Origin of the sequence: Staphylococcus petrasii, from assembly GCF_002902565.1 — a bacterium.
In the GTDB taxonomy this organism is placed as follows: domain Bacteria; phylum Bacillota; class Bacilli; order Staphylococcales; family Staphylococcaceae; genus Staphylococcus; species Staphylococcus petrasii.
In genome coordinates this window covers 1-57,671 of the sequence record NZ_PPRC01000027.1, presented here as the reverse complement: position 1 = coordinate 57,671, position 57,671 = coordinate 1, and the positions used below count along the sequence as shown (strand labels likewise).

Annotated in this window: 64 protein-coding genes and 1 riboswitch (1 of these 65 running past the window's edge); of the genes, 17 read left to right on the top strand and 47 right to left on the bottom strand. The window is 33.7% G+C overall.

The window, feature by feature from the left end; translation table 11 throughout:
- From addB to CD127_RS05765, 5 genes are all read right to left on the bottom strand, one after another.
- Nucleotides 1-340 carry the 5' end (the start) of a helicase-exonuclease AddAB subunit AddB gene (gene addB, locus CD127_RS05785; RefSeq protein ID WP_103366064.1) on the bottom strand. The gene continues 3,149 nt to the left of window position 1, outside the view, so only the first 340 of its 3,489 coding nucleotides appear in the window; its start codon is at nucleotides 338-340; the stop codon falls past the left edge of the window.
- 126 nt (nucleotides 341-466) lie between these two features.
- Entirely contained in the window at nucleotides 467-1,039 is a 573-nt protein-coding gene (lepB, locus tag CD127_RS05780) for a signal peptidase I (protein ID WP_103297616.1), read from the bottom strand.
- A 14-nt stretch (nucleotides 1,040-1,053) separates the two neighbouring features.
- Entirely contained in the window at nucleotides 1,054-1,578 is a 525-nt protein-coding gene (lepB, locus tag CD127_RS05775) for a signal peptidase I (RefSeq protein ID WP_103366063.1), read from the bottom strand.
- A gap of 4 nt (nucleotides 1,579-1,582) precedes the next feature.
- Complete coding sequence (locus tag CD127_RS05770; RefSeq protein WP_235851326.1) at nucleotides 1,583-2,158, bottom strand: TVP38/TMEM64 family protein; 576 nt, start codon at nucleotides 2,156-2,158, stop codon at nucleotides 1,583-1,585.
- Nucleotides 2,159-2,515: 357 nt separating this feature from the next.
- The gene (locus CD127_RS05765) at nucleotides 2,516-3,847 is read right to left on the bottom strand and encodes a glucose-6-phosphate isomerase (RefSeq protein WP_103297619.1); all 1,332 of its coding nucleotides are present in this window, start codon (nucleotides 3,845-3,847) and stop codon (nucleotides 2,516-2,518) included.
- 324 nt (nucleotides 3,848-4,171) lie between these two features.
- Between CD127_RS05765 and CD127_RS05760 the strand changes: the two genes are divergently transcribed.
- The 3 genes from CD127_RS05760 (at nucleotide 4,172) to CD127_RS05750 (ending at nucleotide 7,944) form a co-directional block, all read left to right on the top strand.
- Nucleotides 4,172-5,374: an argininosuccinate synthase gene (locus CD127_RS05760; RefSeq protein ID WP_103366061.1), complete on the top strand. Its 1,203-nt coding sequence runs from the start codon at nucleotides 4,172-4,174 to the stop codon at nucleotides 5,372-5,374.
- Nucleotides 5,367-6,749, top strand: coding sequence for an argininosuccinate lyase (argH, locus tag CD127_RS05755; protein ID WP_103366060.1), 1,383 nt, complete (start codon nucleotides 5,367-5,369; stop codon nucleotides 6,747-6,749). Before CD127_RS05760 ends, argH begins: the two co-directional genes overlap by 8 nt.
- A gap of 190 nt (nucleotides 6,750-6,939) precedes the next feature.
- Nucleotides 6,940-7,944 (top strand): glycerophosphodiester phosphodiesterase, encoded by a 1,005-nt coding sequence (locus CD127_RS05750; RefSeq protein WP_103366059.1) that lies wholly within the window; start codon nucleotides 6,940-6,942, stop codon nucleotides 7,942-7,944.
- Nucleotides 7,945-8,063: 119 nt separating this feature from the next.
- Here CD127_RS05750 and CD127_RS05745 read toward each other — a convergent pair whose 3' ends face one another.
- The 6 genes from CD127_RS05745 to CD127_RS05720 form a co-directional block, all read right to left on the bottom strand.
- Complete coding sequence (locus CD127_RS05745; protein WP_103366058.1) at nucleotides 8,064-8,690, bottom strand: DUF443 family protein; 627 nt, start codon at nucleotides 8,688-8,690, stop codon at nucleotides 8,064-8,066.
- An 89-nt stretch (nucleotides 8,691-8,779) separates the two neighbouring features.
- The gene (locus CD127_RS05740) at nucleotides 8,780-10,024 is read right to left on the bottom strand and encodes a Glu/Leu/Phe/Val family dehydrogenase (protein WP_103297624.1); all 1,245 of its coding nucleotides are present in this window, start codon (nucleotides 10,022-10,024) and stop codon (nucleotides 8,780-8,782) included.
- A 108-nt stretch (nucleotides 10,025-10,132) separates the two neighbouring features.
- Nucleotides 10,133-11,323 (bottom strand): ornithine--oxo-acid transaminase, encoded by a 1,191-nt coding sequence (locus tag CD127_RS05735; RefSeq protein ID WP_103366057.1) that lies wholly within the window; start codon nucleotides 11,321-11,323, stop codon nucleotides 10,133-10,135.
- A 291-nt stretch (nucleotides 11,324-11,614) separates the two neighbouring features.
- Nucleotides 11,615-12,742 (bottom strand): NADH-dependent flavin oxidoreductase, encoded by a 1,128-nt coding sequence (locus CD127_RS05730; protein WP_103297626.1) that lies wholly within the window; start codon nucleotides 12,740-12,742, stop codon nucleotides 11,615-11,617.
- Between the two features lie 249 nt (nucleotides 12,743-12,991).
- On the bottom strand, nucleotides 12,992-13,372 hold the full coding sequence (ygs, locus tag CD127_RS05725; protein WP_103297627.1) for a S1 domain-containing post-transcriptional regulator Ygs: 381 nt from the start codon (nucleotides 13,370-13,372) through the stop codon (nucleotides 12,992-12,994).
- A gap of 315 nt (nucleotides 13,373-13,687) precedes the next feature.
- Nucleotides 13,688-14,290, bottom strand: coding sequence for a peptidylprolyl isomerase (locus tag CD127_RS05720; RefSeq protein WP_103366056.1), 603 nt, complete (start codon nucleotides 14,288-14,290; stop codon nucleotides 13,688-13,690).
- Between the two features lie 68 nt (nucleotides 14,291-14,358).
- On the opposite strand from CD127_RS05720, the gene CD127_RS05715 reads away from it, so the two are divergent.
- The 9 genes from CD127_RS05715 (at nucleotide 14,359) to CD127_RS05675 (ending at nucleotide 21,916) form a co-directional block, all read left to right on the top strand.
- The gene (locus CD127_RS05715; protein WP_103297629.1) at nucleotides 14,359-14,739 is read left to right on the top strand and encodes a kinase-associated lipoprotein B; all 381 of its coding nucleotides are present in this window, start codon (nucleotides 14,359-14,361) and stop codon (nucleotides 14,737-14,739) included.
- 133 nt (nucleotides 14,740-14,872) lie between these two features.
- Nucleotides 14,873-17,284, top strand: a complete 2,412-nt coding sequence (locus CD127_RS05710; protein WP_103366055.1) for a Na+/H+ antiporter subunit A — start codon at nucleotides 14,873-14,875, stop codon at nucleotides 17,282-17,284.
- Nucleotides 17,265-17,693 carry a Na(+)/H(+) antiporter subunit B gene (locus CD127_RS05705; RefSeq protein ID WP_103297631.1) on the top strand — a complete coding sequence of 143 codons (429 nt, stop codon included), beginning with the start codon at nucleotides 17,265-17,267 and terminating at the stop codon, nucleotides 17,691-17,693. The genes CD127_RS05710 and CD127_RS05705 overlap by 20 nt, the downstream gene beginning before the upstream one ends.
- A complete protein-coding gene (gene mnhC1 / locus CD127_RS05700; RefSeq protein ID WP_103366054.1) occupies nucleotides 17,693-18,040 on the top strand; it encodes a Na+/H+ antiporter Mnh1 subunit C in 348 nt (115 codons plus the stop codon). The genes CD127_RS05705 and mnhC1 overlap by 1 nt, the downstream gene beginning before the upstream one ends.
- Complete coding sequence (locus tag CD127_RS05695; RefSeq protein ID WP_103366053.1) at nucleotides 18,027-19,523, top strand: Na+/H+ antiporter subunit D; 1,497 nt, start codon at nucleotides 18,027-18,029, stop codon at nucleotides 19,521-19,523. Before mnhC1 ends, CD127_RS05695 begins: the two co-directional genes overlap by 14 nt.
- 2 nt (nucleotides 19,524-19,525) lie before the next feature.
- On the top strand, nucleotides 19,526-20,005 hold the full coding sequence (locus CD127_RS05690; protein WP_103297666.1) for a Na+/H+ antiporter subunit E: 480 nt from the start codon (nucleotides 19,526-19,528) through the stop codon (nucleotides 20,003-20,005).
- Entirely contained in the window at nucleotides 20,005-20,295 is a 291-nt protein-coding gene (locus CD127_RS05685) for a Na(+)/H(+) antiporter subunit F1 (RefSeq protein ID WP_103297634.1), read from the top strand. Before CD127_RS05690 ends, CD127_RS05685 begins: the two co-directional genes overlap by 1 nt.
- A complete protein-coding gene (locus tag CD127_RS05680) occupies nucleotides 20,273-20,629 on the top strand; it encodes a Na+/H+ antiporter subunit G1 (RefSeq protein ID WP_103297635.1) in 357 nt (118 codons plus the stop codon). Before CD127_RS05685 ends, CD127_RS05680 begins: the two co-directional genes overlap by 23 nt.
- 123 nt (nucleotides 20,630-20,752) lie before the next feature.
- The gene (locus tag CD127_RS05675; protein WP_103366052.1) at nucleotides 20,753-21,916 is read left to right on the top strand and encodes an NAD(P)-binding domain-containing protein; all 1,164 of its coding nucleotides are present in this window, start codon (nucleotides 20,753-20,755) and stop codon (nucleotides 21,914-21,916) included.
- 43 nt (nucleotides 21,917-21,959) lie between these two features.
- Here CD127_RS05675 and CD127_RS05670 read toward each other — a convergent pair whose 3' ends face one another.
- The 6 genes from CD127_RS05670 to CD127_RS05645 all read right to left on the bottom strand — a co-directional run bounded on the left by CD127_RS05670 (nucleotide 21,960) and on the right by CD127_RS05645 (nucleotide 27,634).
- On the bottom strand, nucleotides 21,960-22,340 hold the full coding sequence (locus CD127_RS05670; RefSeq protein ID WP_103297637.1) for a PaaI family thioesterase: 381 nt from the start codon (nucleotides 22,338-22,340) through the stop codon (nucleotides 21,960-21,962).
- A 20-nt stretch (nucleotides 22,341-22,360) separates the two neighbouring features.
- Nucleotides 22,361-23,680 carry a Na+/H+ antiporter family protein gene (locus CD127_RS05665; protein ID WP_103297638.1) on the bottom strand — a complete coding sequence of 440 codons (1,320 nt, stop codon included), beginning with the start codon at nucleotides 23,678-23,680 and terminating at the stop codon, nucleotides 22,361-22,363.
- Nucleotides 23,681-23,872: 192 nt separating this feature from the next.
- Entirely contained in the window at nucleotides 23,873-25,348 is a 1,476-nt protein-coding gene (locus CD127_RS05660) for a M17 family metallopeptidase (RefSeq protein WP_103366051.1), read from the bottom strand.
- A gap of 84 nt (nucleotides 25,349-25,432) precedes the next feature.
- A complete protein-coding gene (locus tag CD127_RS05655; RefSeq protein WP_103297640.1) occupies nucleotides 25,433-26,641 on the bottom strand; it encodes an NAD(P)/FAD-dependent oxidoreductase in 1,209 nt (402 codons plus the stop codon).
- Nucleotides 26,642-27,016: 375 nt separating this feature from the next.
- A complete protein-coding gene (locus CD127_RS05650) occupies nucleotides 27,017-27,376 on the bottom strand; it encodes a HesB/IscA family protein (protein ID WP_103297641.1) in 360 nt (119 codons plus the stop codon).
- 12 nt (nucleotides 27,377-27,388) lie between these two features.
- On the bottom strand, nucleotides 27,389-27,634 hold the full coding sequence (locus tag CD127_RS05645) for a YuzB family protein (protein ID WP_103297642.1): 246 nt from the start codon (nucleotides 27,632-27,634) through the stop codon (nucleotides 27,389-27,391).
- 337 nt (nucleotides 27,635-27,971) lie between these two features.
- Between CD127_RS05645 and CD127_RS05640 the strand changes: the two genes are divergently transcribed.
- Nucleotides 27,972-29,036 carry an NAD(P)/FAD-dependent oxidoreductase gene (locus tag CD127_RS05640; RefSeq protein WP_103297643.1) on the top strand — a complete coding sequence of 355 codons (1,065 nt, stop codon included), beginning with the start codon at nucleotides 27,972-27,974 and terminating at the stop codon, nucleotides 29,034-29,036.
- Nucleotides 29,037-29,086: 50 nt separating this feature from the next.
- Here CD127_RS05640 and CD127_RS05635 read toward each other — a convergent pair whose 3' ends face one another.
- The gene (locus CD127_RS05635; RefSeq protein ID WP_103297644.1) at nucleotides 29,087-29,419 is read right to left on the bottom strand and encodes a YuzD family protein; all 333 of its coding nucleotides are present in this window, start codon (nucleotides 29,417-29,419) and stop codon (nucleotides 29,087-29,089) included.
- Nucleotides 29,420-29,522: 103 nt separating this feature from the next.
- On the opposite strand from CD127_RS05635, the gene CD127_RS05630 reads away from it, so the two are divergent.
- Nucleotides 29,523-29,765, top strand: a complete 243-nt coding sequence (locus CD127_RS05630; RefSeq protein ID WP_002433501.1) for a NifU family protein — start codon at nucleotides 29,523-29,525, stop codon at nucleotides 29,763-29,765.
- 476 nt (nucleotides 29,766-30,241) lie between these two features.
- On the opposite strand, the gene dltD is transcribed toward CD127_RS05630, so the two are convergent.
- From dltD to CD127_RS05590, 8 genes are all read right to left on the bottom strand, one after another.
- Nucleotides 30,242-31,426: a D-alanyl-lipoteichoic acid biosynthesis protein DltD gene (gene dltD, locus CD127_RS05625; RefSeq protein WP_103366050.1), complete on the bottom strand. Its 1,185-nt coding sequence runs from the start codon at nucleotides 31,424-31,426 to the stop codon at nucleotides 30,242-30,244.
- The gene (gene dltC, locus CD127_RS05620; protein WP_103297646.1) at nucleotides 31,423-31,659 is read right to left on the bottom strand and encodes a D-alanine--poly(phosphoribitol) ligase subunit 2; all 237 of its coding nucleotides are present in this window, start codon (nucleotides 31,657-31,659) and stop codon (nucleotides 31,423-31,425) included. The genes dltD and dltC overlap by 4 nt, the downstream gene beginning before the upstream one ends.
- Nucleotides 31,660-31,674: 15 nt before the next feature.
- Nucleotides 31,675-32,889, bottom strand: coding sequence for a D-alanyl-lipoteichoic acid biosynthesis protein DltB (gene dltB, locus CD127_RS05615; RefSeq protein WP_103297647.1), 1,215 nt, complete (start codon nucleotides 32,887-32,889; stop codon nucleotides 31,675-31,677).
- A complete protein-coding gene (gene dltA, locus CD127_RS05610) occupies nucleotides 32,886-34,343 on the bottom strand; it encodes a D-alanine--poly(phosphoribitol) ligase subunit DltA (protein ID WP_103366049.1) in 1,458 nt (485 codons plus the stop codon). The genes dltB and dltA overlap by 4 nt, the downstream gene beginning before the upstream one ends.
- Before the next feature lie 14 nt (nucleotides 34,344-34,357).
- Nucleotides 34,358-34,483 (bottom strand): teichoic acid D-Ala incorporation-associated protein DltX, encoded by a 126-nt coding sequence (locus CD127_RS05605; RefSeq protein WP_103297667.1) that lies wholly within the window; start codon nucleotides 34,481-34,483, stop codon nucleotides 34,358-34,360.
- A 427-nt stretch (nucleotides 34,484-34,910) separates the two neighbouring features.
- Nucleotides 34,911-35,873 (bottom strand): 2-hydroxyacid dehydrogenase, encoded by a 963-nt coding sequence (locus CD127_RS05600; RefSeq protein WP_103366048.1) that lies wholly within the window; start codon nucleotides 35,871-35,873, stop codon nucleotides 34,911-34,913.
- Between the two features lie 17 nt (nucleotides 35,874-35,890).
- Nucleotides 35,891-36,682, bottom strand: coding sequence for a TIGR01457 family HAD-type hydrolase (locus tag CD127_RS05595; RefSeq protein WP_103297650.1), 792 nt, complete (start codon nucleotides 36,680-36,682; stop codon nucleotides 35,891-35,893).
- The gene (locus tag CD127_RS05590; protein WP_103297651.1) at nucleotides 36,682-37,116 is read right to left on the bottom strand and encodes a DUF86 domain-containing protein; all 435 of its coding nucleotides are present in this window, start codon (nucleotides 37,114-37,116) and stop codon (nucleotides 36,682-36,684) included. Before CD127_RS05590 ends, CD127_RS05595 begins: the two co-directional genes overlap by 1 nt.
- 101 nt (nucleotides 37,117-37,217) lie before the next feature.
- On the opposite strand from CD127_RS05590, the gene CD127_RS05585 reads away from it, so the two are divergent.
- Nucleotides 37,218-37,484 (top strand): DUF3055 domain-containing protein, encoded by a 267-nt coding sequence (locus CD127_RS05585; protein WP_103329414.1) that lies wholly within the window; start codon nucleotides 37,218-37,220, stop codon nucleotides 37,482-37,484.
- Nucleotides 37,485-37,556: 72 nt separating this feature from the next.
- Here CD127_RS05585 and CD127_RS05580 read toward each other — a convergent pair whose 3' ends face one another.
- From CD127_RS05580 to sufC, 14 genes are all read right to left on the bottom strand, one after another.
- Nucleotides 37,557-37,952 (bottom strand): YutD family protein, encoded by a 396-nt coding sequence (locus CD127_RS05580; protein ID WP_103366047.1) that lies wholly within the window; start codon nucleotides 37,950-37,952, stop codon nucleotides 37,557-37,559.
- A gap of 101 nt (nucleotides 37,953-38,053) precedes the next feature.
- Complete coding sequence (gene lipA, locus CD127_RS05575; RefSeq protein WP_103297654.1) at nucleotides 38,054-38,974, bottom strand: lipoyl synthase; 921 nt, start codon at nucleotides 38,972-38,974, stop codon at nucleotides 38,054-38,056.
- A gap of 145 nt (nucleotides 38,975-39,119) precedes the next feature.
- On the bottom strand, nucleotides 39,120-40,439 hold the full coding sequence (locus tag CD127_RS05570; RefSeq protein ID WP_103366046.1) for a bifunctional metallophosphatase/5'-nucleotidase: 1,320 nt from the start codon (nucleotides 40,437-40,439) through the stop codon (nucleotides 39,120-39,122).
- A 21-nt stretch (nucleotides 40,440-40,460) separates the two neighbouring features.
- Nucleotides 40,461-41,288, bottom strand: coding sequence for a sulfite exporter TauE/SafE family protein (locus CD127_RS05565; RefSeq protein ID WP_103297656.1), 828 nt, complete (start codon nucleotides 41,286-41,288; stop codon nucleotides 40,461-40,463).
- A gap of 13 nt (nucleotides 41,289-41,301) precedes the next feature.
- Nucleotides 41,302-42,150: a DUF72 domain-containing protein gene (locus tag CD127_RS05560; RefSeq protein ID WP_103366045.1), complete on the bottom strand. Its 849-nt coding sequence runs from the start codon at nucleotides 42,148-42,150 to the stop codon at nucleotides 41,302-41,304.
- 131 nt (nucleotides 42,151-42,281) lie between these two features.
- The gene (locus tag CD127_RS05555) at nucleotides 42,282-43,355 is read right to left on the bottom strand and encodes an NAD(P)H-dependent flavin oxidoreductase (protein ID WP_103366044.1); all 1,074 of its coding nucleotides are present in this window, start codon (nucleotides 43,353-43,355) and stop codon (nucleotides 42,282-42,284) included.
- A gap of 257 nt (nucleotides 43,356-43,612) precedes the next feature.
- On the bottom strand, nucleotides 43,613-44,305 hold the full coding sequence (locus CD127_RS05550; protein WP_103366043.1) for a DUF5079 family protein: 693 nt from the start codon (nucleotides 44,303-44,305) through the stop codon (nucleotides 43,613-43,615).
- Between the two features lie 18 nt (nucleotides 44,306-44,323).
- Nucleotides 44,324-45,010, bottom strand: coding sequence for a DUF5080 family protein (locus CD127_RS05545; protein ID WP_103366042.1), 687 nt, complete (start codon nucleotides 45,008-45,010; stop codon nucleotides 44,324-44,326).
- 53 nt (nucleotides 45,011-45,063) lie between these two features.
- The gene (locus CD127_RS05540) at nucleotides 45,064-45,744 is read right to left on the bottom strand and encodes a hypothetical protein (RefSeq protein ID WP_103366041.1); all 681 of its coding nucleotides are present in this window, start codon (nucleotides 45,742-45,744) and stop codon (nucleotides 45,064-45,066) included.
- Between the two features lie 184 nt (nucleotides 45,745-45,928).
- The gene (sufB, locus tag CD127_RS05535) at nucleotides 45,929-47,326 is read right to left on the bottom strand and encodes a Fe-S cluster assembly protein SufB (RefSeq protein ID WP_103297661.1); all 1,398 of its coding nucleotides are present in this window, start codon (nucleotides 47,324-47,326) and stop codon (nucleotides 45,929-45,931) included.
- A gap of 197 nt (nucleotides 47,327-47,523) precedes the next feature.
- The gene (gene sufU, locus CD127_RS05530) at nucleotides 47,524-47,985 is read right to left on the bottom strand and encodes a Fe-S cluster assembly sulfur transfer protein SufU (RefSeq protein ID WP_103297662.1); all 462 of its coding nucleotides are present in this window, start codon (nucleotides 47,983-47,985) and stop codon (nucleotides 47,524-47,526) included.
- The gene (locus CD127_RS05525) at nucleotides 47,975-49,225 is read right to left on the bottom strand and encodes a cysteine desulfurase (RefSeq protein ID WP_174694740.1); all 1,251 of its coding nucleotides are present in this window, start codon (nucleotides 49,223-49,225) and stop codon (nucleotides 47,975-47,977) included. Before CD127_RS05525 ends, sufU begins: the two co-directional genes overlap by 11 nt.
- Before the next feature lie 32 nt (nucleotides 49,226-49,257).
- On the bottom strand, nucleotides 49,258-50,565 hold the full coding sequence (gene sufD, locus CD127_RS05520; RefSeq protein WP_103297664.1) for a Fe-S cluster assembly protein SufD: 1,308 nt from the start codon (nucleotides 50,563-50,565) through the stop codon (nucleotides 49,258-49,260).
- 173 nt (nucleotides 50,566-50,738) lie between these two features.
- Nucleotides 50,739-51,500 (bottom strand): Fe-S cluster assembly ATPase SufC, encoded by a 762-nt coding sequence (gene sufC / locus CD127_RS05515; protein ID WP_103329424.1) that lies wholly within the window; start codon nucleotides 51,498-51,500, stop codon nucleotides 50,739-50,741.
- 338 nt (nucleotides 51,501-51,838) lie between these two features.
- Here sufC and popT point away from each other — a divergent pair, with 338 nt between their 5' ends.
- Nucleotides 51,839-52,693 (top strand): polyprenyl-phosphate transporter PopT, encoded by an 855-nt coding sequence (gene popT / locus CD127_RS05510; RefSeq protein WP_103366039.1) that lies wholly within the window; start codon nucleotides 51,839-51,841, stop codon nucleotides 52,691-52,693.
- A 46-nt stretch (nucleotides 52,694-52,739) separates the two neighbouring features.
- Here the strand turns inward: popT and CD127_RS05505 are convergent, their stop codons facing one another.
- A complete protein-coding gene (locus tag CD127_RS05505; protein ID WP_103298688.1) occupies nucleotides 52,740-52,931 on the bottom strand; it encodes a CsbD family protein in 192 nt (63 codons plus the stop codon).
- A gap of 166 nt (nucleotides 52,932-53,097) precedes the next feature.
- Here CD127_RS05505 and CD127_RS12660 point away from each other — a divergent pair, with 166 nt between their 5' ends.
- Nucleotides 53,098-53,262: a hypothetical protein gene (locus CD127_RS12660; RefSeq protein WP_167409907.1), complete on the top strand. Its 165-nt coding sequence runs from the start codon at nucleotides 53,098-53,100 to the stop codon at nucleotides 53,260-53,262.
- Nucleotides 53,263-53,357: 95 nt separating this feature from the next.
- Here the strand turns inward: CD127_RS12660 and CD127_RS05500 are convergent, their stop codons facing one another.
- The 6 genes from CD127_RS05500 to gcvH all read right to left on the bottom strand — a co-directional run bounded on the left by CD127_RS05500 (nucleotide 53,358) and on the right by gcvH (nucleotide 57,483).
- Complete coding sequence (locus tag CD127_RS05500) at nucleotides 53,358-54,173, bottom strand: MetQ/NlpA family ABC transporter substrate-binding protein (RefSeq protein ID WP_103366038.1); 816 nt, start codon at nucleotides 54,171-54,173, stop codon at nucleotides 53,358-53,360.
- A gap of 20 nt (nucleotides 54,174-54,193) precedes the next feature.
- Nucleotides 54,194-54,889, bottom strand: coding sequence for a methionine ABC transporter permease (locus CD127_RS05495; RefSeq protein ID WP_103298690.1), 696 nt, complete (start codon nucleotides 54,887-54,889; stop codon nucleotides 54,194-54,196).
- Nucleotides 54,882-55,907 (bottom strand): methionine ABC transporter ATP-binding protein, encoded by a 1,026-nt coding sequence (locus CD127_RS05490; RefSeq protein WP_103366037.1) that lies wholly within the window; start codon nucleotides 55,905-55,907, stop codon nucleotides 54,882-54,884. Before CD127_RS05490 ends, CD127_RS05495 begins: the two co-directional genes overlap by 8 nt.
- An 82-nt stretch (nucleotides 55,908-55,989) precedes the next feature.
- Nucleotides 55,990-56,096, bottom strand: a riboswitch (SAM riboswitch).
- Between the two features lie 57 nt (nucleotides 56,097-56,153).
- Nucleotides 56,154-56,450, bottom strand: a complete 297-nt coding sequence (locus tag CD127_RS05485; protein ID WP_103366036.1) for a thioredoxin family protein — start codon at nucleotides 56,448-56,450, stop codon at nucleotides 56,154-56,156.
- Nucleotides 56,443-56,829 (bottom strand): toprim domain-containing protein, encoded by a 387-nt coding sequence (locus CD127_RS05480; RefSeq protein ID WP_103298693.1) that lies wholly within the window; start codon nucleotides 56,827-56,829, stop codon nucleotides 56,443-56,445. Before CD127_RS05480 ends, CD127_RS05485 begins: the two co-directional genes overlap by 8 nt.
- 273 nt (nucleotides 56,830-57,102) lie before the next feature.
- Complete coding sequence (gene gcvH / locus CD127_RS05475; RefSeq protein WP_103298694.1) at nucleotides 57,103-57,483, bottom strand: glycine cleavage system protein GcvH; 381 nt, start codon at nucleotides 57,481-57,483, stop codon at nucleotides 57,103-57,105.
- Nucleotides 57,484-57,671: the final 188 nt, after the last annotated feature.

The following is a 57,671-nucleotide window of genomic DNA, read 5'->3' as shown; positions in this document are numbered from 1 at the left end:
CTTGTGATTTATATAATTTAAGCTCTGATTTATGTTGTTGAACAAGGTTATAAATCATCATCTCTGTGCCAGCTTGAGTTAAACGTTCCTCAGTTAAGCCCCCAACTTCTTGAAAAATTCTATAACTCAATCGTTCAAAGTGTAAAACTTCTGTTCTTAAACTTCCATTTAGTTCTTTATCGTTAACAAATGATTGTTCTAATTGAAACGTACTTTGTGTAGGTGCGATTAAAATAATTGGATCACCTAGCGGATCTTGTTTCATTTGACTTTTAATATTATTAATCATTTGATGTGATTTACCAGTACCTGCTCTGCCAAGGTAAGCATTCAATTCCATTATTCCCCACTCCTTTAATGTTATTTTAACATAGAACATACGTTCCCTAAAACTATTTATAACTTCATTTATAAAAAATAAAAGTGGGATGGAATTCAATGTGCTGAATTCTACCCCACTTAAAATTTACTTATTATTATCTGGATTGAAATTAAATTTAAAATCGTTTAAAGGCCAGAATCTAAATGAAACTTTACCGACAATTTGATTCTTGTCTATTAAACCAAATGCACGACTATCTTTACTTACTTCTCGATTATCTCCAAGTACTAAGTATTTATCTTTAGGAATAACATTAGAATTTGGATTCGCATTTGTTAAATCTTTTGTTTCGAATGATCCTGTAATATATTCGCCTTGTTTACGTTTTTCATTATAATCTAAATATGGTTCATCCACTTTTTTACCATTGATATAAAGTTTGTCATTTTTATACGTAACGTTATCTCCAGGAACACCAATGACACGTTTTACATAATCATCTTTTTTATTGGCATGAAAGACAATGACATTCCCTTTTTTCACGTCTCCAACTTTATATCCAAGAATATTCACCATTACGTGTTGACCATCTTTTAGAGTTGGATCCATTGAGTCGCCTTTTATAGTATATGATTTAGCGACAAAGTTGACCATTACCCATACAAGTAATAGACCTACCGCTATAGCGACAATCCATTCGATTATTTCTTTTTTCAAATATAACACCTCATCTACTTGTTAAACTGATAGGTAAATTCTTTAAATGGATAATACTTCAAACTTACATCGCCAACAATATCTTTGTCCTTGATTAAGCCATAAGTTCTTGAATCGCTTTTTTTATCACCGTTATCGTTTAATACAACATACGAATTAGGTGGAATGATATCTCCATTAGAATTATTCAAATCGCGTAATGCTAAATTATTAATATCTCTATTTTTAGCATAATTTTTATTCACTTGTCTATCGTCTCGATATAATTTACCATCTCTTACTTCGATTGATTCGCCCGCTTTTCCGATAATGCGACTAAAATGAAGTTGATGATTCTGACGGTACATAATGATATCACCATCATCTAATAAATTAAATATCACTTTGATTTTATTAACGATAAGACGATCGTTTTTATTAAGTGTCGGTGCCATTTCATCATTGGTTACTACTGCCCCTCTAACAATAAAGGTTTGAATAAACAATACAAATATGATGGCAAATATTAACGGCACAATCCATTTCATTATCTTTCGCACATCGTCACTCCTCGTCAGCACCCATAAAATGTTTTTCTACTCTTTTCCCAATAAACCATAGTGCCACGGTGACTAAAATTAGAGCAATCGCACGTATTGGATGTGTTAAAAATGTTGTAACTTCTTTTCCCATCACTGCTAAAAAAGTAATAGATATTAATTTAGAAATAAGTAATATCAGAAAGTAATATTTTGCTTTAATATGTGATAAGCTTGCTACGAAATTGACAAGCGTATTGGGCGTAAACGGAAAACACATTAAAATAAAAATAGGTACAATACCTTGTCTATCAATGAAATGGGTTAATTTCTTTACTGATTTTCTTTCTCTAATTTTTTGCATAAAATGAGCGTTAACAAATTTCCTACAAATATAAAAAACGGTGTAAGTACCTGAAACAATACCTAGCCAACTAATCCCCGTTCCTATGAGAAAACCGTACGCATGAACATTCATAATAACGTATAATGTTAACGGAAGTACAGGTACAATAGCTCTCAAAAAGAGTATGATGAAGCCTGCGAAATAACCTAATTCTTGTAGTACGTTAAACCATTGCTCAATTTGATGGAACACTATCGCATCGAATCCTTCCTTAAAGTTAATAGCACTCTTTAACGCTATTATACATGAAATATTTTACACACATTAAGTTAGAAATCTACCTTTATTACAATAAATCAGTCACAGGTAGTAGCATCAACTCATCCCTTAGATTTAAATATAATAGTATAGAAGAAAGGGCGCAGGACAGAAATTAAAATAATTTCGTCGTCCTGCCCCGGCAAGGGTGACTAGGTTTGAAAAAAGCTTAATTTAAGTGCATTTTCAAATCAGTCAGCTACTGCCAATATGTTAACAAAGGCTGAGACATTTTATTATTGTCCCAGCCTCTTAACTTCATTATAGATATTAAATTGTAGTTGAACTTAATTTCTATAAACGTTCTTCTAATTCTTTTTTCTTATCTTCATATCCAGGTTTACCAAGTAAAGCAAACATATTTTGTTTATATGCTTCTACGCCTGGTTGGTTAAATGGATTTACGCCTAATTGGTAACCACTCATAGCACATGCTAATTCGAAGAAGTATACTACATAACCAAATGTTTCTTCATCTAATTGAGGAATATTAACCACTACATTTGGCACGCCTCCGTCAGTGTGTGCTAATAAAGTACCTTCAAACGCTTTAGTATTCACTTCGTCAATTGTTTTACCAGCTAAGTAGTTTAAGCCATCTAAATCTTCACTATCTTCTTCAATAGTAATATCGTGTTTAGGATGGTTCACTTTCACAACTGTTTCAAATAAGAAACGACGACCTTCTTGTACATATTGACCTAAAGAATGTAAGTCAGTTGTGTAATTTGCACTTGATGGATAGATACCTTTGAAATCTTTACCTTCAGATTCACCGTATAATTGTTTCCACCATTCATTGAAATATTGCATAGAAGGCTCATAGTTAATTAACATTTCAGTAGTATAGCCTTTGCTATAAAGAATGTTACGGATTGTCGCATATTGATAAGCAATATTTTCATCTAAATTATCAGATGATAATTCTTTACGTGCTTTGTTAGCACCAATCATAATTGATTCGATATTGATACCAGCCGCTGCGATTGGTAATAAACCTACAGCAGTTAATACAGAATAACGGCCACCTACGTCATCAGGTACAACAAATGTTTCATATCCTTCATTGTCTGCTAATTGTTTTAAAGCACCTTTCGCTTTGTCAGTTGTAGCGAAGATACGTTGTTTCGCTTCTTCTTTACCATATTTATCTTCAACTAATTTTTTAAATAATCTAAACGCTACTGCTGGTTCAGTTGTAGTACCAGATTTAGAAATAACATTAACTGAGAAGTCTTTATTAGCTAAATAGTCTACTAATTCTTGAGTATAACTTGAAGATAGGTGATTACCTACAAAGACAATTTCTGGGAATTCCGTATTATTACGGAAAGCTGGAGTTAACATTTCAATTGCCGCACGTGCACCTAAATATGAACCTCCAATACCAATCACTACTAATACATCTGAATTTGATTTAATACGTTTAGCAGCTTCTACGATTCTTGAAAATTCTTTTTTATCATAATCTTCAGGTAAATTTACCCAACCTAAGAAATCATTACCAGCGCCAGTTCCTTCATGGATAGTTTTATGAATCGTTTTCACGATATCTTTTTGTTGATCTAATTCATGTTGTCCGAAAAATTCTAAAGTTTTACCATAGTCTAATTGAATATGAGTCATTTAAAAAAGCCTCCTGATTTCCTTATTAATTTAATTCTACTAACTTTAAGTCCCCTATTCAATTAACAAGTCTGTCAATTCACAAATATCTGTCATATTGGTCAATATTTAGTCACTTTTCGTGAAAATCAAATGAATATTCTTTATTTATTATTATTTTAAAAAAATACTCAAAATCCCTTTATTTAAAAGGTTTGAACATACTCAAAATTCTATACTTAATCCATTATTATGTATAATTATGTAAAAAAATGGTTTTATTTTCATTATACTTCTGTTAGTATGAAGTTATATTAATTTTCAGAAAAATTATGAGGTGAGTATATGAAGGATAAAATTGTATTAGCATATTCAGGTGGTTTAGATACAAGCGTGGCAGTCAAATGGCTAATAGATAAAGGCTATGATGTAGTAGCCGTTTGTTTAGATGTCGGTGAAGGTAAAGACTTAGACTTAGTACATTCAAAAGCTTTAGACATGGGTGCTGTTGAATGTCACATTATTGATGCAACAAAAGAATTTAGTGATGACTTTGTAAGTTATGCAATTAAAGGAAACTTAATGTATGAAAATAGTTACCCACTCGTTTCTGCATTATCTCGTCCACTCATCGCTAAAAAATTAGTTGAAATTGCTGAACAAACACAATCAATCGGTATTGCGCATGGTTGTACAGGTAAAGGAAATGACCAAGTGCGTTTTGAAGTAGCAATTAAGGCATTAAATCCAAATCTTAAATCATTCGCACCAGTAAGAGAATGGGGTTGGAGCCGTGAAGAAGAAATCGATTATGCGATTAAACATGGTATCCCAGTTAGCATTAATCATGATTCACCTTATTCAATCGACCAAAACTTATGGGGTCGCGCCAATGAATGTGGTATTTTAGAAGATCCTTATGCAGCACCTCCTAAGGATGCCTATGATTTAACGGCTGAATTAGAAGATACACCTGACACACCTGAAGAAATTATTCTTTCATTTAAAAATGGTATTCCAGTACAACTTAACCATCAAGACTATGACTTAGACCAATTAATTCTTAAATTAAACGACATTGCTGGCAAACATGGTATTGGACGTATCGATCATGTGGAAAATCGTTTAGTAGGTATTAAATCTCGTGAAGTATATGAAACTCCAGGTGCTGAAGTTATTTTAAAAGCGCACAAAGCACTTGAAACACTTACCTTAACTAAAGATGTCGCTCACTTCAAACCTGTCATTGAAAAACAATTTGCAGAACAAACATATAACGGATTATGGTTCTCACCTTTAACTGATAGTTTAAAATTATTTATTGATAGCACTCAAAAATACGTTGAAGGTGACGTAAGAGTGAAGTTATTTAAAGGTAATGCGATTGTTAACGGAAGAAAATCTCCGTACACTTTATATAATGAAAAATTAGCAACTTATACAAAAGAAGATGCCTTTAATCAATCTGCAGCGGTAGGATTTATTGATATTTATGGCTTACCTACTCAAGTAAATGCTTACTTACATGGAGGTTATAGTAATGAGTAATAAAGCGTGGGGCGGACGTTTTCAACAGCAACCTGAAGAATGGGTTGATGAATTTAACGCTTCAATAGACTTTGACCAAGCACTATTAGATGAAGATATACAAGGTAGTATTGCTCATGCAACAATGTTAGCTAATCAACATATTATCTCTAATGAAGATAAAGAAGCCATCATCAAAGGCTTAAAAGATATTCAGCAAGACTTCCATCATCATAAATTAGAATTTAAGCAGTCACTTGAAGATATACACTTAAACATCGAACATGAATTGATTCAAAGAATTGGTGATGCTGGCGGAAGATTGCACACAGGTCGTAGCAGAAATGACCAAGTAGCTACTGACTTGCATTTATACGTTAAAAAAGAGGTTCAAGAAATCCAAGCGCTTATTCGTTCATTCCAATCATCAATTCTAACACTTGCCCAATCACATGTAGATACGATTATGCCAGGCTATACACACTTGCAACGTGCGCAACCTATTTCATTTGCGCACCATATTATGACTTATTTCTGGATGCTTGAACGTGATGATTCACGTTTCACTGACAGTATGAAGCGTATTGATATTTCACCATTAGGAGCAGCCGCTTTAAGTGGAACTACCCACCCTATTGATAGACATGAAACGCAAAAGTTGCTTGGCTTTGAATATATTTATGAAAATAGTTTAGATGCTGTAAGTGATCGTGATTATATAGTAGAAACATTGCATAATATTTCATTAACTATGGTACATTTATCACGTTTTGCGGAAGAAATTATTTTCTGGTCTACCGATGAAGCGAAATTCATTACATTAGCAGATGCGTTTTCTACTGGGTCATCTATTATGCCTCAGAAAAAGAATCCAGATATGGCTGAACTAATTCGTGGTAAAGTTGGACGAACTACCGGGCATTTAATGAGTATGCTTGTTACATTAAAAGGGTTACCACTTGCTTACAACAAAGACTTACAAGAAGATAAAGAAGGTTTATTCGATTCAGTGCGTACAGTCAAAGGATCACTACGTATCTTTGAAGGTATGCTTAATACATTAACAGTCAATACTGATCGTTTAAATGAAACAGTACATCAAGATTTCTCTAATGCGACAGAACTTGCTGACTATTTAGTAGAGAAACAAGTACCATTTAGAAAAGCACATGAAATTGTAGGTAAAATTGTCTTCGAATGTATTCAACAAGGTATTTACTTACTCGATGTACCACTTGAACGTTATAAAGAATTGAATGAGGCTATCGATACTGACGTTTATGATTATTTAAAACCAGAACGTTGTCTCAATCGTAGAAAAAGCTATGGTTCTACCGGCCAAGAGGCGGTACGTCAGCAATTAAAAGTAGCAGAAGATATTTTAAAAGCGAAATAATTTAAACCAGTCTCCCCCTACCATACGCTAATACGTATGTATAGGGGGATTTTTCTATATTTTACGTTAATTATATTGAGTAATTTTTAAAATTTTAAGAGTTACGATAAGCTTTCGCTAAGAGACTTCCTTTCAAAATATAGCTTTGCTAAATTTGAGATGTACTTTAAATTTGAAAGGATGGATTTTTTTGAAAGCAACAAATAAAGCAATAATCTCAAGTTTAACTGTCGCTAGTTTAGGACTCACTATTTTACATACTCCAGTTAAAGCAAGTGGCGCAGGTACAGGCCCTATCCCTTCAACAACATCTTCAGACAATACTCAAGCAAGCCAAGACAATCAAACGCAACAAGTTCCTGTTAATACGCACTATCGCACAGATAATCCTAAATGGACTACAAATTTAACAGGTGAACGATTTAGTACTATAGCTCATCGAGGTGCAAGTGGCTATGCACCAGAACATACATTTTATTCTTATGATAAAAGTCATAACCAATTAGGTGCCTCTTACATTGAAATTGATTTACAACGTACTAAAGATGGCCATTTGGTAGCTATGCATGATGAAACGGTAGACCGCACGACTAATGGAACTGGTCGAGTTGAAGACTATACGTTAGCTCAATTAAAAGAACTTGATGCTGGTTCTTGGTTTAATCAAGCAAATCCTCAATATGCAAATGCTGAATATAGCAATGCTAAAGTGCCTACATTAGATGAAATATTATCACGTTATGGTACTAGTGCGAATTATTATATCGAAACTAAGACACCAGATGTCTATCCTGGAATGGAAGAACAATTACTCGATACTTTAAAACGTCATAATATGTTAACTTCAGATTCTTTAAATAATGGTCATGTGTTAGTACAGTCATTTTCAGAAGAAAGCTTACAAAAAATGCATAATTTAGCACCTAGCGTTCCGTTAATTCGATTATTAGATAAAAACGAATTAACTCAACAAAGTGAAGCGGATTTACAACGCATCCGTTCATACGCAATCGGTGTTGGTCCTGAATATAGTGATTTAACTGCACAAAACACGGCTCATCTAAAAGACTTAGGCTTCATTATCCATCCTTTCACAGTGAATGAAGTTGCTGATATGCAACGACTTAATCAATATGGTGTAGACGGCGTATTCACTAACTATGCCGACCAATATAAAGCTGTTTCAGCTCAATAATAAAATTTAATTCAGTTTGAAGATTATAAAATCAAAACACTAGTTATCATAACTACATTTAATCAGTAGTAATATAACTAGTGTTTTATTTTGAAAGACAGTATGATTTTAACTCATTACTATTTTGGGAATTTCACATAAACTTTTTGTTCTGGAATAGTTAGCATATTCGTTATTGAAAACATGAATAGCATCAGAAAATAGCATAAATATAAAAGAATATTTCTTACATGATAGTCGATTAATAAATCAACACTTGCGAAAGTAAAAAATCCACACATTAAATACCACAATATCATAACTAGTTGAAATTTAATCCTAGGAATTATTATTATTTTATTAGTACTATTAGCAAAATTAATGTGTTTAATTTTCTTTTTATTATATATGTAAATGTGAAAAATAATTACTAATATCGCATAAACGAGACAAATAATAATATTAAAAAAATCACTAATATTGGTATCGAAATAATGTTCAATAGATCTTACAAAAGAACTAAGAAGGACGCCAGTTCCCACAGTACTCCATATTGCGCCTCCATTATTTTTACCTCTATATAATCCTAATTCATCAATTTCTTCGTCAGTGAGTTCTCTACACTTTTTAGGAATATACCAGTTAAGCATAGGCAAAACATAGGTTAACCAGTTATTAGTTAAATCTACTAAGTAATTTTTACCGTTACAATTGATTATTCTGTATTTGAGTCTTTTATGTAGACCCATTCCTCTTGCTTCAAGCAAATTATCAGCTCCATAACATAAAACAACGCTATAACTTGTTCCTGTTTCATAAACAAGCTATAGCGTTTGTAATTTATTTCAGTATAAAATTATGCCCAACCGCGGTAGCGTGCTGCTTCTGCAGTACGTTTAATACCTACGATGTAAGCTGCTAATCTCATATCAATTTTTCTGTTTTGAGCTAATTCATAAATTGTATCGAAAGCAGTTACTAATTTTTCACGTAATTTTTCATTAACTTCTTCTTCTGTCCAATAGTAACCTTGGTTATTTTGTACCCATTCGAAGTAAGATACTGTTACACCACCAGCACTTGCTAATACGTCTGGTACTAATAAGATGCCACGTTCAGTTAAAATACGTGTAGCTTCAGGTGTAGTTGGACCATTTGCTGCTTCAACTACGATATCTGCTTTAATATCATGTGCATTTTCTTCAGTAATTTGGTTAGAAATCGCTGCTGGTACTAAGATATCACAATCTAATTCAAATAATTCTTTATTAGAAATTGTGTTATCGAATAAGTTTGTAACTGTACCAAAGCTATCACGACGATCTAGTAAGTAATCAATATCTAAACCTTCTGGATCATGTAATGCACCGTATGCATCAGAAATACCTACAACTTTTGCTCCCATATCATATAAGAACTTAGCTAAGAAACTACCTGCGTTACCGAAACCTTGGATAACTACGCGTGCATCTTTAACATCAATACCTCTACGTTTAGCGGCTTGTTCAATTGCGATTACAACACCTAATGCAGTTGAACGGTCACGACCTTGTGAACCACCTAATACGATTGGTTTACCTGTGATGAAACCAGGAGAGTTAAATTTATCTAATGCACTATATTCATCCATCATCCAAGCCATAATTTGAGAGTTAGTAAATACGTCTGGTGCTGGAATATCTTTTGTTGGACCTACGAATTGAGAAATTGCACGTACATAACCACGTGATAAACGTTCAACTTCATGAATACTCATTTGACGTGGGTCACAGACGATACCGCCTTTACCACCGCCGTAAGGTAAATTAACGATACCACATTTTAAAGTCATCCACATTGATAATGCTTTTACATCATCTTCGTCTACGTCTGGGTGGAAACGTACCCCACCTTTTGTAGGACCTACTGCATCGTTATGTTGCGCACGGTAACCTGTAAATGTTTTAACTGTACCATCATCCATACGCACTGGGATGCGAACTTGTAAGAATCGTAATGGTTCTTTGATTAGTTCGTACATACCATCGTCAAATCCCAATTTGTGTAATGCTTCCTTAATAATACTTTGTGTAGAAGTCACTAAATTATTATTCTCAGTCATGTTCACTTTCGCCTCTTTTTTAACAAATGATTTCGCTTTCATACATATTGTAACATATGTGATTGCTTTTTAAAGGGTTTTCAAAATGAATGTTACAACTTTTTGAACTTATTCAAAAACGCTTCTAATTCTGTCTAATGCGTCATCTAATTCTTCTTTAGAAATTACTAATGGTGGCGCAAATCGAATCACTGTATCGTGTGTTTCTTTACATAGTAAACCTTTTTCTTTTAATGCTTCACAGAAAGGTCTAGCGCTCTCATGTAATTCAACACCAATAAAGAGACCACGTCCACGAACTTCTTTAATTGCTGGGTGTTCAATTTTTTGTAATTCTGATTTGAAGTATTCGCCTAATTCATTTGAACGACCAGGTAAATCTTCGTCGATAATAACATCTAACGCTGCAATTGATACGGCACATGCTAATGGGTTACCACCAAATGTTGAACCATGTGAACCTGGTGTGAACACATCTAACACTTCTTTGTCAGCTAATACAACTGAAATTGGTAACACGCCACCGCCAAGTGCTTTTCCTAAGATATAAACATCAGGTTTAACATTATCCCAATCTGTTGCGAATAATTTACCTGAACGGCCTAATCCAGCTTGAATTTCATCAGCGATAAATAAGATGTTATGTTCATCACATAAATCTCTAATTTCTTTAAGATAACCTTCTGGCGGAATATTGATTCCCGCTTCCCCTTGAATAGGCTCTACTAAGATAGCTGCTGTGTTATCATTAATCGCTTCTTTTAGTTGATTAACATCCCCGAAATCAACTTTGCGGAAACCATCTAATAGTGGACCATAGCCACGTTGATATTCTGCTTCAGAAGATAATGATACTGGCGCCATAGTACGACCATGGAAGTTACCATTAAAGGCAATAATTTCAGCTTTATTTGGTTCGATACCTTTCACATCATAAGCCCAACGACGTGCAGCTTTTAATGCCGTTTCAACCGCTTCTGCACCTGTATTCATTGGTAATGCTTTATCTTTACCAGCTAATTTACAAATCTTTTCATACCATGCACCTAAATTATCACTGTGGAACGCACGAGATACTAAAGTTACTCTATCTGCTTGATCTTTTAATGCTTGGATAATTTTAGGATGACGATGTCCTTGGTTAACAGCTGAATATGCTGATAACATATCCATATATTTATTACCTTCTGGATCAGTTACCCAAATGCCTTCTGCTTCTGCTACAACGATTGGTAGAGGCACGTAGTTATGTGCTCCATAGTGGTTTGTTAATTCAATGATTTGTTCTGACTTAGTCATAATATCTCCCCTTTGCTTAAATTATATTAAAACTAATGGCCATACGAGAGCGGCTTTCATGATTAATACATAGGTATACTTCTCTTTTTTGAAAATGAAAATAGAATTAGTCCACTTTTTTAAAGAGGTATACATGTTGTGAAAGCCCTTACAGATATAATGACATATTACATTGTATTTTTACAAGTAAAATAATAAAAATTTTCGGATAACTTTAATGTTAAAATTTTTATAACTATAGTATGAAAAAAAGCTTGCACTACATTGCGTAGTACAAGCTTTCCTAATTTATTATTTATCTTTACGAGGTAATGGATAGAATCCTTCGTTAAATTGTTTCCATAAGTTTGGTGTTAATTCATGATTATCTTCACGTTCAGGATCGAAGTAAGAAATAATTTCGTCTTCTTTTCCTTCTTTAATTTTCTCAATGAAATTATAATCTAATAGAATTTCACGACCAAGTGCGACTAATTCCACGCCTGTTGATTCAATCGCATCTAATGCATCGTCTGCAGTAAATACTGAGCCGATACCAATCACTGGCATGCGACCATCTACCCATTTATGGATTAATTTCAAGCGTTCTTGACCAGCATATTTACCTTCACGTGTTTCAGAGTGGATATCTCCAATTGAAATATGCACGTAGTCAATTGCTTTCTCTGTAATTGTCTTAATTAATTGTTCAGTTAACTCCATTGAAATACCTGGAGATTCTGCTTCTTCAGGAGATAAACGGTAACCAACGATAAAGTCTTTATTAGCGTGTTGTTCTTTCACTTTAAGTACTTCATCTATCACAGCTGTAGGGAACTTCATGTGGTCGCCCCACTCATCATTTCTTCTATTATAATATGGAGAAACGAATTGATGGATTAAGTAATGATTGGCACCGTGAATTTCAACACCATCGAAACCTGCTTCAATCACACGACGTGTCGCTTCACCGAAATCTTTAATTGTTTGTTCAATTTCTTCAGGTGTGATTTCTCTCGCATCGTGTTCTTGTTCTTGACCGAAACTTTTAAGTGAAATAGGACTTGGCGCTACGACATCGCCATTAGGAGTTAAGTTTGGTAGAGCTTGCGCACCACCATGGTGAATTTGTACTAACGCTTTCGCGCCATTTTTCTTCATAGCTTGTGCTAAGCGTTTTAAACCTTCAATATCTGAATCATGTGCAACGGATGGTTGTCCTGGGAAAGCTTTACCAATATCATTCACATTACTAGCGGCATTAAGTGCTAAGCCTACATCTTTAGAACGTTTTTCAATATATGGAATTTCAACGTCTGAAATCGTACCATCATCATTTGATGAAATGTGTGTGAGAGGCGCTAACACAAAACGGTTTCTTAATTCAACGCCATTAGGTAATGTTACTGTTTCAAATAACTTTTCATATTTAGTATTCATAATGATTCCTTTCCTCCTTATTTATGCTCAAACTATAGCACGGATAGAAAATTGTTCTCTAGTTTTTTGCTTGCATGTGCATGCATACATACTTTAAATAAATTCCCTTAAATATAGTTTTTAATCATGAAAGAAAGTGGCCATCGCCATCTCATCCGCACATTTAAGCTTAGGCCCGGCGCATTAAAAAATCAAAAAAGCTAACGTTATTGTGAGTAAATAACGTTAGCTTAGCGTGTTTACAGTCAATTAATTATTACGAATCGCACGTTTAGACTGCTTAATCCAGACCGGTAGGCGTTCTTCAAGTGTTTGAAACCCATACTTTTCTGTTTCTTTAATTTCATCTAATACTGACTGCTTCTCTTTTTTTCGTTCATAATTCTTAAAGTAATCATTATCTTTGAGTGACAAATTAAGTTTTCCTTCATCATCAATTGATAAAATCTTCGCTTTAACAATTTGTCCTTCTGATAGAAATTTTTTTAAGTTATGGACATAATCATCCATGATTTCTGAAATGTGGATTAGTCCTTCAGTATGGTCAGGGGCCTCAACAAAAGCGCCATACGGTTGAATGCCAGTCACACGCACTTTAATATGCTGACCTACTTTATAGTGAGTATTCAACTTGATAACCCCTTATTCGATATTCTTAACATATTTATAATAGCATAAAATATAAACTGGGACTAACTATTAAGGGATAAAAATTTTATTTTTCAATTATTTATTAAATTTAATCTTCACTATTTGATTTAGCTCAATCTATATATTCACGAGGCGAAGACGTAATAACTTTTCAAAAAAACATTCAAAAAAACGAGCCGACAAACTATTTATCGACTCGCTCAATTTCCAACAATATTTAATTGAACTTTCAATTTATGAAACTAATGTGTCAACCGCTCTCGTTAGAAATTGAAACACATTCTACCGTTTCACTTATGCGTTTTTATCTTCAACGTCGATTGATTCGATAACCACATCATGAACTGGTTTATCTTGAGCGCCTACTTTAGTATTAGCGATATCTTCTAATGTTGTTTCACCTTCAATTAATTGACCAAATACAGTGTGTTTTTGATCTAACCAAGGTGTACCGCCTTTTTCACTATAAGCTTTAGCAATCTCTTCTGGCCAACCGCCATCAACTAATTGATTTAACATTGTTTCTGGTACTTCTTTCATTTGGACAATAAAGAATTGTGAACCATTAGTGTTTGGTCCAGCATTAGCCATTGAAAGCGCGCCATATAAATTGAAAGCTTCCATTGAGAATTCATCTTCAAATGAACCGCCATAGATACTTTCTCCGCCCATACCTGTTGCAGTTGGGTCGCCACCTTGAATCATGAAATCGTTAATTACACGGTGGAAAGTAATGCCATCGTAGTAACCATTTTTCGCATGTGTCACGAAATTCTCAACTGTTTTAGGTGCGATATCTGGGAATAATTTAAACGTCATATCCCCTTTATTTGTATGCATAACTAATTTAATTTCATTATCTTGTATTTCTTTATTTAACTGTGGATAGTTAGTCATTTAGATTCTCCATTCATGTTATGATGATATAGGTATATATTAACACATTTGAAAGGGAGTAATATAGCATGTTATATCGATTCTCACATAAGACAGGCGCTTATGGCGTAACGATTAAAGAGGAGAATGAAGACCAAGTACTTGTTCAAGTTGAACAAGTCATCAAACACCCTAAACAAGGCGATTTACACAACCCTGGTCAAGTAGAAGGTGTCTTCTTTCATGAACGTCGTGCCTTAAGTCATTACGAAAAACGTTATGCGACACGTTCACAACTTCGTGACTTTAATGTTGAAGAAATGAAATACGAAGATTCTCTTCAACAAGCTATCACAAAAATGGAAAATGACCTTAAACAACAAGACACAGAATTTTCAAAAATGGCTTTAAATAATCTTGAAAATCTAAAAAATGACTACTCAATTCAATATAAACAAAAATTTTTCTAAGTAATTTTGACGTGTTTCTTCTTATTTAACAAGTTCTAGGAAATCACTGTATACATGGGCTTTCACCGTTTTTCAGAACGGAATGATTCATGTATAATGTATGCCATAAATATTTTTAAAGGAGGAAAACATAGTGAGTTTGTTACATATTGCGGTCATTTTACCGTTAATATTTGCACTCATTATTCCAATCCTTTATCGATTCTCTAAGAAGATTCATTTAGGTTGGTTTGTATTACCTATTCCTGTTGTCTTATTTATTTATTTCTTATCTCTTATATCGACTACTCAGTCAGGTAATACAGTAATAAATACATTAAATTGGATGCCACATATCGGTATGAACTTTGATTTATATCTAGATGGCTTAAGTATATTGTTTAGTTTACTCATTACAGGTATCGGTAGTTTAGTCGTACTATATTCTATCGGCTACCTTAGTAAATCCGAACAACTCGGGAATTTTTACTGTTATTTATTACTATTCATGGGTGCAATGTTGGGAGTTGTACTCTCAGATAACTTAATTATTTTATATCTATTTTGGGAGTTAACATCATTTTCAAGTTTCTTACTCATCTCATTTTGGAGAGAGAAACAAGCCTCTATCTACGGCGCTCAGAAATCACTTATCATTACCGTATTTGGAGGATTAAGTTTACTTGGCGGCTTCATCCTTATTTCTGTAGCCGGAAATTCTTTAAGCCTCCATCATTTACTTGAACATGCGTTCGAAATACAGCACAGTCCAATATTCACTTTAGCAATGATTTTAATCATGCTAGGTGCATTTACTAAATCTGCACAAGTACCATTTTATATTTGGCTACCCGATGCAATGGAAGCACCAACACCAGTCAGTGCCTACTTGCACTCAGCAACAATGGTAAAAGCTGGATTATATTTAGTAGCACGTGTTACCCCACTATTTGCCATTTCACAAGGTTGGATATGGACTATTACATTAGTCGGGCTTATCACGTTATTCTGGGCTTCATTAAATGCAACGAAACAACAAGATCTTAAAGGCATCTTGGCTTTCTCTACCGTTTCTCAACTTGGCATGATTATGTCTATGTTAGGTATTGGAGCGGTGAGCTATCATTTTGAAGGTAGTCAAAGTCAACTTTACGTTGCTGCATTCACTGCTGCAGTATTTCACTTAATTAACCATGCTACATTTAAAGGTGCATTATTCATGGTTACTGGTGCCGTTGATCATGCGACAGGCACACGTGATGTGAAGAAATTAGGCGGTTTACTTACAATTATGCCTATTTCATTTACGATTACAGTCATCACAGCCTTAAGTATGGCCGGTGTTCCGCCGTTCAACGGGTTCTTATCTAAAGAGAAATTTTTAGAAGCAATGATTGAAGTTTCTCATGCGCACATTTTTAGCCTTAATTCATTAGGGATAATCTTCCCGATTTTAGCTATTGTAGGTAGTATTTTCACTTTCGTGTATTCGATTAAATTCGTCTTACATATATTTTTCGGTCAGCACAAACCGAATGCATTACCTAAGAAGGCACATGAAGTTTCAATCTTAATGTTAATTTCTCCAAGCATTTTAGCTATTTTAGTAATTGTCTTTGGCTTTGCGCCTGGTCTATTAACGCAAACTATTATTGAACCAGCTACATTAGCGATTAGTAACTTATCAACTACACACGCTGAGTTCCATATGTTCCATGGTATTACCCCTGCCTTCATTTCAACATTAACTATTTGGATTGTAGGGATATTACTATTACTTACATTTGGCTATTGGATTCGATTATTACAAGCTCAGCCAACGAAACTAACATTTAACCATTGGTACGATTCTACTGGAAAATGGTTACCAACAACGTCAGCGAAAATGACAAATAGTTATGTAAATGGATACGTTAGAGATAGTTTAGTGATTATATTTGGTATGTTAATTTTAATGACGATTGTAACGCTATTCAGCGTGCCATTTAGCTTTAACTTTAAAGATATTAACAACATTCATATTTATGAAATTGTCATTCTTCTTATCTTAATAGTGGCATCATTCATGATAGTATTCGCATCATCGCGTTTATTCAGTATTATCATGCTTGGTGTCGTTGGCTATTCAGTATCAGTATTATTTGTCTTTTTCAAAGCACCAGATTTAGCGTTAACTCAATTTGTCGTAGAATCAATTTCTACTGGTTTATTCTTATTATGTTTCTATCACTTACCTAATTTAAATCGTTATAACGAGAAACCTTCTTTTAAAATAACCAATGCTATTATTTCCATTGGTGTAGGTTTAGTCGTGATTGTATTAGGTTTAATTGCATATGGTAATCGCCATTTCACTTCAATCGGTGAGTACTACAAAGCACATGTTTATGATTTAGCACATGGTAAGAATATGGTTAACGTCATCCTAGTTGATTTCCGTGGTATGGATACATTATTCGAATCTTCGGTACTAGGTATCGCTGGTTTAGGTGTTTATACCATGATCAAATTACGCAGTAAACATAAAGCAAGTGAGGTGAAACGCGATGAACAGACAGAAAAATAATTTAATGTTCCAGTACGCAGCTGTCATTATCGCTTTCCTCATCGTTTTATTCGGCATGAGTTTATTCTTCGCAGGACACTATACACCAGGTGGTGGCTTCGTCGGCGGATTATTACTTTCAAGTGCCTTAACGATTATTGCGATTGCGTTTGATATTAAAACAATGCGCAAAGTATTCCCTTGGGATTTTAAAATATTAATAGGTATCGGACTGTTGTTTTGTGTAGGCACACCTATTGCAAGTTGGTTCTATGGAGAGAACTTTTTCACGCATACAGAATTCAACATTCCGTTACCCCTACTTCAACCTGTGCATATGAACACACCAATGTTCTTTGACTTCGGCGTAATGTGTGCAGTAATCGGCACAGTCATGACAATTATTATAACGATTGGAGAGAACGAATAGTGGAAATTATCATGATTATTGTATGTGGTATTCTCACAGCAATTAGTGTCTATCTCGTTTTATCTAAAAGTTTGATACGAATTGTTATGGGGACAACATTAATCACACATGCATCAAATTTATTTTTAATTACAATGGGTGGATTAAAACATGGTGAAATGCCTATTTATGAAAAAGGTATTGCTCAATATGTAGATCCTATCCCTCACGCCCTAATACTTACAGCAATTGTTATCGCTTTTGCGACAACCGCGTTCTTCTTAGTATTAGCCTTTAGAACGTACAAAGTATTAGGTACAGACAACGTAGAACTAATGAAAGGAGTACCTGAAGATGATAGTAAATAATTTAGTAGTCCTTACATTAGTTGTACCTATTATCACTGCGATTATACTGATTTTTCTTGGTGAACGCATTCAAGCTAAACGTTATGTCACATTAATTGGTTTAGCTTTAACTTTAACTGTAGCAATCATTAATCTAATCAGTGTCATTAACCATGGACCTCTTAAAGTAGAATTAGGTTCATGGCCAGCACCTTATGGCATTATCTTCTTATTAGATTCATTTAGTGCCATGCTTATTGTAACGAGCATTATCATTACAATTCTTATTACTGCTTATTCAATAACGACAGCTGGCATAGATAGAGAACGCTATTATTTTCATTTTTCAATAATGTTTATGCTAGTTGGTATTATTGGTGCCTTTACAACCGGAGATATATTCAACCTATTTGTATTCTTCGAAGTTTTCTTAATGTCTTCTTACGCCCTACTTGTATTAGGTGGTACAAGAATACAGTTACGTGAAACAGTGAAATATTTACTCGTTAATATCGTGACATCAACATTTTTTGTTATTGCAGTAGGTATTTTATATTCCGTTGTAGGCACATTAAATATGGCAGACATCAGTGATAAGCTTGCTCAGCTTAATCATACACATAGCGGTCTTTTAAGTATTGTCTTTATTTTATTTATATTTGTGTTTGCAACAAAAGCTGGTGCATTTCCAATGTATATCTGGCTACCAGGTTCATACTATGCGCCACCGTTTGCGATTATCGCTTTCTTTGGTGCTTTATTAACTAAAGTCGGTGTCTACGCCATTGCAAGAACACTAAGCTTATTTTTCCAAAATACTATTAGCTTTTCACACTACACCATTCTGTTTTTAGCGCTTCTAACAATTATCTTTGGATCAGTTGGCGCTATCGCATATTATGATACTAAAAAAATTATTATCTATAATATTATGATTGCAGTTGGCGTTATTTTAGTCGGTGTAGCAATGATGAACCAAGCTGGGATTATTGGCGCAATTTACTACACATTACACGATATGTTAGTAAAAACTGCTTTATTTTTACTAATTGGCGTGATGTATCAAATCACTAAAACAACAAATTTAAAAGAGTTTGGTGGTTTAATTAAAACGTATCCTGTTCTTGGATGGTCATTCTTTATTGCTGCTCTAAGCTTAGCAGGTATTCCGCCTTTAAGCGGTTTCTATGGAAAATATTATATTGTGCAGGCTACATTTGAAAAAGGATTCTACGTTAGCGGCATTATCGTATTATTATCAAGTTTAGTCGTACTTTATTCAGTCATTCGTATATTTTTACAAGGCTTCTTCGGAGAACCTAAAGGTTATAATGTAAATCAAAAATTAAATGTTAACTACCCGGCAACTATTTCAATTATAGCCGTCGTTATCACTGTATTATTTGGTTTATCTGCCGACTTTTTATATCCATTAATATCAGAAGCAGCCAAATCATTCTATGATCCTAGCGTTTATATTCATAGTGTATTAGGAGGTAGATAATGATGGCCATTCAAATTACCGTAAATTTTCTTTTAGCATTCATTTGGTTATTTCTAAGTGGAAGTTACACATTAAATAATCTATTACTAGGCTTCTTACTCGGTTTAGGAATTGTTTACTTATTTAATAAAGCGTTACCTGGCAAATTTTATTTAATAAGAGTTTATAAAATCATCAAGCTTATTGTTGTCTTTCTTATAGAATTAATTAAAGCCAATATTGATGTATTAAAGATTGTATTACGACCTAAATTACAAAATCAACCTGGCTTTTTTACTTATCACACAGATTTAAAGACAGATTGGCAAATCGTGCTACTATCTAATTTAATCACGCTTACGCCAGGCACAGTCGTATTAGGTATTAGTGATGATAGAACTAAGATTTATATCCACGCGATTGATTTTAGTACGAAGGAAGAAGAAGTTGAAGGAATTAAATCATCACTTGAAAAAGTGGTTAGAGAGGTGGGCGAAGACTAATGGTAAAACTCATTATGCTAATTGCACTCATCATTGTAGTACTTTCTATGTTAGCTATGTTTATTCGCATTATTAAAGGCCCTACTTTAGCCGATAGAATTTTAGCGCTTGATGCCGTAGGTTTACAATTAATGGCATGCGTCGCGTTATACAGTATCTTCATAGGCGCTCAATATTTACTTGTAGCCATTTTATTAATTGGTATCTTAGCATTTTTAGGTACAGCAGTATTTTCAAAATATATAGATAAAGGTAAGGTGATCGAACATGATAGCAACCATCATGATTAGCTTATCTATTCTATTCGTTATTGCTGGCGCATTAATCAGTGTTGTTACCGCTATTGGTATGATACGTCTGAAAGACATTTATTCACGTGGACATGCTGCAGGTAAATCAGCAACATTAGGTGCTATGTTCTTACTATTTGGTACCTTCCTATACTTTATTGGTACTGAAAAGTATATCAACATGCAATTAATCTTTGGTATTATCTTTATTTTTATTACCGGTCCTCTTTCAAGTCATTTAATTATGAGAGCCGCTTATAATAATAAAACACCTTATACTAAAGATACTAAAATTGACGATCTCAAAGATGAATTTAAAGACAAGAAAATATAATATAACACTAAAGCTCTAGTCGAATGTTTTTTCGACTAGAGCTTTTTTAGTTATTGTCTTCTAAAATTATGTATGCTATTATAAATCGTAATTATTACGTTTTATAAAGAAAGAAGTGTTCTTATGCATTGGACTATTATCGGCGGTGGCATTCAAGGTACAACTATCGCAATTAAATTACGTGAAGCAGGTCTTTCGATTGATAACTTAACAATTATTGATCCCTATTCATCTTTATGTGAACAGTTTAACGACTTCACTCATAGAATAAGTATGCCCTTTTTACGCTCACCTATCGTCCATCATATTCATCCCAATCCATTTCATCTAAAGCAATTTGCGAAGTTTCAACAATATACGAATGCGACTTATGGACGCTATCAACGCCCTCAAACAGATATGTTTATGCATCATGTTCATGAACTAGTGCATCGCTATCATTTAAATGATAGCCATCTTCAAGGCTACGTGAATCAGATTAGACGCACTGGTTCACAATGGAGAATTTATTTATCTAATGCTCAAGTTTTACATACAGATTGTGTAGTTTTGGCTCAAGGTTGTAATCACCAACCTTATATTCCTTCTCTTTTTGAAAATGAAAGCAATGTTTGCCACATTTTCAAAAAAGAATTTAATCCAACTATGTATGAGAAAAGTTCACATGTCGTTGGAAGTGGTATTTCAGCAGCGCATTTAACGCTTAAATTATTGAACCAATCACCTGATAAAACTGTTCATCTGTGGATGAATAAAGACATTGATATTCAACACTTTGATGCAGATCCTGCATGGTTAGGGCCAAAAAATATGGGGCCATTCTTGGAAATAACCTCCTCTGAAAAACGAATGGAAATTATTACTGAGGCGCGCCACAAAGGTTCAATGCCTCAAGAATTATATTTACGTTTGAAAAAGCATGTTCAAAACGGACGTTTAATCATCCATCACGATAAAATTTTAAAACTTGAAAACCATCAAATTATTACAGAAACATCGGCAACACCTTATGATTTCATTCTATTAGCCACAGGTTTCGAAGCTACATTAATGAAACAAAATATGGTTCAATCTCTAATTCAACATGAACAAGCACCCCTTACACAATGTGGTTTACCCGATATAACTTCTGACTTAGAATGGTTACCTCAACTATTTGTAGCTGGAGGTTTGGCCGATTTAGAATTAGGACCATTTGCGAGAAATATTATGGGTGGCAGAGAAGCAGCTCAACGTATTCACAACGCTTTTCAAAAATTAAATTATTCTAAAAATAAATTTGCATAAGACAAAAGTGGCCTTTAAAAAAGACCACTTTTGTTATTTCGTATTATTTATGTTTTAAAGGTTTAATGCCAATTGTTCCTCTCATTATACTAATCAATTGGTCATCGTCACTTTTAATTTCAATATTCCAAACTTGGGTTGTACTACCTTGATGAATAATTGTAGCCGTTGCTGTCACGCGTCCTTCTTTTACAGAACGAATATGATTCGCATTCATTTCTAAGCCTAATGGGATATAGTGATTGGTATCAACTAAATTTGCTGCACCGATGGAACATGCTGTTTCACCTAGTGCAATCGTCGCGCCCCCATGCAAATAACCGAATGGTTGCTTCACCTTATCTGTGACAGGCATAGAGATTACAACTTTGCCGTTAGTTGTTTCTTCAATCTTCATTTCAAAGGTTTCTAATAAATTGGTCACCTATTTCACCTCATTTACACCTATAATACCATAGCTGCAATTGTACCAAAAATCATTAAAGGTACATTGTAGAAAATGAAGTTCGGAATACATGTATCTCGTATGTGATCATGCTGACCATCTACCGCTAACCCTGCAGTTGGTCCTAATGTCGAATCACTTGCTGGTGAACCAGAATCACCTAGTGCACTGGCTGTACCTACTAGTGCAATTAATGCCATACTATCTAAACCAAGTGAAGCACCTAATGGAATAAATAATGTCGCAATAATTGGTATAGTCGCAAATGATGAACCGATTCCTAATGTCACAATTAAACCAATAATATACATCGCAATGATACTAATTAATTTATGTCCACTCGTAATTTCCGTTAAGCTACTGACTAATTTTTGAATATCACCAGTAGCATTCATTACACCGGCGAAACCATTGGCTGAAAGAATTACGACACCGATAAATGACATAATCTTAATACCTTCAACAAACTGGCTATCTAATTCATTCCATTTATACACGCCAGAGATAAAGAAGACAAGTACCCCTGCTAATGCACCAAATATCATTGAATCTGTAAATGTTTGTACTAAGAAAGTAGCTAAAATTGCAACTACTGTTACTACTAACACATATGTTCTCACTTCAGTTACTGTATCCTCATTTTCAACATAAGTTTCTGTCTTATAATCACGAGGTTTACGATAAACAATCATACCTAAGATTAAACCTACGATATAACCCATAGATGGAATGAGCATCGCTTTCCAAATCATATTAAATTCGATAGGGTGATGTGCTTTTTGGAAGCCGCTTTGAATAATTTGGTGGAAAATTTGACCGAACCCATAAGGTAATAAAACGTAAGGCCAACATAATCCGAATCCTATTACCAAGCCAATTAATCGTCTATCAATTTTCAAATCATTAAATAGACTGATAAGTGGCGGAATCACAATAGGAATAAAAGCAATATGTACTGGAATTAAGTTCTGACTCATAATACTCATTGCGAGAAGTGCAACGATAATGATGACTTTGACTTTAACTCTAGAAAGTCGACTATTCTCAGTGTGAATCGCACGTATGATTTTATTAACGAGATAATCAGTTATCCCACTATACGAGATAAGTGCTGCGAAACCACCTAATAAAGCATAGCTTAAAGCTACTTCAGAACCATCCACGATATTCTTACCAAAAACGCTAATCACTTTATTTAAACTCATACCTGAAATCAACCCACCTACTAGCGAGCTTATAAATAAACTTATGACAACATTAAGTCTACACAGGCATAAGATAATCATTAAAATGACAGCAATCACAACTGCATTTATCATATCTTTCACATCCTTTAACACTCTACCGAACTAAAGCGAAATATTATGTGACTAATCATATCAAGTCGTCTAATTATTGTCAATATATGCGTTTTAAATATTTTCCTTTAAAAAATAAAGAACCAAAGCTATTTAAAGTTAGCTCTAGTTCTTTGTAGTACGCATTTGATTTATTCTTGATCAAACGAGTCTTTATTGACGTAACCAATTGACTACTGTAGTTATCATACTGCCAGTTGGTCCCTTAGGTCCTCTATAACTTTTTACGTTTGTCGTAGCTGGGCCTGCAATATCAAAATGAATATGTGGTGTTTCGCCACTAAAGTGTGTTACAAAGGTTGCAGCAAATAACGCTTTTCCTTGACCATTCGTATGGTTAACTAAATCTGCCACATCAGAGTTACGAATTAAGCGTTGTTCGGTACTAGTGATTGGTAATTCAAAAGCAAACTCATCTACTGCTTTAGCACTCGCTAAAATATCTTGAATGTCCTTATCTGCGTTCGAACTAAATAATGCTGCTTTATCTTCTCCTAATGCAGCCACTGCAGCACCTGTCAATGTAGCAAAATCTAAAATAATGCTTGGTTTGAATTGATTTGCATAGAAAACCGCATCTCCTAAAACTAAACGACCTTCCGCATCACTATTTAACATTTCAACCGTTTCTCCACTAAGTGCTGTAAACACATCATCCGGTTTCATTGCGTTATGATTAATCATATTTTCAGCAGATGCAATCACGCCAACGATATTGATTGGAAGCTTAAGTCGTGACGCTGCCTCAATCATTCCTACGACATTCGCTGCGCCACACATATCGAATTTCATCGTTTGCATACCCATTTTAGATTTAATACTGTAACCACCTGAATCGTAAGTAATACCTTTTCCGACTAGTGCTACAGGAGGTTCATCGCTTTGAGCACCGTTATACGTTAAAGTAATAACTCTTGGTTGGTTCTCAGAGCCTTTTCCTACTGCGTGAATTAAGCCAAAGCCCTCCGCTAATAACGTTTCACCATCTTTAATATCTATATCAACTTTAGTTTCTGCAAAGTGATCTTCAATTTGTTCTGCAAAATATGATGGCGTTAAAATATTTGGAGGCATATTACTGAAATCACGAGCTAGATTAATAGATTGACCTACTATTACACCCTTTTCAATTTCTGAGACTAAATTTTCATTTTCTGAGATTATATTTAAATCTAGTTGATAAGGCGCAGATTTATTAGATTTATAATTATCAAATACATAAATGGCTTGTTCACTTTGTAAGCCAAAGACTTCCGCCACTTTCTTTTGCGCCACCTCTTTTGAAATGAACGTCTCAAAGAGTACATCTGCGTTAGTAATTCCCTCTTCTTTTAAAAATTGAAACAAATGACCGAACGCTTTCAATAATTCTGCATAATTGAGCGATTTTAAATTACCTAACCCAACTGTTATTAAACGTTTAGATTCATTTTCAAGCGATAAAAGCGTTGAAGAAATTTTACCTAAAGTACTGTGAACCAGATGATGATGACGATATGTATCAATACGTTGCGTTAAATCTTCATTATTATAATTAACCGTACCTAGTTGGTTAATATGGTCAGGCAAACCTAAGATAAGGACTTCTTCCTGTGCTGTACTATTGTTGTTATTAGTGAAATTGACCATTTACTATCCACTCCTTTATAAGTGTTTAAAAAAACCTCTTGCTGAGTAGCAAGAGGCTTCATATTATACTTTTATAATGACAACTTAGAATTTACCTTTTTTGAATGCTAAGCCTACGCCACCGATTTTGAATACTGCACGAGTATCAATAACTTTTTTCATGAATGCAGCTTTTTTACCAGCAATGTCTCTGCCGTAAACAATACCTACACCGTCATGAGAACCTAATGAACATACAGTACCGCGGTCTACATATTCAAAGTCAGTTGTAGCTTCGCCGTTTAAGATATTTTTAATGTTTTTAGCAACGTGTTCACCTTGTTGCATAGCGATTTGAGCTGTAGTTGGTAATGGACGTTCTTCACCAGCTGGGATGAATGCAGAACAGTCACCAATTACGAAGATATCGTCATGACCTTCGATTGTTAAATCTTGTTTATTGATGATACGGCCACGTTTAACGCCTTCGAATGATTCTTCCATTAATTTGCTACCACGAACACCAGCAGCCCATACAGCAGTACCAGCTTCTAATTGTTGTTCTTGGTCGTTAACTTTAACTACGAAACCTTTTTCGTTACAAGCAACGATTGGAGTAGCAATTTTGAATTCAACGCCACGATCTTCTAAGTAGTTTACAGCGTAGTTTACTAATTCATCAGAGAACATTGGTAACATTTTTGGAGCAGCTTCAACACAAGTAATTCTTACTTTATTTTGGTCTACGCCATATTTGTTACATAATTCTGGAATTCTATCAGTTAATTCACCTAAGAATTCGATACCTGTGAAACCAGCACCACCAACTAAGATAGCTAAATCTTTATCATCTTTTTCTTTTGAAGCTGCATAGTTTGCAAATTTATCTTCAATGTGACGAGATAATCTACGAGCTGTTTCGATGTTTTCAATTTGGAATGCGTGGTCTTTCATACCATCGATACCAAATGTTTCACTTTCGAAACCTAAAGCTACTACTAAAATATCGTAATCGTAGATACCGTGGTTAGTTTCTACTTTTTTAGCATTACGGTCGATTTTAGTTACTTCAGCGTTGATAAATTTAACTTTATCTTCTTTAATAACACTTTCGATTGGGTAGATTAAATCTTCATAATTTAATGTACCAGCTGAAGCTTCATGTAACCAAGTTGCTTCATAGTGATATTTATTTTTGTTGATTAAAGTGATATCCGCTTCATCAGCAGAAAGTTCTTTTTGTAATTTAGTTACTGCTTGTAAACCTGCGTAACCAGCACCTAAAACAAGTACTTTTTTACGATCTTGAGCCATTTAATTCACCTAAGCTTTCATTAGTATTTTCTTAAATGTAGATAAAGGCTACAAATTTCAGAACATAACAAAGTTCAGACCTCTCATGAAATGTTTAATATCATATGTGAGTCTGATAATTCATTTGAAACTTTGCACTTAACCTAATTGTTCATCCCCATTTATAGTCCTAATCAACACTTTTATCTTCCAATATATTTTTTATGAACTTTCATTCACAAAAAAGACAAAGTTCAATCCATATTTAATTTTATAGCTTTTACACTACATTTTCAAGCGACAACAGGACTATACTTTAAATAATTGCATATAAATTTTTAAATTATAATTCTAGAACTCTTTAATAAAATTTATCCACATTTTTCAAATAAATAATTAGCAATTTTCGGGATTTCCAGCAACCTTCGCAGTTCTAAATGAACTACCACAACCGCAAGAAGCAATGGCATTTGGATTATCAATTTGGAAACCGCCACCCATTAGCGATTGTTTGAAATCGATAGTCGTACCATTTAATACTGGCGCATCATATTTATCTACTAATACTTTTAAACCGTAGAATTCTAATACTTCATCATTTTCTCCTGGTTGTTCTTCAGCAGACATACCATACGTTAAACCAGTACATCCTCCACCATTTACTTTAATTTTTAAATAGCCATCTTCCATATCATTGCTTTTTAACATATCTTTAACTTCATAAGCAGCAGCTTCTGTTAATGTTACAGTTGGCATCACAAATTCCTCCTATAATAAGTTTGTAAAATCATTTTCTTCAATATGTTTATAGATATTATTTAATAAATCTTCTGGTGTATCACCTTCAACAGTATCACCATCGACTAATGCATACAACCCACATGAACAAACGCCACAGTTGTTTAAACATCCATATTCTAATACATCTACATCTGGGTCATTTTCTAATTTATCGTAAACGTAGTCTCCGCCTTTGGCCATATTCGAAATACAGAACTCGACTAATGGAAACATACTTCACCTTCTTCTTCATTTTTAATTACATTATTATAACAAATCAATTGAGGCCTTGCATTGCCTTAGCTCAATAAACTTATATTTTTAAATTTCTAATTTAAAGTTAATTGGCTTACCACCTAATTGTTTGTATCATACATTTGATTGTAGTCATTTTGAAAAACATATATAATAAAATTATACATAAATCGTGTATTTTATTGTAAGGGGCAATAAAATAACGATTTCGTAATTTGCCACATTTTCCAAACATTCAACACATTCAGAGGTAAATTAAATTATTAATTATTTAATATTTTACGGAAATAAAATTATATATAGAGGGGTATAGCATATGAAAAATTTAGTATTGCTTGGTGGCGGCTATGGAAATATGCGCATTATGTCACGTATTCTTCCTGATGCCCTTCCACAAGATTACACATTAACTCTTATTGATCGCATGCCATTCCATGGATTAAAGCCAGAGTTTTACGCTTTAGCGGCAGGGACAAAATCTGACACTGATGTACGTATGAACTTTCCAGACTCTGATCGAATCAATACAATTTACGGGGAAATTAATGATATCGATTTAGAATCTCAAATTGTTTCAGTTGGAAACACTAAAGTAGATTACGACGAATTAGTGATTGGCTTAGGTTGTGAAGATAAATATCACAACGTGCCAGGCGCAGAAGAATACACACATAGTATTCAAACATTATCTAAAGCGCGTAAAACATTCCATAGTATTAGCGAATTACCTAAAGGCGCTAGCGTAGGTATCGTTGGTGCTGGTTTAAGTGGCATTGAATTAGCTAGTGAATTACGTGAAAGTCGCGAAGATTTGGAAGTCATTTTATATGACCGTGGCGAACGTATTTTAAGAAATTTTCCTGAAAAATTAAGTAATTATATTGCGAAATGGTTCCGCGAAAATAACGTTAAAGTGGTACCAAATTCACTTATTGATAAAGTTGAGCCTGGTAAAATCTATAATGGTGGTACACCAGAAGACGTCGACTTAGTTGTATGGACAGCAGGTATTCAACCAGTTGAAATTGTAAGAAATTTACCAATTGATATTAATCGAAGTGGTCGCGTGATTATTAACCAATATCACCAAGTTCCTACATATAGAAATGTATACGTCGTGGGAGATTGTGCAGACTTACCACATGCACCGAGTGCACAGTTAGCCGAAGTTCAAGGCGATCAAATTGCAGACGTACTTAAAAAACAATGGAATAATGAACCCCTACCTGAAAAAATGCCAGAACTTAAAGTTCAAGGTTTCTTAGGTTCATTAGGAGAGAAAAAAGGTTTCGCCTATATTATGGATCGCACCGTTACAGGTCGTTTAGCTCATATCCTTAAATCAGGCGTACTATGGTTATATAAATATCATAACGGTTAATATTAAAGCGCAATTCATCATTGAATGAGAATTGCGCTTTTATCATCTAATTATTCATTATCTTTATTTGCGAAATGTTTATCAACAAAGTTTGTAATTTGCTTTGTTTGAATGTAACCATCTGCTACATATTCATCGTTCATAGTGATTAATGGATAGAAGAGTTCATCTTCTTCAATTTGCTCGATATATTGTTGATCATGATCGCTAAGATTTTCAGTTTCATTTTGAAAATCAATATACGTATATTCAAAATTAATATCTGGATATTTACGTTCTAGTAATGGTTTTAACCACTCGTAAGTATTTTTAGAAGTTGGTGCATTCACACAACTTGCACAAACAACATCTGCACCATATACGACAACACTCACTTTAGTCATACTCAAATCCCCCGTTTTGTATTATAGATTTTTCTTTCTTTATCTATTATAATAAATTAATAATGAATTTATGAAGTAATTTACTTGAAAGGAGACATATCTCATGCCTACTGAGAATGCAACAATGTTTGATCAAGTAGCTGAAGTTATTGAACGTTTACGTCCTTTTTTATTACGTGACGGCGGAGACTGCACATTAGTAGATGTTGAAGACGGCATCGTGAAATTACAATTACACGGAGCTTGCGGTACTTGTCCAAGCTCAACAATCACATTAAAAGCTGGTATTGAACGTGCATTACACGAAGAAGTTCCAGGCGTTATCGAAGTAGAACAAGTATTCTAAAACGCCTCATATATAAACTAAAGTCATAGGAAAGAGCATACGCTCCCTCCTATGACTTTTTTATTTTTTATAAATACTAAAGATGAAAAGACATTCTAAAGATAAACTGCAAAAGAAGTTGTGCTAGGAATAATTTTAATTAACATAAGTACTAACTTAAGTAAGAAATTCTAAATATGGACAATAAAATGACGTTAAGTGACGCTCGAGGGATTTAAAGTTATTGATGATTTAAGCGTTCAAACACTTACGTAAGTAGTTCTAAAATGGATAATGGAACGTAGTTGAGCGACGCCTGAGGGAGCAGGATGAGTGTCGAGACCAAGGCTCGACCCAGCCCCCTAGGCAAGCGTCTCAACTTAAGTGAAATGGTGATTCATTTAAGAACTGCTTTACACATATAGTATTTCGATAAAAAAGACTGCTGACAAAGTCAGAAACTTTGTCAGCAGTCTTTACTAATATATTTATAGTTATTAATTCTCTTGATGTTGATGATGCTTTTCATCTTTAGACTTATCGTCTTGCATGTGCTGAGCAATATGTTGGTTCATATAACCCCAACCTTTCCAACCTACATGCACTACATCACTTAATACATATTTTTCATAGTCTTTATCAGACATATCGTAAACCTTACCACCATGATCAACTACAGTTTTATGAATCTTGTTATAAACTGGTTCACGCGTTGAACGGTGAATACCTAAATGATCATACCATTTGCCATTAACTGGAAGAATGACATATTGAACATCCGCACCAGCTTTATGCATTGTATCAACAAGTAATGATAAATCATTAAACTCTGGAGAGTTCATCTTGAACTCATATTTACGATGATTCATTGGTTTCTTAGTTGTTAATTGTTTCCAATATTCATTACGAATACCATATTTATTAGAACTTGAGCGTTTTTCACCTAATTGAACACCTTTTTCACGCATAGTATCCCAAGACACATTAGGTTCAGTAATAGGATGAACGTGCTCTAACGGAGATTTATCTAAAGAGAAATAAGATTTAATCGCTTCAATTTTAAGAAGTTGATTCTGCTTAAACTTAGAAACATATTGACCTTTCACTTCTCCAGGATGCTTAGCTTGTTCTTTTAAGTATGCTTTATTTGAAGCACTTTTAAATTGTAATAAACGCTTAGCATAACGTTGCTTTAATTCTGCAGGCATATCTTTTTGTTGGAAAATCTGATCAATTTGATTTGCTGTTGTACGTGCTGCAAAGTCTCTATCATTCACGCCATGTGTACTAAACCATTGAGGTGAAATGATAAACGTCATTTTTTTACCTTTTAATTGGTCATATTGACCTGCTAATTCAATCGCATTGATTAAATCAGTGTTACCTCCTGTACCTACTAAGAATACAGGTTTCGTCCCTTTTCTATTATTTAAAGCAAGGGCCGGGTTAAACGGGTCTTGTTTGTTCAATTCACTTGAACCATAAATTGGATAATACTTGTCACTGCTAAACAGTTTATTTTGAATGAGCGTACCTTTAAGTACTTGATCTGTTAAAGAAATTCTATTATCAGCGACTGTCTTGTTTGATACTAAACCAGTAAACCAGCTTGCTGGCATTAGCACAAAAGCTAAGAATAGCAAGCCACTGATAATAATTGGTAAAAACGGTTTTAATTTCATCGTAATTCTTCTAATGCTTCAACAATTTTATTAGGAGTTGCCCACTCATCACGATCAAAGTCCATAATTGATACTTCAATACCTAATCTATTTTGAATTTCAAGTAATAAACCAACTGTTTGGAAAGAATCAATAATACCTTCTTCAAAGATTTCTACGTCTGGGTTTTCTTTTACAATATCGTTTTCCGCAACATCAGCTAATAAATCTAATACTTGTTCTCTAAATTCCATAATTAATTACTCCTTTTAAATTAATTTTCCTGAAAAGATTAAAAATCCAAATGCTACAAAATGGAACGTGATAATGATACTTAAAGCAGTAGTGAAACCATTTTGCCAACGTGGTGGGTGTTTCTTTCTCCAACGTTCATAGTATCCGTAACCGATAAACATTAATCCGTGATAGATACCATAAACAATATAGAATACTTCTAATCCATGCCACACACCCATGATAAAGAAGTTTAAGAAGAACGCAAAGTTAGACATTGCAAATTGATTCTTCATTAATTTCTTACGTGACATGTAGAATAATGTACGCATGTATACACAGTCTCTAAACCAGAATGATAATGACATATGCCATCTATTCCAGAAGTCTTTAATGTTACGTGCTTTAAACGGTTGTTTAAAGTTAGGTGGTGTATTAATACCGTACAAGTAACTCACAGCTACAGCGAATAAACTGTAACCTGCAAAGTCAAAGAATAAATAGAAACTATACGCATACATGTATAACCATTTATGTGTAAATCCATGTAAGTCCATATTTAATGGTTGAATTGCATATACGTTGATTAAGTGCGCAATAATGTATTTGTATAGGAAACCAAGCATAATCATGTGAATGGCTTTTAATACCATTTCTCTATATTGGTCTCCAGTTGGCACTTTCTTATCGTCTTTAACGAAACGTTTGTAACGGTCAATTGGTCCAGAAGATACTGTTGGGAAGAATGAAATAAATTGAATTAATTTCCCTACTTTAATCTCTTTAATTGAACCGTCTCTAATTTCCATAATAAGTTGAATACTCTTGAAAGTAACGTAGGAAATACCTAAGAAACCTACGAATTCAATTAATTTATGCTCATGGAAGTGAATTTGATGTCCGCCTAACCATGAACTTTGTAAAACTTTAACAATCGCAAGCGGTAAAATAGATAAAATCATTACTATGACAAATTTACTAAATGTGTTGTTCTTTTGACGTGACTTGTAATAAGCCATAATTAACGCCACTTGCCAGATTAGATAAATGACAAAACTTAGTAATTGAATACTTAAATATTTATTACCAAATAAGTTGTGTTTATCTGAAGCAAAAATGATAACAATCATAATTGCTGTACTAATACCATTATAGATATAACTTCGCTTACCTAAAAACCCGAGTATAATTACAGGTAAAAGTACAATAAACGCAATTAAGAAGAAGGTAAACGTACCATAAGGAATCATGCGTCAATATCCTTTGCAACTTGTTTACGATCTAGTTTCCCATTTGAAGTCAATGGAAGCTGTTCCATCCAAACAAATTTTCTCGGAATCATATACTCAGGTAAGCGAGATTTTAGCTCGGATTTAATAGCTCTTGTCATTTCTAAATCATTTTCCACTTCTTCAGTTGGTACTACTGCGCCAACTAAATATACCACTTTGTCGTTTTTATAAATTGGTACAACTACTGTTTCTCTCACATATTGTGATTGACGTAATTGTGTTTCAATTTCTTCAAGTTCCATACGGTAACCATTTAATTTAATTTGGAAATCAATACGTCCTTGGATAAACCAATTGCCATCTTTTTCAACTGCTTTATCACCCGTATGATATGTGCGAATACCATCTTCGAAATTGAATACCGCTTCTGTTTTTTCTTTATTTTTCAAATAACCTAAACTTACGCTATTTCCTTTAATAACAAGTTCACCTTCATCTGTTGTTGATAAAGATGTATTAGGTCTAGACACACCAACAGGTAGTGGATTATATTGTTCAAGAATTTCAGGCGTAATCTTCACACCTGTTACAGCAACAGTCGCTTCTGTTGGACCGTAAGTATTATAGATAACCGCATTTGGATATCTATCTACTAACGCTTTAGCAGTTCTGTGCGGTAAGATTTCTCCACAGAAGAAGAAATGATTTAAACTTGGATAATCATTTCCATTTAAGTTTGGAAGTAATAAACACATTTCCATAAATGAAGGTGTTGATACCCATGCATTAATCGGTGTATTAACTAACATTTCATTTAATAATTTAGGTTTATTAATCATTTCTTTATCTACTAAGTTTAAAGTTCCACCAGAAGTTAAACATGGATAAATCGCCATTACAGATAAATCAAATGAGAAAGGTGCTTGGTTAAGCCATTCTTGTGGTTCATTTGATTCATTTAATGACACCATCCACTCAGCAAACTCTACTAAACTAGCATATTCAATTTGAACACCTTTAGGTTCACCAGTTGATCCAGAAGTAAAGATAGTATAAACCACCTCGTTTGGTGACATTTGACTATCAAAAATAGTTGGATTATCTGACTGTTGAATATCATTAATAGTAATTTCTTGCGCTGAATGATTTTCTAAAGTTTCTTCAGATGTATTTAAAATAAATTGTGGTTGAACTTTTTCAATAATCATTTGTACACGTTCTTGAGGTACAGATGTATCAATTGGTACATAGCCGCAACCCGCTTTAATCGCACCAATCATCCCTACTAACATATACGGTGACATATGACCATAAATAACTAATGGTTTTTGTGTATCTTGAAGCAAATGTGCTAACTTGCTTGATTCATCAATTAATTGTTGATATGTTAATTCATCTTCTTTATGTCTAATCGCTATACGGTCAGGATTTTTTTGACCAAAGTCATTAATTAAATTGATAATATCTGACATAATTTAACTCCTTATTAGAATTCATTATAAATGAAATTATTCTGTGTATCGCCTGACCCATATATTAGGTACAGTGCTATAAAAATCGCTAAATATAATATCGTTAATAAATAAGGCTTAGCTTTTTCGAAATAAAGCATAGCTTTACTAGGATTAGTATTTGTTTTCTTTTCTTTCAATGGCGAATTGCACCTCACTATTAATTACTTATAAATATTATTAAAAGCTGTTTCCAGAAAGAAGTTGAAATCACAAAATATAATTTTCGTATTTTATTTTTACACTTCATTATAAGCAATATATTTTTTCAAAGCAATCTATTTTTTTAGTATATTTTTATATACGCATTTGTTCAAATTGCGTTATAGAGAATTATTTTCCAAAAATGATTCACAAAATAACTGTCTTCTTTATTCGTTTAATTCGAACTTAAATGATAATAATTATAATAGTACTAAATGCGCTATATCACAATTACATAATGCCTAACAAAACTGTTAGATTAACAAAATAAAAACTTCTATTCTCCTATTTAAATGATATAGAGAATAAGAAGTTTTTAAATTCTTAGTTATGAACTTGAGTTAACGGTTGTTCTCCATGTATAACCGCTTTAATATTATCTACACATAGTTGAATCATACGGTCTCTCGTCACCACTGAAGCACTACCAATATGCGGTAAAATCACGGCATTTTTCATTTTTAGCAGTGGATGATCAAGTCTAATAGGTTCTTCGCGTAAGACATCAAGTCCACATCCACCGATTTGATGGTGCTCAAGTGCTTCAATTAACGCTTCTTCATCGACGATTGCCCCTCTACCAATATTGATAAAGACGGCATCATTTTTCATTTTTGAAAATGCAGACGCATTAAATTTATTGGCTGTTTCACTAGTCAACGGTGCAGTACATACTACAAAGTCACTACGTTCTAGCAACTCATCAAATGACACATATTGTGCATTCAATTGTTGCTCAGCATCTTCATGTCTTGAACGATTATGATACAAAATTTCTGTATTAAAACCTTGAAGACGTCGGGCAAAACTTTTACCAATCTCGCCCATGCCATAAATGCCTACTGTCGAACCATGGACGTCTTTGCCAGATAATAAATAAGGTCCCCAACTTTTCCAGTTACCTTCTTGAACATAATGTTCCGCTTCAATAATACGACGCGCAACTGTCAACATTAAGGTGAACCCTAGTTCTGCCGTTGTTTCGGTTAATACATCTGGTGTATTCGTAACGACAATATCATGCTCCGTCGCACTATCTACGTCAATATTGTCATAACCAACTGCCATATTCGCAATAATTTTAAGATGTTTAGCATGCTCTAGACATTCTTCATCTATCTTTTCACTTAACGTAATGAAACAAGCAGTTGCCTCTTTTATTTCTTTTAAAAATTGTTCTCTCGGCATAGGCTCAAATTCTTCGTCCCACATTTGAACTTCGCCAAGTTGTTTTAACTGTTGAACAAATTTATCTGGAATTTTACGTGTGACTAATATTTTATCCATAACCCCGTCACTCCTTTTTATTCTTCTGCTGCTTTTTCTAATTCTTCAATAGCAACATTTAAATCTTTAAATGAGTACGTTGGTTGTTGATCTTTCTCTTGTAATTCTTCATATGATGTCACGCCTGTTTGAACATGGATGGTATCTACACCTACATTGATACCTGACATAATGTCTGTATCGTATAGGTCACCGACCATTGCAACATCTGATTTATCTAATTTTAAAATATCTAAAGCGATATTCATAATTACTGGTTCAGGTTTCCCAATAAATTGAGGTTGTTGTCCAGTTGATACACTTACGACGCTTGTAATTGCACCATTACCAGGTAAGAAACCTCTTTCTTTAGGAATAGAAACATCAGGGTTTGTTGAAATAAACTTAGCACCTTGGCGTACCGCTAAAGTTGCGACAGCTAATTTTTCATACGTCACTTTTTCATCAAGACCAATCGCTACATAATCTACATGTTCGTCGTCTTTAACAGTTAATCCTGCATCAGTTAAAGCAGTTCTTAATCCGCTACCACCGAGCATATAAACGGTAGCGTCGCTTTTTTCATCAGCAATGAAATTAGCAGTGGCTAACGCAGATGTTACAACTTCCTCAGGTTTAGCATCTATCTTCATTTCTTTTAATTTCTGAGTTACTTCTTCGGGTGTTTTAGTAGAGTTATTCGTTACAAATAAATGTGGGATGTCGTGTTGATTTAAGTAATCGATGAATTGAGCTGCACCATCAATTTCATCTGTCCCTAAATACATTGTGCCATCCAAATCAATTAAATAACCTTTATAGTTTTTCATTACTGGTTGCCTCCCTTTCCGAAAGCAGTTACTGGGACATTCTCTTTTTCAAGAAATTCCATAACTTCTTGAATGAATCGTTCATAATAAGGTAATGCGTTATCAAAAAGTGGTTGAAGCGCATCACTATCAAGCTCAGTATAGTTATGAGCAAACTGCTTTCTAACCTCTACGGTTTCGTTAATATGTTGTTGTGTTTCTTTAGTAATGACACCCTCTAGTTCCAAGATATCGATCACATCTTTATAATTACCTGGATCTCTTAAGATAAAACCGTCAATAATCATATTACCTATATCAACTGAAGACTCAATTAACATTTGAGCAATACGCTCAAAAGAATAATGATTTGATTTATTTGCTTCATAGTCTTTAGTTAATTGATTTAAATAGTTAAGTTTTAAATTTAATTTATCTTTATCAACAAAATACATGTCAGTCACCTCTTAATATCTCTATCATATCACAGTTTTGCATAGGTCTTCATTTGTCGTTATACTTAATTTAAAAATGAGAAAAAAGGAGTTTTACTCTTATGATAGATATGTTTTTATATGATGACGAAGAACAAAGCCAAGTGCAATTTGTAGGTTTTGTCGGTGAACATAGTCGTTATGATTTGATGTTAATACAAACAGACCGTCATTATGGTAAAACGCTTGTTTTGAATATGCAAAATAATAAATTTGGCATTATCGGAACTGACGATATTGAAGAAGAAGGTTATATTGCGCATATTTTAGGCGTGACTCAAGAAGAAAGTGATGAAATCATTGAATATCTTAACCAAGTTATCCAATAAAAAATAAAAAGGAAGTCGGACACAAATCATTTTTCTTAAAAGATTTCTGGCCCACTTCCATTTTTTATGCGCTTATTCATCATTGCGTTTCTTTTCAACATTTTGAATGGTTGGTTTAATTTTTACATCATGTAATTTATCTTCTTTATCAGTTATAACGTCTTCTTGTTCAGTATCTAAATTTGTAACTTCTTTATTAGATAAATGTCTGACTACAAAATATGGACATCCAAAATTACAATATTCCAAGATGTAATCTTGAATACTTGAGAAACGTTTAGATATTTCTGCTTTTTTATTTGAATCTTTATAAAAGCCTTTTAAACGTAACTGATCATACCCGAAGTCTCCTACTACGAAATCATACTTATCTAATATATCAGAATACCTTGAGGCAAAGAGTTCTTCATCAAAGCAATCTCTGTAATCTTCAATTAATTCAAAATACTGCTGATCTACTTTAATCATCACTTGTCACCTTTATTCCATATAATAAAAACTTAGATTACACGATTTCATTTGAAATGTGCAACCTAAGCTCTTAAATTGTTTTATTTAAACGTTTTTAATTACTTTTGTTGTAATTGTTCTTCACCTAAACGGTGTTTTTCTTTAGCTGCTTCATTTACTTGTTCATCAGCATGATATGAACTACGTACCATTGGGCCAGCTTCACAATGTTTGAAGCCTTTTTCCATAGCTACTTTTCTTAATTTACCAAATTCTAATGGTGTATAATATTTTTCTACTTTTAAATGCTTACGTGATGGTTGTAAATATTGACCAATTGTTAAGATATCAACATCGTTAGCACGAAGATCATCCATTGTTTCGTAGATTTCTTCTAATGTTTCACCTAAACCAACCATTAAGCTTGATTTAGTAGGGATATCTGGTTGTAATTCTTTAGAACGACGTAAGAATTCTAAAGTTCTATCATAAGTCGCACGCGCACGAACTCTTGGCGTTAAACGACGAACTGTTTCAATATTGTGGTTTAAAATGTCAGGTTTTGAAGCCATTAATGTTTCAAGTGCTTCATAATCTCCACCCATATCTGATGGTAAGATTTCAATTGTAGTGAACGGATTACGCGCACGTACTTTACGTACTGTTTCAGCATAAACGTTAGAACCAGCATCTCTTAAGTCATCACGAGCAACTGCTGTAATAACAACGTGTTTTAAATTCATTAATTCTACTGATTCTGCTACACGTTCTGGTTCATTTAAGTCTAATTCGTTTGGTAACCCTGTTTTTACCGCACAGAAACGACATGCTCTTGTACATACTGCCCCTAAAATCATAAACGTAGCAGTACGTCTAGCACCCCAACATTCATGTATGTTTGGACATTTAGCTTCTTCACATACTGTATGTAGATTTTTTTCTCGCATCATCTTCTTGAGGCCAATATAGTTCTCATTCGTGTTAAGCTTTATTTTCAACCAATCTGGTTTACGTAAAATTTCTTCATTTTTAGTAGCCATAACAACGCATACCCTCCTGTTTAATCTATCTTTTCCTATTATAACGAAATTTACATTAAATTAAAATGTAATAACTTATAAATTTAAAACTCTTATAGGTTTTCATTTTTATTTATGAAAAGGTATTAATTTTTTCCTTATTCATTTACTTTTCTAGCAATTTTTCTTTGAAAATGTCTCGTAAAAATTCTGGCATTAAATAATCGATGGATTTCCCTTTTAATAGAGGGAAATAGCGGCCAAATGTATACATATCGACAGTACCTAAAACATAGTTGCCGTCATCTTCGATCTCTTCTCCATTTATAAAGAAACGATTTTCGGATTCAATAAAGCCACAATTGTATAAGATGTATCCACCAAAGATATCACCTCTAAAGCCAAGACCTTGAACATGTTCATGCATATATTCTTGTTTTTGACTCTTAATGATGACTTTTTTCAAATCTTCACCTTTAAGTCTGACTCTGACGACGTTAATTGGATGTGGCAACATTTTATGAATATCATATTCTGTCACTTTATCCGCTTCTATTCCATTCACAATTAATCCTGCATTAATAATCGTACAATCCGCATTTGTAAATTCAAATACACTTTCAGCTAATAAATACGTTGTTTCCGTAATAACGTCAGTTTTGCCAAGTAGTTTCACTGGATGATCTATCACTGGATCACTTAAAAGTGCTTTGCCTTCATTTTCAAAATCTGTATCAACTAAAGGTAATGTCTCAACAGGATGTAGAATCGCCTCTTTCGAAACGACTTTCTTATCTTCAATAGTAAGGTTGACTTCACCTAAATAATAGCCATATTTCCCAGCAGCAGCCATTAATACGCCATTATTAATTTCACCTTCATCAAAATGATGATGCGTATGACTACCTAAAATTACGTCGATCTCTGGAATTTCCTGGCATAATTTCTCATCAAAGAACACCCCAACATGACTCATAACGATAAGAACATCATATTGACCTTGTCGTTGCGCAATTTCATCTTTCATCGCTTCTAAAGGATCTGTCACAATCCAATCTAACGCACGATAAAATGGTGTAAACGGCGCTGTCGCTGCTACAAATAAAAAGCGTACACCTTCAATTTCTTTAATAGACGATGTCGCAATATTATGTGGTAAGTGGCCTTCTTCATCAATTACATTTGTACAAATGACTTCAAATTTCGCATCATTGTATAGATTGTTTAACGCTTCATGAGAAATCGTCATGCCTTCATTGTTCCCGATTGTGGCAATATCGCAATGTGCTGCATTAAGTAGTTCTACATTCTTCTTACCTAAAGTGGCTTCTGTCACTGGCGCCGATAAATCTACGTGGTCGCCAATATCTAGATATAACGAGGGATGTTGAAGTTTAGGTCTATGTTCCGCCATATATGATGTGATGCGTGCATATTCGTTTAAATGACTATGAATGTCATTTGAATGATAAATAGTTAACTTCACTTAAATTCCCCCTATATTTATTTAAAGAAAAGATTTAATAATTAAGTAAACACCCATAATCAGCATAACTGTACGTAACAACGTCACTACTGTTTCCGACTTAATCGAGCGATTCACACGTACACCGATTTGGGCACCTATGTAACTTGAAATAATTAAGACAATCGAATATGACCATGCGACGTGTCCTTGAATAATATGTCCAATCGAACTCATGACACTAGAGAAGAAAATCATCATCATACTTGTGCCCACTGCAACATGAGGTGGAAATCTAAAGACAATTAACATTAATGGCGTCATTAACGCACCGCCACCTATACCAAATAAACCCGTTAGCACACCAATAAATAATGTTGCGAAAAACGCAAAGAGCGGTGGCACGCTATAATGATAAGTTTTCCCTTCAGCATCTACATACGTTTTACGGTACTTCTCTTTGTCGAAAACTTTGAATGGTTTAATTTTATGACGTACCATAAGTAAAATAGAAACAAAAATCATAAAAATACCAAAGTATAAATTAAAAGAGTCTAACGTTAAATAACGACTAATAAACGACCCAATTAATGAACCCGGTAGTAAACCAAATAAAAAGATAGATCCATTTTTAATATCTACTTGCTTCGTTTTCAAATATCCAATAGAAGAAGACAGCCCTGTTACGATTAAAATAACTGAAGATGTCCCAATCGCGATTTGAGTGGTAATCCCATGTAACAAATCATGATTAACACCTAAATACACTAAAGTTGGCACGATAATAATGCCGCCGCCTATACCTACCAGTGACCCAAGCACAGCTGATAATAAACCGATTAAAACTAATAAAATAATTGTTAATAACACTATATTTCGCCTCTTAGAATAATTTTAATTGTTGTGGGGCTAAGCCTGTGTATTCTATATTTAGTATGTCTTGATACATCTTTGCATTTTGCGCTGCATGGCCACCTGAATTATTGTTAAATACTACATAAACTTTTTTAGCTTTCTGTTCTAATATTTTAACTTTATTCGCTAAATCTGTAAGTTCTTCCTTATTATAATCATATAAATAACGCACATCTCGCCATTCTTGATCCGTCATATCTTTTTTCGTCCATCCTTGCTTGTTTCTACCGTGATAACGCACAAAGGCTTTATCAGCAGTAATACGGTTAACCAATGGCACCGAACCTTCTTTCACTTGAGGTTCATCTACAACAGCATGAATAATTTGATGTTCCGTTAAGAACGCTAACGTTTGTTCTTTAAATTGGTCATTAAACCAAGATTGATGTCGAAATTCAACACACATAGGAATATCTTTCAGTTGCTCACGCACATACAAAATATAATTAATATTTTGCGTTGTGCAGTCAAACCATGGCGGAAATTGCACTAACACCATTGCTAATTTACGATGTTCGATAAGCGGTTTAAGCATCAGTTTAAATTGCTCAAACAATTCTTGTCGAGAATCAGCAAACTCTTTATAATCGGCATGAAGTGTCAATGCCTGATGAATTTTCACGACAAATTCAAAGCGATCCGGCGTTTCTTTAATCCACTTCTGTATATTTCGTTCCGGTTGGATGGCATAGTAAGTGGCATCAAGTTCAACAAGCGGAAAGTGACCCGCATATGTCTTCAACTTATCCGATTGTCGCTCCATATCCTCATACAATGAGTAGTGATCTCCCCATCCTGTAAGACCTATATTAATCATTTTTTATCACCAGCTTTATGATACCATATTCAATTTTAAGTTATCACTTGTTCAATCCTAACTTTACATTTTCTTATTATTTTGGAAAATGCAGAACCCTACAGCTCACGACATTTTCAAAAAATTAAAAACTACACCACAAATCTAACTAAATTCTCAACCTGCTTAACAAGATTATCCATTAATTGATCCACATGTTGCGCCGTAGCTAGACGTGGCGATTGACCACTCCATATATGCGTCCATTCCTTATTGCCATTAGAAGCAGCACTCTTTCGAATTGAATTGGTTAACTGATTCTGTACTGGATACGGCAGAATCTCTCCATCATATCGGTTCATCTCTTTTACAAAGTCATTATTCACACCACGCGCGAATTTCCCGCTAAATACATTTGTCACTACAGTATCAGTTTCTACACTGTTCAGAATCGTCTGCTTCACAACATTGTTAGCACCACTTTCTTTCGCTGTTAAAAAGGCGGTACCCATCTGCACGCCTTGTGCACCAAGAACTAAACTTGCGACAATACCGCGACCATCCATAATTCCACCAGCAGCTACAACTGGTATAGACACATGGTCAACCATCTGAGGAACAAGTGACATGGTACCTATAAGAGACTGTTGGTGCTGAGGATTAGGTAAAAATGAACCTCTATGTCCACCCGCTTCGCTACCTTGAGCAACAACTACATCCATGCCTGCACGCTCATTCTCAATCGCTTCTTCTACAGTCGTGGCAGTTCCCACTAATGTGATATTCGCTTGTTTAAGTTTCTTAATAATATTTTGTTCAGTAAGACCAAAGGTAAAACAACATACCGGTACTTGATGCTTAATAACACTGTTAATCGCGTTCATAAACTGTTGTTCTTCCGTGATGTTGACTGTAGGTTCTTCTAAATTTAACGCTCGACGATACGGTTTTAGCCAGGCATTCATATGTTCAACCTGTTGTGGTGAATAGTCATTGTGACCCGGCACAAACAAGTTCACCCCAAATGGCTTAGACGTTAATGCTTGAACGCTCTGAATTTCTTCTTCAAGTTTCTCTGCTGACATATAGCCAGCCCCAATCGTACCTAATGCGCCTTTATTACTGACTGAAGCAACCAATTCTGGCGTTGTACTCCCTGCCATGCCTGCTTGAATAATTGGATATTGAACGTTTAACGTTTTTGTTAATTGATTGTCATACCACATTTTAACGTCACCTTCTCTATATTTAGTGGATATTGTTATGTAGATTAAATATTTATATATTTATTCAAAATATTCCCTACTCCAAATTTTGATAAACTTTGTTGCTTTCTTGAAAAAATAAGAGCAAGGCATGAATTCATATAAATTCATGCCCTGCTCTTACATCATTGAGTTATTTGTTGATTAAAAGCGAGTTTACTTTCCAATTAATCTTTATTAAAATGTAATGCTATTTATTTCCTAAGCCTCATTTATTATTATGTGAGTTGTTTTATTTCTTCTTCAGAACGTTTTTTCCCTTCGTCATTATAATAGTAACTACCAGTTACATTAGCATATAATTTAATGTATACGAGTATGCATGCATGACTAGCGAGTATAAAAACAAATTGACCAAAATATAGACGGATTTTATTTTCTTCAATATCTGGTATCATAAAGAACTCAATTATTTTTTCTAAATAAATCCCACTGCCTAGAAATTTTAAAATTAAAATTGCGATAAATTTATTATCGCCTAAAAACTTTGGCGTATGAAATAATAAAAAATTTATACTCAACCTAATCGTCATCCATAAAATTAATACTATTAAATTTAAGTACCAAAAATCCTTTATATCAATCTTATTAAGCGCTGCGATAAATGCATAGAGTTGAAACATACTAAATGGCAAGAAAAAGCAACAAATATAGGCATCCAGTAAAAACACCTTGGATAATATCATCATTTGTTTTGGTGTTTCAAAATTACGTTTAATAAATAATTGGCAAATCGAAGGTATAAGCGCAATAATCATCACTATGGATGATACTTTCAAATAGAGAGGGGTCTCCTCCCAAGTAAGACCTGCTTTATATGTAATGCAACTAAATAATAAAATACATAAAATGAATATACCTATTCCAGGTGTTCCAATTTTTTTAAAATATTCGTAGCTCTCTCTATCCAACTTTAACTAACCCCTTTTTTAAAAACGTATAAGTGAAATTAAAAAGATAATTTGCCATGCGCCCATCACTAATGGACGCAGTATGTAGCCAGGATATGCTCCTCTTTTCTTCCATAATGTCAGATCGATAATGAAATACAGTAATGCTAAACCTAATGAAAACATCAAAACGGCTCCACTTACAGCTGCTAAATCTCCGATGAGTTCATTTATATCTGTTTGATACATTAATTCTCGATTATGTATGAAACTTGTTTTTAAAGACATAATAATGATAACAACGATAGCGCCTAAAGATGCCGACCACGATATCACGTCTGCCGAATCAAGGTCTTTCTCTACATCTTCAATATCTTCTTTGTTTGATTTGCCTGTATTTGCTTCTTCTTCTTTTAATTGTTTTAGCTTCGTTTTATACGGACGTTTAAATAAATAATGGCATGACTGAAAACATAACCATAAATATGGGAAATAGATAGCTAAAAAGACATTTGAATAACTTTCAAAATCTTCACCGGTAAAATAAACGATTAACCATAAAATACCACCATAAAGTATAATAATGCCCAAAAATCTTATTTTTTTAGAAGCAAGAGTTGGTGCAAGCGTAAATAGTGAGGCGTAAAACAAACCAATAGTACCAAAAAAAATTAAAATATATGGAACAATAAATAAAATATAAATCCATAAACCATACAAATCCATTATAGTTTTTCTCCTTCAAATTTAGTTCATACTTCAAAATTTCCTCGCAATAATTAAAGAGAAATCAAAAATAAAAATTGCCACAGACACATAATTATTGGGCGAAATATAAGTCCAGGAAATCTGCCTCGTTTATTCCATAACACCATATCAATAATGAAATAAATAACTATTAAAAAAGCTGAGACTAAAAAGACAAAGCCTCCAACTCCAGCCAAATTGGCAATAGTTTCAGGTAACTCGTGCTTCGCAAACCATTTATCCTCATGTATAAATTTTAATTTTGCTGAAAAAGCAACAATCATGAAGGAAGCACAAATTGATCCTGCCAATGCATTTATCTTTGCAGAGTGTAGTTCTTCCTTTAAGGACTTCATTTCTTTATTGGTTACTTTATGTGACCGAAGATTCTTACCAGTAACAAACTCTAATTTTGTTTTTAAAGGACGTTTCACTAAATAATGACTTGATAAATAACACATATATAAATATGGTAAATATAAAATGATAAAAACCACATTATAACTTTGAGTTTCTTTATCAGAAAAATATATTAACAGTCCAAATAATGCAGCATAGATTAAAAATATTCCTACATACCAGAGCTTTTTTCTTTCTTGAATCTGTTCTAAACTTAGTATTGCTACAAAAACTAAGCCGATTGCCCCAAAAAATAACATGAAATTTTCTATCATTTCGATTAACCAAAACCATTTTGCATAAAATTCAAACATTTTAGATGCCTTCCCAAATATTTTTTTATTAAATTAAATTTAAACTTATATAAAAGCATATCATAAAAAATAATTAATTTTATGTTTTTGAATAAAAAAGTAAAAAAAAGTACCAAAGTGCTTATATAATATAAACACTTTGGTACTTATAATTGTTATTAAAAAACAGATAGTATGGGTTAAATTAACCGATACTGCCTTCCATCTCGAATTTGATTAAACGGTTCATTTCTACCGCATATTCCATTGGTAATTCTTTAGTGAATGGTTCAATGAAGCCCATTACGATCATTTCAGTCGCTTCTTCTTCAGAAATACCACGGCTCATTAAGTAGAATAATTGTTCTTCAGATACTTTAGAAACTTTCGCTTCATGTTCTAATGAAATATTGTCATTGAATACTTCATTGTAAGGAATTGTATCTGATGTTGATTCGTTATCTAAGATTAATGTGTCACATTCAATGTTAGAACGTGCACCTTTCGCTTTACGTCCAAAGTGAACGATACCACGATAGATAACTTTACCACCATTTTTAGAAATAGATTTAGACACGATAGTTGAAGATGTGTTTGGTGCTTTGTGAATCATTTTAGCACCAGCATCTTGAACTTGTCCTTTACCAGCGAATGCGATTGATAACGTACTACCTTTCGCACCTTCACCTAAAAGTACACAGTTAGGGTATTTCATTGTTAACTTAGAACCTAAGTTACCGTCAACCCATTCCATGTTACCATTTTCATGGACAAAAGTACGTTTCGTAACTAAGTTATAAACGTTGTTTGCCCAGTTTTGAATAGTTGTATAACGTACATGAGCATCTTTATGAACGATGATTTCAACTACTGCTGAGTGTAATGAACTAGTTGTGTAAACTGGTGCAGTACAACCTTCAACGTAGTTTACTGAAGCACCTTCATCAGCAATGATTAATGTACGTTCGAATTGACCCATGTTTTCTGAGTTAATACGGAAGTATGCTTGTAATGGTGTATCTAATTTAACGTTTTTAGGTACATAGATGAATGAACCACCTGACCATACAGCTGAGTTAAGTGCTGCGAATTTGTTGTCAGCAGCTGGAATAACAGAAGCAAAGTATTCTTTGAATAGTTCTTCGTTTTCACGTAAAGCACTATCAGTATCTTTAAAGATAATACCTTTTTCTTCTAATTCTTTTTCCATGTTGTGATAAACAACTTCTGATTCATATTGCGCAGAAACACCTGCTAAATATTTTTGTTCAGCTTCAGGAATACCTAATTTATCAAATGTACGTTTAATTTCTTCAGGTACTTCGTCCCATGAACGTTCAGTATGCTCTGAAGGTTTAACGTAGTATGTGATGTCATCAAAGTCTAATTCTGATAAGTCGCCACCCCATTGAGGCATTGGCATTTTATAGAATAATTTTAAAGCTTTAAGTCTGAAGTCAAGCATCCATTCTGGCTCTTCCTTCATTTTAGAAATTTCTCTAACGATATTTTCTGTTAAACCACGTTCTGATCGGAAAATGGAAACATCCTCATCATGGAAACCATATTTATAATCCCCAACATCAGGTGCTTTTTTAGCCATTTCAATCACTCCTTAAATATATTTAAACGTCGTGCGTGAGATTTTTAATATTCATTATTTCTATTGCTATTGTAACAACATGCAACTTACATAAAAAGTCACAAGTGTAAAAAGTTAAATGAAGTTATGATTAAAATACTACTATCTTTTAAGTTCAATAAAAACTTTATTCAACCTAATAATTCAGTTAGAACTGTTTAGTCTTCAGTAGTACCTTCAGCCTTACCTTCTTTTTCAACTGTACCTTTTTCGAGTGCTTTCCAAGCTAAAGTAGCACATTTAATTCGAGCAGGGAATTGTGAAACACCTGATAATGCTTCGATATCTCCCATATCTTCAGTAATTTCATAGTCTTCGCCAAGCATCATTTTAGTGAATTCTTGACTCATTTGCATCGCTTCGCCTAACGTATGGCCTTTTACGGCTTCAGTCATCATTGATGCACTAGACATTGAAATTGAACAACCTTCCCCTTCGAATTTAGCATCATTGATAATACCGTCTTCGATATCAAATGTTAATCTGATGCGGTCACCACAAGTAGGATTGTTCATGTCTACTGTCATTGATCCATTGTCTAAAACGCCTTTGTTTCTAGGGTTTTTATAATGATCCATAATTACAGATCTATAAAGTTGATCTAAATTATTAAAATTCATAAGAGAAAAACTCCTTCGTTTGTTTCAATGCTTCTACCAATTGGTCTACATCTTCTTTTGTATTATAAATGTAGAAACTAGCACGAGCAGTTGATGAAACGTTTAGCCATTTCATTAATGGTTGCGCACAGTGATGTCCTGCTCTTACTGCAACACCTTCTGTATCGACAGCAGTTGCGACATCATGTGGATGAATGTCAGCTAAATTAAATGTAATCACACCAGCACGTCGTTCTTTTGGTGGACCATAAATTTCTAATCCTTCAATGGCTGACATTTGATCGTATGCATATTCTGTAAGTTCTTTTTCATGTTTGTGAATCGCTTCAAAGCCTAAATTTTCAATGTAGCGGATAGCTTCAGCTAAACCAATGGCTTGAGCGATTAACGGTGTACCTGCTTCAAACTTCGTAGGTAAGTCTGCCCAAGTAGCATCATATTTACTTACGAAATCAATCATGTCACCGCCAAATTCAACAGGTTCCATATCTTTAAGTAAATCACGTTCACCGTATAATACGCCGACACCTGTTGGACCTAACATTTTATGACCACTGAAACTGAAGAAATCAGCATCTAAATCTTGTACATCAATATCCATATGAGGTGCAGATTGCGCACCGTCTACACTAATAATTGCGCCATGTTCATGAGCAATCTTAGCGATTTCTTTAACGTCATTGATTGTACCTAATACATTCGATACATGAGCAATCGCTACAATTTTAGTTTTATCATTAATTGTTGCTTTGACATCTTCAATGCGTAATTCGCCCTCATCTGTCATAGGGATGAATTTTAAAGATGCATTTTTACGTTTAGCTAATTGTTGCCAAGGTACGATGTTTGCATGATGTTCCATTTCAGTAACAACAATTTCATCGCCCTCTTCAATATTCGCATCACCATAGCTGCGTGCCACGATATTAATAGAAGCTGTTGTTCCTCTAGTAAAGATGACTTCTTCAAAATATTTCGCGTTAATGAAACGTCGAACCGTTTCACGTGCACCTTCGTAACCATCTGTTGCAAGTGAACCAAGTGTGTGTACGCCACGGTGAACGTTAGAATTATAACGTTTATAATAATCATCTAATACATTTAACACTTGGACAGGTTTTTGACTTGTCGCTGTTGAATCAAGATAGGCTAATCTTTTTCCATTAACTTTTTGATTTAAAATAGGAAAATCTTTGATAATTTCCTCAATATTTAATGAAGTTTCGGCCACTTTATTCACGACCTTTCTATTATTAAAAATCTCGTCTTCGATTATTTGTTTACTTTTAATTCGATAACTTCTCTTAATTGACGTTTAACGTCTTCGATTGGTAATTCACGTACGACTGGATCTAAGAAACCATGAATTACTAAGCGTTCAGCTTCTTTTTGAGAAATACCACGACTCATTAAGTAATAAAGTTGTTCTGGATCTACACGTCCAACTGACGCTGCGTGTCCAGCTTCTACGTCATCTTCATCAATTAACAAGATTGGGTTAGCATCGCCACGTGCATTTTCAGAAAGCATTAAAACACGTGATTCTTGGTTAGCGATAGATTTCGTACCGCCATGTTTGATGTAACCAATACCATTAAAGATAGATGATGCGTCTTCAAGCATAACGCCATGTTTCAAGATATAACCATTTGTTTCTTTACCGTATTGAACGATTTTAGATGTAAGGTTAATCTTTTGATCTCCAGTTCCAACTACTACTGATTTAAGCTCACTTGTAGAACGGTCGCCTACTAAGTTTGTAGTATTGTCAATAATTTGACTACCTTCATTCATTAAGCCTAATGCCCAATTAATAGAAGCATCTGCTTCAGTTGTACCACGACGAATGATGTGACCAGTGAAACCTTTATCAAGGTAATCTACTGAGCCGTAAGTGATATTTGAGTTAGCGCCTGCGATAACTTCAGAAACAATGTTTAATTGGTTACCTTCGCCACTTACAGTTGAAAGATAGTTCTCAACGTAAGTTACTTCAGCACTTTCTTCAGTTGCGATAATTACGTGGTTGTAGAAACTAGCATTCTCGTCGTCATGTAATACAACGTATTGAATAGGATCTTCAACTACTACATTTTTAGGAACGTATACAAATACGCCACCATTCATTAAAGCAGTGTGTAATGCTGTTAATCGGTGTTCATCCACACTTACTGCTTCAGTCATTAAATATTTTTGAACTAAATCACTGTGGTTTACTAATGCTTCAGATAAACCTTCAATAATTACACCGTTATTTTGCGCTTGTTCAGATACGTGTGTATAAGCTAACGCATTATTGTGTTGAATAATTAAGTTTTTAGAGTTTTCAACGTCGATAATGTTTTTTAATACTTCAGGAAGTTCTGATAAATCGTTGAACGCTTTTCCTTCAACATTATGTTCTTTAAACGTGTCGAAATCCCATTTTCTTAATTTAGTTTTATCTGGTTTAGGCATTTCTAAAGTTTCTGTTAATTTCAACGCTTTTTGACGTAATTCAGTCATCCAAGAAGGTTCATTGTGCGCTTTAGAATAATCAACAAGTTGTTCTTCAGAAATGTTCAAAGTTTCAGTTGTCATAACTCTTTTTCCTCCTACTTGATGAAAAGTTTTAGCGACTGTAGAACGACTTTACCTATTTTTTACTTTCACAGGGTAAGCCTTCTCAGCCTTACATATTTAATAGCTTTGATTAAGCTAGTGACATTGACTAAGCTCTGTCATGTTTCATCATTTAAATGAACATTTATAGACTATTCTTGAGCACCAAATTCTTCTTTAACCCATTCGTAACCTTCTTCTTCAAGACGTTTAGCTAATTCTGGGCCACCTGATTTAACTACTTTACCGCCGTACATAACGTGTACTTTGTCTGGAGTAATGTAGTTTAATAAACGTTGATAGTGCGTAATCATTAATGCACCGAAGTTTTCGCCACGCATTTCGTTGATACCTTTAGATACAACTTTTAACGCATCGATATCTAAACCTGAGTCAATTTCGTCAAGAATTGCAAATTTAGGTTCTAACATCATTAATTGTAAAATTTCGTTACGTTTTTTCTCACCGCCTGAGAAACCTTCGTTTAAGTAACGTTGCGCCATATCTTTGTCGATATCTAAGAAGTCCATTTGTTTATCTAATTTCTTAATGAATTGCATTAAGTTAATTTCTTGTCCTTCTTCACGTTTAGCGTTGATAGCAGAACGCATGAAGTCCGCATTTGTTACACCAGTAATTTCTGATGGATATTGCATAGCTAAGAAAAGACCTGCTTTAGCTCTTTCATCAACTTCTAATTCTAAAATATTAACGCCATCTAATAACACTTCACCTTGTGTTACTTCGTATGATGGATGTCCCATAATTGCAGATGATAAAGTAGATTTACCTGTACCGTTTGGTCCCATGATTGCATGTACTTCACCTGTATTAACTGTTAAATTAACACCTTTTAAGATTTCTTTATCTTCAATAGACACATGTAGGTCTTTGATTTCTAATGTTGATGACATTTATATTCCCTCCGTAAATATAAAGTTTTCTTAACTAGTTTATAATAATTTTAATTTGTAGTCAAAAAGACTTTGTATACTTTAATACACTTCATTATAACGCAAATGTCCCCTAATATAAACTTATTAAAACGCTAAATTAGAGTCATTATTTAACTAAAATTATTTTTATCTAGCTTAATTTAGCACAATGAAACTGATAATCATAGGCTTGTTGTTCTCAATAACATAATAGAATATATTTCTAATTATTTTGTAATTTTATTTTCAAAAGATTTCCTTAATCTATGAAAATCTGTTATGATGCAATTTAACTTTTATTTAGAAAGGAGACATTCATGCAAGGTTTTAGGTGGATTAATATTATAAAAGGATTTGGAATGGGAACTACTGATTTAATTCCAGGCATTAGTGGAGGCACCATTGCTTTATTATTAGGCATATATGATGATTTCATTTCATCAATTAGTGGCTTATTCTCTAAGCGATTTTGGCCTAGTTTGAAATTTTTACTTCCTATATTAATAGGCATGGGATTAGCTATTGGAATTTTAAGTAATTTAATCAATTATTTATTAGAGCATCATCAAGTAGTTACAATGTTTTTCTTTACTGGATTAATTATTGGTATTATTACTTATCTGTTAAGAACGGCGAATTTTAAAGAGACATTTCATGCCAAGCATTACGCTGTTTTAATACTAGGTATTATTATTCTCGTTGCGATCACTTTAATAAATTCAGGCGAACAAAGTGCAGACACATCACTTCATTTATCTTTTAGTCTTATTATTAAATATTTTTTAGCTGGTGTATGTGCTTCTAGTGCAATGTTATTACCTGGAATTTCAGGATCATTTATGTTGCTTGTATTTGGCGCTTATGGCACTGTGATGTTAGCCGTTGCAGACTTAGTCAAATTTAACTTTGATGGCTTACCTGTATTATTAATCGTAGGACTTGGTATCATTGTAGGATTTTTAATTTCAAGCCGTATTATTAAATACTTCTTGCACCATCATTTTGTTATGACTTTTGCTTTAATCACAGGTTTCGTAATCGGATCGATTTATGCCGTATTCCCAGGCTTACCTAGTGGCTTAGTTGAGTGGTTAATCGCAATCGTATTATTGATAATTGGATTTTCCGCTAGTTATACATTAGGCAGAATTACCAGTGAAAATGAAGCATAAAAAAAACGCATGTGCTAAGCACATGCGTTTATTCTTATACAACAACTTATTTATCGTCGTTGCCTTTAACTTTGTCGATTAAGTCGTTAGCTTTATCTTTAACGTTATCAACAACTTCTTTTGCTTTGCCAGAAGCTTTGTCGCCTTGGCCATCTTTTTCTAAGTTTTTATTATCAGTTGCGTTACCAACTGTTTCTTTAATATTACCTTTTGCTTGTTCAAATTTATCTTCAGCCATTTGAAATTCCTCCTTGAAAGACTGATGTCTTATTTAGTTATTATCTACCCGCCCTTCTCTTTGTTAAACATGATTCATGCATTTTTTGAAAAATTTCTTTATACATAGTGACTCATATATAATGGATACTAACAATAAATATTAAATTAGAAAGGATTGAACCGTAATGAAATTTATACATTTTAGTGCAATGACAGAAAGTGGTCTAAATAAAAAAGTAAATCGATTTTTAGAAGAAAATCCAAATATTGAAATCCTTAAATTTGATTACAGTTTAGGTACAGGTGGTTTTGGAGTTGGAATGCTGTATAGAAATATTTCTACTTTCTAATATAATCTTGTTTAAGTAATAATCTTTATAATCAATCTATGCATAACAAAAGCCCTGAACCATAACGGTTACAGGGCTTTCATTTATTTCATCAATTATTTAGCAGGTACTACGGCACCTTTATATTTATCGTTGATGAAATCACGAATATCTTTAGATTGTAATACTTCAATTAAAGCTTTAATTTTCTTATCATCTTTATGACCTTTTTGAACAGCAATTAAGTTTGCATAAGGATTGTTGTTTGCTTTTTCAACTACGATTGAATCTTTTTGAGGATTTAATTTTTGATCAATCGCATAGTTAGAGTTGATGATAGCAGCATCTACATCTTGATTTTGGTAGATTTTAGGTAAGTATTCAGCTGATTGTTTGTTATTGAATTTAATGTCTTTTTTGTTTTCAGTGATATCTTCGAATTTAGCGTCTTCGATTTTAACACCTTTTTTGATTTTAATTAAACCTTCATCAACGAAGAATTTTAAGAAACGACCTTGTTCAGCTGGGTTGTTAGAAACGTATACTGTAGCACCTTTTGGAAGGTCTTTTAAGCTTTTATATTTTTTAGAATATACAGCCATTGGTTCTAAGTGAACTTTACCAGCATCTTCAATTTTGTATCCTTTTTCTTTGCTTTCAGTTTTTAAGTAAGGTACGTGTTGGAAGTAGTTAGCGTCTAACTCACCTTTATCTAATAATTTATTAGGTGTAGTGTAATCGTTAATTGTTTTAATTTCTAAGTCATAGCCTTTCTTTTTAAGTAAAGGTTTTGCTTTTTCCAAAATTTCAGCGTGAGGAGCTGGTGACGCACCAACCACGATTTTTTTGTCTTTGTTTCCTCCGCCATTACCACATGCGGCTAATACAACAGTAAGTGTAAGTACTAAAAGTAAACTTAAAAGTTTTTTCATTAAATCAAACCTCTTTTCCCTTATCGTTTATCAATTTTATTTGCAATCCAATCCCCAATGAATTGAATTATAAATACAATAATTAAAATGAATACTGTTGAAACTAAGATGACATCATTTTGACTACGTGTGAAACCAGTTAAGTAAGCTAAGTTACCTAAACCACCGGCACCGATAACACCGGCAATTGCAGTTGAACCAACTAAAGCAATTGCTGTAACGGTAATACCTGATACAAGTGCTGGCATTGCTTCTGGAAGTAAGACTTTCCAAATAATTGTCCATGTACTTGCTCCCATTGACTGAGCCGCTTCAATGACACCTTTATCAATTTCCTTAAATGCAATTTCTACTAATCTTGCATAGAATGGCGCTGCACCAATGATTAAGGCTGGTAACGCACCAGTCGGACCACTTATTGTTCCTAAAAGGACGCTTGTAAATGGAATTAATAACAAGATTAAGATAATAAATGGAATTGCTCGGAATAAGTTAACAATAAATGAAACTATGCTATAAAAAATTCTTGCCCCAGTAGAATTGCTTCTAGCTGAAAGGAAGAGTAACACACCTAAGATTAAGCCAAGAATAAATGCGAAGATTGTTGAAACGATAGTCATATATAACGTTTCATAAATCGCTTGCCATACATCTGGCCATTGTACATTAGGCATAGTAATCATTTCATGAAGAATATCACCATATGATTTATCCATGCTTAATCACCTCCACATTGACATGTCGCTTATGTAAATCATTTTTAAATACTTCAAAAGCTTCATGTGTAATATGTGGGATATGGATAACTAAAAATCCAATTGAACCCTCACGTGTATTTTTAATATTTGCTTCAAGGATATTAATATCAATATTCAAGTTTTTAGTTATGTAAGACACGATAGGTTCAGTAGCATTGTTACCATTGAAGTTAAGTCTCACAATGTAAGCATCTGAATCTAATGGTTCTAAATGTTTAATGGACTCTTCAAAGTCATCGTCTAAATCATCTTTAACAAAGCGTTTTGTCACTTCGTGTTGAGGATTTTCAAAGACTTCGCTTACTCTACCTTGTTCAATGACACGACCATTTTCCATAACAGCTACTTCATCACAAATACGTCTGATGACTTGCATTTCGTGTGTGATGATAACAATTGTAAGATTTTGTCTTTCTTTTATTTTTAAAAGTAAATCTAAAATTTCGTCGGTAGTTTGTGGGTCAAGTGCGCTTGTTGCTTCATCGCACAATAACACGTCTGGATCATTTGCCAAGGCACGTGCGATACCTACTCTTTGCTTTTGTCCACCAGATAATTCTGAAGGATAAGCATTCTCTCTACCTTTCAAGCCTACAAGCTCAACGAGTTGTAAAGCTTTTTCCCTAGCTTTCGCTTTAGACGCGCCAGCAATTTCAAGCGGAAACATAATATTTTTTAAAACAGTTCGTGACCACAATAGATTAAAATGTTGGAAAACCATACTTACTTTTTGACGTTTTCTTCTTAACTCTGCTTTTGAAAGTTTGTTAATATTGTCGCCATCTATAATAATGTCCCCTGATGTAGGTTCCTCTAGATTATTGAACATTCTAATTAACGTACTTTTACCAGCACCAGAGAATCCAATTACTCCAAAAATTGAGCCTGATTCTATTTTTAAGTCAACGTGATCAACTGCTAGAACATCTTTATTCTTTGTGTGATAGCGTTTAACTACTTGATTTAATTCAATCACGTTAAGTGCCTCCTTAAAACTTTATGTAATTAAAAAATGCTTTCTCACTTTAGTTAAGTTGAGAAAGCATTGAAATATCTTTCTCTCATCTTCTAAAGTGTTAAACTTTATGTGAATTGGCACCATTTCTATTTTATAGACGGTTGCCGGGCTTCATAGGGCACATCCCTCCACCTCTCTTGATAAGAGTTTTCGCACTATTTAATTAATTTATATCCTACCATTGCACTATAACTTCGTCAATAATTATTTTAATTTTTCTAACAAATAAGGCACAGACTGAAATGCGTAGATTCTATCCATTTCCTTATCTTTATTCATAACCATTAACACAGGCACGGACATAATTTTATTTTCTTCGCTAAATTCTGGATGAAAATTTAAATCTATTTTTTTAACTGGCAATTTTAAAATTTCATTTGCGATGTCTAGCATGCGCTCAGAAATTTTACATGTGCCACACATGGGTGTATACCCAAAAATAAGATGTTTATCTTCTTTGAAGTTTTCTCTTATATCTTCTACATTTATTGTACTACTCATTCATTAATACTAACCTTTCAGTCGTTAAATTAGGTATGAGACGCTTCTCTTTTCGAACAGTAAAACCATATCTGCTCAAAACATTAGCAAGATAGTTTTTAGGACATCGTGCGACTTCACAATATGTTTTATCAACATAGATGTGTTCACTTTCGCTTAAATATCGTTTAAACCACTTTCTAATCTTCTCACCCTCGTTATCCGAATCTGCAAGTACATACACTTGCTTACCATATAATGATTCGATCATATCATCTATCTTGTCGATACTCATTGTACCATGTGTACAGATAATATTGACAGGTTCAGCGATGACTTGTTGTACTCTCTTCTTATCAGATTTACCTTCAACAATAATAACTTTATTTAAAATTGCCATGCTCATCCACCTTCTAAGTCGATAATAAACAATCATTAACTTCTTCACAGAATAATAAAATTCTAAACGTATTTTACTAAGACTTAACATTTAGAATTATTTAATTTTTGAAAAGCTCACTAACTATCATTATTAAATTTTAAGGTGTATATACTTATACTTGCATACATATATATGTAATTTATGTGTGGTCTAGAGTATTAATATTTGAGTAAATTAATTTTTAATAAAATAAAAAACTCCAAGATACGAAATCAAGGAGTTCCCTGTTAATTATTCGCCAATCATTTCAGAATATTGATCAGCACTTAATAATTCGTCTAATTGACTTTCATCGCTAAGTTCAACTTTAACCATCCATGCTTTTTCGTATGGTGATTCATTTACGAACTCAGGGCTGTCTTCTAATTCTTCGTTAGTTTCAACAATTTTACCAGATACTGGCGCATATAATTCAGAAACAGTTTTAACTGATTCTACGCTACCAAAAGTATCCCCTTCGTTGATTTCATCGTCAACGTCTGGTAATTCAACGAATACGATATCACCTAATTCGCCTTGTGCGTATTCAGTAATACCAATTGTTACTGTGTTGCCTTCAACTTTAACCCATTCATGTTCTTTAGAATATTTTAATTCGCTCGGTACTGCCACGAAAATCCCCTCCTAAAATTAATTACAATTTAATGATGCCATACCGTTAGTTTTCATTCAACTATTAATATTAAAAGTTGATACAATTTATTGAATTAATATTTGTAAAATTAAACTATTTTGACTAATAAGAAAAATTAACAATTCATAAAAGGCTGATAAATAATTTTAAAGACAAATCTGTAGAC

Bases quoted from the DNA above. Each gene is read 5' to 3' on its own strand.
- CD127_RS05765 (WP_103297619.1), bottom strand. From the start codon at position 3,847: ATGACTCATATTCAATTAGACTATGGTAAAACTTTAGAATTTTTCGGA.
- CD127_RS05760 (WP_103366061.1), top strand. From the start codon at position 4,172: ATGAAGGATAAAATTGTATTAGCATATTCAGGTGGTTTAGATACAAGC.
- argH (WP_103366060.1), top strand. From the start codon at position 5,367: ATGAGTAATAAAGCGTGGGGCGGACGTTTTCAACAGCAACCTGAAGAA.
- CD127_RS05740 (WP_103297624.1), bottom strand. From the start codon at position 10,024: ATGACTGAGAATAATAATTTAGTGACTTCTACACAAAGTATTATTAAG.
- CD127_RS05735 (WP_103366057.1), bottom strand. From the start codon at position 11,323: ATGACTAAGTCAGAACAAATCATTGAATTAACAAACCACTATGGAGCA.
- CD127_RS05730 (WP_103297626.1), bottom strand. From the start codon at position 12,742: ATGAATACTAAATATGAAAAGTTATTTGAAACAGTAACATTACCTAAT.
- CD127_RS05720 (WP_103366056.1), bottom strand. From the start codon at position 14,290: ATGACTAACTATCCACAGTTAAATAAAGAAATACAAGATAATGAAATT.
- CD127_RS05715 (WP_103297629.1), top strand. From the start codon at position 14,359: ATGTTATATCGATTCTCACATAAGACAGGCGCTTATGGCGTAACGATT.
- CD127_RS05705 (WP_103297631.1), top strand. From the start codon at position 17,265: ATGAACAGACAGAAAAATAATTTAATGTTCCAGTACGCAGCTGTCATT.
- CD127_RS05695 (WP_103366053.1), top strand. From the start codon at position 18,027: ATGATAGTAAATAATTTAGTAGTCCTTACATTAGTTGTACCTATTATC.
- CD127_RS05690 (WP_103297666.1), top strand. From the start codon at position 19,526: ATGGCCATTCAAATTACCGTAAATTTTCTTTTAGCATTCATTTGGTTA.
- CD127_RS05685 (WP_103297634.1), top strand. From the start codon at position 20,005: ATGGTAAAACTCATTATGCTAATTGCACTCATCATTGTAGTACTTTCT.
- CD127_RS05680 (WP_103297635.1), top strand. From the start codon at position 20,273: ATGATAGCAACCATCATGATTAGCTTATCTATTCTATTCGTTATTGCT.
- CD127_RS05675 (WP_103366052.1), top strand. From the start codon at position 20,753: ATGCATTGGACTATTATCGGCGGTGGCATTCAAGGTACAACTATCGCA.
- CD127_RS05665 (WP_103297638.1), bottom strand. From the start codon at position 23,680: ATGATAAATGCAGTTGTGATTGCTGTCATTTTAATGATTATCTTATGC.
- CD127_RS05660 (WP_103366051.1), bottom strand. From the start codon at position 25,348: ATGGTCAATTTCACTAATAACAACAATAGTACAGCACAGGAAGAAGTC.
- CD127_RS05655 (WP_103297640.1), bottom strand. From the start codon at position 26,641: ATGGCTCAAGATCGTAAAAAAGTACTTGTTTTAGGTGCTGGTTACGCA.
- CD127_RS05650 (WP_103297641.1), bottom strand. From the start codon at position 27,376: ATGCCAACTGTAACATTAACAGAAGCTGCTGCTTATGAAGTTAAAGAT.
- CD127_RS05645 (WP_103297642.1), bottom strand. From the start codon at position 27,634: ATGTTTCCATTAGTCGAGTTCTGTATTTCGAATATGGCCAAAGGCGGA.
- CD127_RS05640 (WP_103297643.1), top strand. From the start codon at position 27,972: ATGAAAAATTTAGTATTGCTTGGTGGCGGCTATGGAAATATGCGCATT.
- CD127_RS05635 (WP_103297644.1), bottom strand. From the start codon at position 29,419: ATGACTAAAGTGAGTGTTGTCGTATATGGTGCAGATGTTGTTTGTGCA.
- CD127_RS05630 (WP_002433501.1), top strand. From the start codon at position 29,523: ATGCCTACTGAGAATGCAACAATGTTTGATCAAGTAGCTGAAGTTATT.
- dltD (WP_103366050.1), bottom strand. From the start codon at position 31,426: ATGAAATTAAAACCGTTTTTACCAATTATTATCAGTGGCTTGCTATTC.
- dltC (WP_103297646.1), bottom strand. From the start codon at position 31,659: ATGGAATTTAGAGAACAAGTATTAGATTTATTAGCTGATGTTGCGGAA.
- dltB (WP_103297647.1), bottom strand. From the start codon at position 32,889: ATGATTCCTTATGGTACGTTTACCTTCTTCTTAATTGCGTTTATTGTA.
- dltA (WP_103366049.1), bottom strand. From the start codon at position 34,343: ATGTCAGATATTATCAATTTAATTAATGACTTTGGTCAAAAAAATCCT.
- CD127_RS05605 (WP_103297667.1), bottom strand. From the start codon at position 34,483: ATGCTTTATTTCGAAAAAGCTAAGCCTTATTTATTAACGATATTATAT.
- CD127_RS05600 (WP_103366048.1), bottom strand. From the start codon at position 35,873: ATGGATAAAATATTAGTCACACGTAAAATTCCAGATAAATTTGTTCAA.
- CD127_RS05595 (WP_103297650.1), bottom strand. From the start codon at position 36,682: ATGAAAAACTATAAAGGTTATTTAATTGATTTGGATGGCACAATGTAT.
- CD127_RS05590 (WP_103297651.1), bottom strand. From the start codon at position 37,116: ATGTATTTTGTTGATAAAGATAAATTAAATTTAAAACTTAACTATTTA.
- CD127_RS05585 (WP_103329414.1), top strand. From the start codon at position 37,218: ATGATAGATATGTTTTTATATGATGACGAAGAACAAAGCCAAGTGCAA.
- CD127_RS05580 (WP_103366047.1), bottom strand. From the start codon at position 37,952: ATGATTAAAGTAGATCAGCAGTATTTTGAATTAATTGAAGATTACAGA.
- lipA (WP_103297654.1), bottom strand. From the start codon at position 38,974: ATGGCTACTAAAAATGAAGAAATTTTACGTAAACCAGATTGGTTGAAA.
- CD127_RS05560 (WP_103366045.1), bottom strand. From the start codon at position 42,150: ATGATTAATATAGGTCTTACAGGATGGGGAGATCACTACTCATTGTAT.
- CD127_RS05555 (WP_103366044.1), bottom strand. From the start codon at position 43,355: ATGTGGTATGACAATCAATTAACAAAAACGTTAAACGTTCAATATCCA.
- CD127_RS05545 (WP_103366042.1), bottom strand. From the start codon at position 45,010: ATGGATTTGTATGGTTTATGGATTTATATTTTATTTATTGTTCCATAT.
- CD127_RS05540 (WP_103366041.1), bottom strand. From the start codon at position 45,744: ATGTTTGAATTTTATGCAAAATGGTTTTGGTTAATCGAAATGATAGAA.
- sufB (WP_103297661.1), bottom strand. From the start codon at position 47,326: ATGGCTAAAAAAGCACCTGATGTTGGGGATTATAAATATGGTTTCCAT.
- sufU (WP_103297662.1), bottom strand. From the start codon at position 47,985: ATGAATTTTAATAATTTAGATCAACTTTATAGATCTGTAATTATGGAT.
- sufD (WP_103297664.1), bottom strand. From the start codon at position 50,565: ATGACAACTGAAACTTTGAACATTTCTGAAGAACAACTTGTTGATTAT.
- sufC (WP_103329424.1), bottom strand. From the start codon at position 51,500: ATGTCATCAACATTAGAAATCAAAGACCTACATGTGTCTATTGAAGAT.
- popT (WP_103366039.1), top strand. From the start codon at position 51,839: ATGCAAGGTTTTAGGTGGATTAATATTATAAAAGGATTTGGAATGGGA.
- CD127_RS05505 (WP_103298688.1), bottom strand. From the start codon at position 52,931: ATGGCTGAAGATAAATTTGAACAAGCAAAAGGTAATATTAAAGAAACA.
- CD127_RS12660 (WP_167409907.1), top strand. From the start codon at position 53,098: ATGAAATTTATACATTTTAGTGCAATGACAGAAAGTGGTCTAAATAAA.
- CD127_RS05500 (WP_103366038.1), bottom strand. From the start codon at position 54,173: ATGAAAAAACTTTTAAGTTTACTTTTAGTACTTACACTTACTGTTGTA.
- CD127_RS05495 (WP_103298690.1), bottom strand. From the start codon at position 54,889: ATGGATAAATCATATGGTGATATTCTTCATGAAATGATTACTATGCCT.
- CD127_RS05485 (WP_103366036.1), bottom strand. From the start codon at position 56,450: ATGAGTAGTACAATAAATGTAGAAGATATAAGAGAAAACTTCAAAGAA.
- CD127_RS05480 (WP_103298693.1), bottom strand. From the start codon at position 56,829: ATGGCAATTTTAAATAAAGTTATTATTGTTGAAGGTAAATCTGATAAG.